The organism is Thalassolituus sp. UBA2009 (assembly GCF_002335285.1).
GTDB classification, from domain to species: domain Bacteria; phylum Pseudomonadota; class Gammaproteobacteria; order Pseudomonadales; family Oceanobacteraceae; genus Venatoribacter; species Venatoribacter alkanivorans.
This window is the reverse complement of record NZ_DDCJ01000077.1, coordinates 1-57,671: the sequence shown is the minus strand read 5'-3', so window position 1 is coordinate 57,671 and position 57,671 is coordinate 1. Positions and strand designations below refer to the sequence as shown.

The following is a 57,671-nucleotide window of genomic DNA, read 5'->3' as shown; positions in this document are numbered from 1 at the left end:
CGCGGCTCTGAATACTCTGACTTAACTCCAACTGTTCACCGCTGAGGCGCGATACACTCTCGCTGGTGTGGCGCATGGCCTCGACCGATTGCTGAATAGCATTCAGGGCTGTCCCGGCATGCTGCGCATGATTCACCATATCTTCACTCAGACGGTTTACGGCATTCAGCCCGCTGGCCGTGTTGTTAGCGCCCTGTTGCAGGTCGTCTACCAGTTGCTGAATCTCGCGGGTAGAGGCCGAGGTGCGGCTGGCCAGCGTGCGTACTTCATCGGCGACCACGGCAAAACCACGCCCCTGTTCACCGGCACGGGCCGCCTCAATCGCGGCGTTCAGCGCCAGCAGATTGGTCTGCTCAGCAATGCTGTTGATCACATCCAGCACGCTGCCGATATTTTCCGAATGACGACGCAGGGACTCGGCGTTATCAGCGGCCTGCCGTATCTGTTCGCTGGAGCGGCCAATAGTGCTGACCAGCTGCTGTACCGTATTGCTGCCTTCATCAACTCTGGACGCGGCTTCCAGCGTGGCCTGTTCCGCGCTTTGCGCGACATTGCGTACTTCTGCTGCCGCTGCCGCCACCCGTGCGATCTGCTGACCATTGATGGCGGCTTCCCGTGTCTGCTGTTGTGCAACCTCGCCGGTTTCCTGCGCCAGCTGCAGCAGGGTTCCGGCAGCACGGCTGAGGTGCTGACCGTTGCTGTGCATACCGCCCAGGGTTGATGCCATAGTGCTCAGCATTTTATCGAAGGCTGCGGCCAGTTCGCCCAGCTCGTCCTGGCTGTTAATGCCGGTGCGGCGGCTCAGGTCTTTACTCTGTTCGATACCAATCACATGGTTACGGATGGTCCGTAACGGATTAAGAATGCGGCGGTAACCAAACCAGCCCAGTGCCAGCATGGCGCTGATGGTTACCACTGCCATCAGCGCAATGGTGCGGATGGTGGCGCGGGTGTCGCTCAGCGCCTGTTGCTGTCCTGCTGCGGCCAGCCCGCTTTGCAGGCTGATCAGTTGATCGGTCAGCTGCAGCATGGGCGCCAGCTGTGGGTACATATCCATATCGATATAACCGCCCATGCTGTACGACTCGCGCTCGGCAACAAACTGCTGCAGCCGGGTAATCACCGCCAGTGCTTTGTCGTAAGCACCGGCTTGCTGGCTGATGGCTTCCTGTTCGGTATTGGTCAGGCCGCTGGCCAGATATTGCTGCCAGTTGTTTTCGATCTGCTCACGTGCCTGCTGCAGCCGCTGGCCTGCGTCATCCCATAACAGCATCTGTGCCCGGCTCTGATGAGCAACGTCCACCACATTAGCGGCATAAGCGCGGCTGATACCACTTAACAGCCAGACCGGCTGCATACGTTGTTCAAATAAACGGGTGGCGTTATTCACCACCACTGGCATCTGCATCCAGACGTAAAAAAACATAATACTGGCCAGCAAAGCCGGCAGTGCAGCCATCAGAATCAAACGGTGGCGGATTCGCATGTAGGTACCCGTATTTAAAAGAGTTCAGAAAGTCTGAGGAAAGAATAGAGGTTACGGATGCAGCTTTTAGGCGGGAAATATGAAGGTTTTATGACAATCGGCAGTGCGGCTACAAAGGCGTAACAAGTTTCCTGTTTTTTTATCGCGGCTGTTACCGGAGGTTACCGGGCACAACCTGTGGTTACGCAAAGTTGTTGATAAAGGCCAGCGAAAATAAGTGAAAATTAAAGCTGGTTATGGGATGTTTTTTACAGATTTTTCAGACAAACCGCAGGTAATTAATGGAAAAATAAAAGGAGGCCAAGCCTCCTTTTATTGTGGTTACTACTCTCAGTAAGCAACACCAATCCGCTGTTTTGGATGAGCATTATTTTCGGCTTCATCAATCATTGCTACGGCATAATCCTGTACTGAAATACGGCTGTTACCTTCAGCATCGCTGACCAGACTGTCACCGCCGGTGCGGTAGTTGCCGCTGCGCTCACCGGGGAAAATTTCTGCCGCCGGACTGATAAAGGTCCAGTTCACGGCGCTGTGGCTGTTGCGGAATACCGCCAGCGCTTCACCCTGAGCTGTAGCTTCATCTTTATACGCTTGTGGGAATTCCGGCAGCGATAACAGAGTGACGCCAGGCGCAACTTCCAGACTGCCGGCACCGCCGACCCAGAGCAGACGATTAACCCCGGCTGCCGGTAATTCATTGAGCAGACGCTGAGCTGACGCCGCAACAATCTCATGGTTACCGGCGGCACGGCCGCCAATGCTGGCGATGACCAGATCGGCACCGGCAACTGCCGCAGCGATGCTGGCGCTGTCGCCGGCTGTCAGGTCGAGGCTGCGTTTTTCCACACCCGTCGCCGCAATGTTGCTGCTGTCACGGGCAATGGCGATGACGTCGTGGCCGCGGCTTTGTGCCTCTGCTACCAGAGTTGAACCAATCCAGCCGGTCGCACCAATAATGGCAAGTTTCATAATCTGTCCTCTTGTGTTTGAAAGTGGTTATCTGTGTTTGAATGCGACCAGTCTATTGGTTCGGTGTGCGGCGATAAATATTCGTCTATGATCGTGTTTGTATCTGATACTGATCAAATAAGGGGCGGCTGTGGATAAACTCAATGCCATGCGCAGTTTTGTTGAAGTCGCCGCCTGCGGCAGTTTTACCGCAGCGGCTGAGCAGCTTGGCCAGAGCCGGCTGCGTGTCAGCCGCGATGTACAGGAGCTGGAAGACTGGCTGCAACTGCGCCTGCTGCACCGCACCACGCGCAGGGTCAGTCTGACCGGTGCCGGCGAAGAAGCCTTGCGTTACTGCGAGCGCATTCTCAGCGAAGCCGCCGAACTGGAGAGCCGCGCGCGCCTGCATACGGCCGAGCTGGTGGGCGATATCCGTATCGCCAGCCCGATTGGTCTGGGTCAGAACCTGCTGCTTGATCTGATCGAACGCTTCAGCGCCCAGCATCCGCAGGTGCGTTTTCACCTGTTGCTGTCGGATAAAAATGCCCAACTGGTGGACGAGCGGGTCGATATTGCCCTGCGTTATACCGTGCAGCCGGATGACAGCCTGATTGCCCGGCGGCTGATGGCGGTGGATTCCATGCTCTGTGCCAGCCCGGACTATCTGGCCCGTTACGGCAAGCCGGTAACACCGGCGGATCTGGCCAGCCACAACTGTCTGATTCATCTGGTGCAGCAGCGCTGGCAGTTTCTGCATAACGGTCAGCTGCTGGAGCAAGAGGTGAACGGCAGCCTGTTCGCCAATGATATGGGCGTGCTGGTGCGTGCAGCCTGCAAGGGTATGGGCATTGCCCGGCTGCCCTGTGATCTCGGTAATCCGTTGCTGGTCAGCGGGGCATTAGAACCGTTGCTGGAAGACTATCCGCTGCCGCAACATGCGTTGTGGGCGGTGTATTTATCGCGCAGTTATCAGCAGCCGGTTATCCGTGCCTTTATTGATTTTGCTGCGGAGCACTGGCAGCAGGATGTGTTGCGGCCCTGATCGTTCTGTGGGGCTGATTGTTCTGTGGGTATGGCAACACAGCTCAGCGTTATTCTTATCGGGCTGATAACCAATCAGTATTGGCCGAACAGGCTCTGCTTCTTTATGGTCAAAGGATACAGACCGTATTAATGACAGAGGAATACAGCATGAGTGACTTCCGCAGCGAACGCGACAGCATGGGCGAGTTACAGGTACCGGCTGATGCTCTCTACGGTGCCCAGACCCAGCGGGCGATCAATAATTTTCCGGTCAGTGGTCAGACTCTGCCCGAGCCATTTATCCGTGCACTGTTACTGGTAAAAGCCGCCGCTGCGCGCGCCAACAGTAAGCTGGGCGAACTGGATCAGGATATCGCCGTCGCCATTGAACAGGCGGTGCAGTCGCTGCTGCAGAGTCCTGACATGATGCAGCACTTTCCGCTGGACGTATTTCAGACCGGTTCCGGCACCAGCTCCAATATGAATGCCAACGAAGTGCTGGCCACGCTGGCTGCACGCACTCTGCAGAAAACGGTCAGTCCGAACGATCACGTTAATGCCGGACAGAGCAGTAACGACAGCATTCCCTCGGCGATTCATATCAGTGCCGCTTTATTGTTGCAGCAGCAATTATTACCGGCGCTGGAGCATCTTCAGCAAAGTATCGAACGCAAAGCCGTGAGCCTTGCGCATATTGTTAAAACCGGTCGCACCCATTTAATGGATGCCATGCCGTTGCGTATGGATCAGAGTCTGAACAGCTGGGCTACACAGGTTGCTCAGAATATTCACGCCTTAAAAATGCAGCAACCGGCGATTCAGTCACTGGCACAGGGCGGTACCGCCATCGGTACCGGGGTGAATGCCCATGCACAGTTTGCCGGTGCATTCTGTGCCGAATTGTCGGTATTAACCGGTACGATTTTTACCCCGGCAGACAATCCCTTTACTCATATTGCTACTCAGGATATTGCTGTGGCCTTGTCGGGCCAGTTAAAAACCTGTGCGGTTTCATTAATGAAAATCGCCAATGATTTACGCTGGATGAATTCCGGGCCGTTAGCCGGATTGGGAGAAATTGAATTACCGGCACTGCAACCCGGCTCGTCTATTATGCCAGGCAAAGTAAATCCGGTAATTCCGGAAGCGGTGGCTATGGTCTGTGCGCAGGTGATCGGTAACGACAGCGCGATTACCATTGCCGGTCAGTCCGGTAATTTTGAGTTAAATGTCATGCTGCCGCTGGTGGCGCGTAATCTGTGTGAAAGTCTGAGCCTGCTGGCTAACGTCAGCCGTTTACTGGCTGATAATGCCATCAGCGGTTTTAAGGTAAATGAAGATAATCTGAATAAAGCGCTGGCACGCAATCCGATTCTGGTAACCGCATTAAATCCGGTAATCGGTTATTTAAAAGCCGCCGAAATCGCCAAGCAGGCGTATAAAGAAAACCGCCCGGTGATTGATGTGGCACTGGAACATACCGATTTAAGCCGGGAAGAGCTGGAGCGTTTGCTTGAGCCTAAGCTGTTAACAGGCAAATAAACGTTTAAATCTGCGCGGCATATTCATTGCCGCGCCAGTTATTTTCAGCGTTTTTTATGCTTGCTGAAAACCATAAAAACTTCCCAGTCCGAGCATCTGCGTCAGCTCATCCAGAGCATTCTGTGATTCATCAAACAGGGCCGGGTCGGCCAGATCCGCAGGCACTAATTCGTCGCGGTAATGGCGTTTTACCCAATCCTGTAAGCTATTGATTTTTTCGTCGCTGAGCATAAAGGCCGGATTTACCGCCGCCCGTTCGCGGGCTATTAATATCACCCGCAAACGTAAGCAGGCCGGGCCACCACCGTTGCTCATGCTCTGGCGCACATCAACAAACTGCACCTGACGGATAGGCTGGCTGTGATCGGTCAGCAGTTCATTCAGATAGGTTTTTACGGCCTGATTATCGGCGCATTCTGAAGGGGCAATTAAACACATGTTGTTCATATCGGCGCTGCCGTCAGTGTTAATGGCGGCCAGCAGCTGGCTGTTAAATAAATAACTGCTGATGGCGTCACTGAGGCTGACTTTGCTGGCCGGTACGCACAGGCTTTGCAGTGGCAGCCACTGATTTAATTCACTGAAGGCGCGGTCGCGCGCTTTGTCTTCGTAAGCCTGCTCATGAAAAAACAGCAGTGGCCCATTCCCCACAGCCACTACATCGTTATGAAACGCACCAGCATTAATCGCATGACGGCTCTGCTGTAAAAAAACGGCATGGCGCAATCCGTGCTGGCGGGCGATGGCTTCGCAGGCTTCACGGCTTTGTCGTGCCGGAAACGTCAGCGCGGCGAGATCGGTATTGGTATCGCGGCCATAAACAAATAAGCCCACCCCGGGGCTCTGATAATCGGCACTCAGGCGGGTGTGGTTGGCCGCACCTTCGTCGGCAAAGCGGTGAATCGCCGGTAACGCCGGATGCACGGCAAAGCGTTCTTTATCAGGGAACATGGCATTTAAAGTAACGAAGGTTTGTTCATGTTCGATGGCGCGGTGGGCGGTGGTGAGCAGGTTGGCCGGGGTAAAGTGCACCCGGCCGTCGTTGCTGTCGGCGGATGGTGTGACGGTAGCGGCATTGGCAGCCCACATGGAGGAGGCGGAGTACACCATCGACAACAGCGCCGGAGCTTCTTTCGCAGCGCGGTTCAGCAGCTGGTGATCGCTGCCGCTGAAGCCAAGGCGGCGCAGCACGCTCAGGTCGGGGCGCATCTGCGGTGGCATAAAGCCCTGTGGATAACCCATGTTCAGCAGCGTGCGCATTTTCTCCAGCCCCTGCAACGCCGCCTGTTTCGGACTGGAGCGGCTCAGGGCATTGCGGCTGGAGGCCAGATTACCGCTGGCAAGACCGCCGTAATGGTGAGTCGGGCCGATCAGCCCGTCAAAGTTAACTTCCTGCACGGTCTGTTGAGCCTGTTGTTCCTGGGCAGTCTGGGCAGTTTGGGTGTTCATGGACGGAAACCTGTACCTGAAGGGGAAACGTAATCGTGGGTTAACGGACCTGTGCTGATGGCCTGTGGCCAGGCGCAGTAATCGGCGGCATAGAAGGCGCTGGGGCGGTGGTTGCCACTGGCACCGATACCGCCGAACGGTAGCGCGCTGGAGGCTCCGGCGGTCGGTGCGTTGATGCTGATAACCCCGGCGCGGATCTGCGCGCGGAACTGCTGCTGCTGTTGTGGATCATCGCTGATTAAACCAGCGGCCAGACCAAAGCGGCTGTTGTTGGCCAGTCTGATAGCGTCGTCAAAGCGGGTCGTGCGGTACAGCTGCAGCAGCGGGCCGAACCATTCTTCATCCGGCGCGGGCTGCGCGCCGGTCATATCGATCAGCCCAGGCGACAGTAAAAAACCGGCGCTGCCAATGGCGCTCATACTCAGTAATGCTTTTCCGCCGAGGCTGATTAACTGTTGTTGCGCGGCCAGCAATTGCTGCTGCGCGCGGGCGCTGATTAGCGGCCCGTAAAACGCCTGCTCATCGCCCTTTGGTTGCAGAATCAGCCGCGTACAGAGTGCCAGCAGTGCCTGTACGATGGCGTCAGTTTGTACTTCTGTCCCCGTCAGAATCAGGCGCCGGGCGCAGGTGCAGCGTTGTCCGGCGCTGATAAAAGCGCTGCGCACAATCAGCTCGGCGGCGTGTTGCGCATGCACGTTGCCATCGACAATTAACGGATTGTTGCCACCCATCTCCAGCGCCAAAAGCACTTCCGGACGGCCGCCAAACTGCTGGTGCAGCAGGCGCCCGGTATTGGAGGAACCGGTAAACAGCAGGCCATCAATCGGCTGCTGCGCCAGAGCTTCGCCAACTTCACGCCCGCCCTGCAGCAGATTCAGTACGCCGGCCAGGAGACCGGCGGCCTGCCACAGTTCTGCGGTTTTTTCGGCGCATAACGGCGTCTCTTCGCTGGGTTTAAAGACCAGGGTGTTGCCCGCCAGCAGCGCCGGAACAATATGGCCATTGGGCAGGTGGCCAGGAAAATTATAAGGGCCGAATACGGCCATGACGCCGTGGGCATGATGCTGCAGACCGGGCTGGTTGTTGCCGGTGCGCTGCTGACAGGCGCGGATGCTGATATCAACCTTGTTGATCATGGCGCTGACTTCGGTCAGGGCTTCCCAGTGCGGTTTGCCGGTTTCGAGGCTGATGGTGCCAGCCAAAGCCTCCTGCTGTTGTTGTAGCTGTGCGGCAAAGGCCTGCAGTGTCTGCAGGCGCGACTCAAACCCCAGAGCAGCCCAGGCCGGTTGGGCGGCGCGGGCGGCGGCAACGGCGGCCGCAACCTGAGCGGTGCTGGCGCTGGCCTTACGCCAGACCGGTGTAGCGTCGACCGGGTTTAAGGATTCAAACTCCGGGCCTTCGCCCGCAATCCACTGGCCATTGATTAACAGGCTCATCATGCCCCCAGCTGTTCCGGGATAAAGGCCAGTGGCTGGCCGGGTTGTACGCCGAGATGACCCAGAGCGCTGGCACTCAGTGCCAGCCGCTGCTGGCCGTTTTGTGCTATCAGTTGCGCTTCGGTACAGATCACGCGGAACTGCTGCCAGCTGGGGTTGGCGATGATCAGCGACTGGCTGTCATCGGCGTCTTCATCGTCGCTGGTGTCGGCGCAGAGTGCGCTGCTCAGCTGGCGGATAGCGCGCACGCTGCGGATATTGCTCAGCTCGGCGCGCATTAATGGCCCGGCGTCGAAGATATCCACCACCCGGTCGTAGCTGAAACCTTCCAGCTCCAGCAGCTGTTTGGCGCGCCGGCCGGCGTCGGCGGGCTTGCCGATAACGGCCTGGGCCGCTTCCGGCAGCAGGCTGGTATAGATCGGGTATTTGGGCATCAGCTCGGTAATAAACTGATTGGAGCCGATGCCGCACAGGGTGTCGGCCTCATCGAATTCCATCTGAAAAAAGTGGCGGCCAATGGCATCCCAGAACGGGCTGTTGCCCTGTTCGTCGGTCCAGCCGCGCAGCTCGGCGATAACCGACTCGGCGAAGCGTCCGGCAAACAGCCCCATCAGCAGATAACGCGAGCGTGCCAGCCAGTGGCCGTTGCCACGGTAGGCGGGGTCAAGAAACAGTGCGCCGACTTCGGAGCAGTCGGTGTAGTCGTTGGTCAGGTGTAGCAGCTGGCTGCGGACTTGCTTATTCAGCGAGTGGGAATGGTGGGTCAGGCTCATCAGACGGTAGGCATAGAACGCCTGACGCGCACCGGTCATGGCGTGTACGCCGGCGGTGCCGACCACCTTGTTGTGGCGGCTGTCTTCCATCACCAGAAAAAAGAAGTCGTCGCGGTGTTTGTCCTGACGTTCGAAGCTGTCACAGGACAGCTGAATCCGGTCGAGCAGGGCGCCTTCGTCCTGCGGCAGTGAGGTCATACCTTCACCGGCTTTTTCTGCCAGTTCCAGCAGGTCGTGTACATCAGCGGCGATGGCCGGCCGGACAATCAGCATAAGGCGGGGTTCTCCTTGTTTGTTTGAATCAGCTTTTCGATAAAGACCACCGTCAGCGCCGCGCGTTCGGCAAAACTGTCGGTGCAGGCGTATTCCTGTTCGGTATGAATATTGGCACCGCGCACCCCGAGGGTATCAATATTAGCGAGACCGGCGGCGGCGAGATTATTGCCTTCGCAGCAACCGCCGGTGGCGACCCAGCGGATATCCAGCCCGAGCTCAGCACCGCATTCATGCAGCAGGCTGAACAGCGCCTGCTGGCGTTCGTTCATCGGCTTGGGCGGGCGGTTAAAGTGGCCGTGCAGGGTCAGCTCGCAGCCACTGCTGGCCTGCACTTTTTGCACGATCTGCTGCATCTGTTGTTCAAGCACGGCCATTTGCGCAGTTTCGTTCATGCGGACATTAAACCGGCAGATGCACTGATCCGGTACCACATTCACCGCGCCGCCACCGCTGATCTGGCCAATGTTGACGGTGATGCCCTGTTGCTGATCGCTGAGCTGTGCCAGTTGTTGTGCGGCATCGGCAATGGCCAGTACGGCATTGCGGCCGGAAAAGAAATCGCGTCCGGCATGGGTGCTGTGGCCACGGGCGCTGAGGGTAAAGTTGCCGCTGCCTTTGCGCGCTCCGGCCAGGGTACCGTCTTCCAGCGCCGGTTCGTAGGTCATACCGACATGGGCCTGCGCGGCCAGTTCGGCCAATACCGGCGCAGAAGAGGGTGAGCCGATTTCTTCGTCGGGGGAGATGGCGAGGGTAAAACCAAAGTGATCTTTTAATGGCGACTGCTGCAGCCAGCGCAGGGCTTCGGCCAGCATGACCAGTCCGCCTTTCATATCGGCGGTACCGGGGCCGTGCAGGCGGTTAGCGTGGATTTCGCATTGGTTAAACGCGCTGTTGGCCGGAAAGACGGTATCGCTGTGGCCGGTAAACAGAATCTGCAACGCGGCGTCGGGGCGGGCGCGGAAGATCTGCATTGGTGCACAGGGGGATTCGAGCAGGCTGCCGTTGTCGGCGACCTGGCTGAGGGGCGCCAGCTCACGGTATTCCACCGTATCGGATAGCGGGGCAAACAGCTGATGCAGGCCAGCCTGAACCTGGCGGATGCCGCTCAGATGGCGGCTGCCGGAGTTGATTTCACATAACGCCCGCAGAGTATCAATCATACTGCCGGTGCGGGCTTCCAGTACGGCCAGCAGCGCCTGCCGCTCAGCATTGCCTGTGAGGGGCATATACGCCTCCTTCATTCGTCCTGTGACAGGTATAGCATTAACGCATCGGCAATGACCATTACCGCAATCCGTTTACTTTCTCAGAAGCGGATTACACTGAAAATACAGCCTGACCGGTTTGTCTGTTTTTATGCGCTTTGAAAATAAAAGGAGTGTCTTATGGATGATTCTGACCTGAAAAAGCTGATCGCTGAGGATGCGGACGTCATCCTGCACCCGGCATCATCCATCAGCGCATTGCTCAGCAATGGCCCGCAGATGATCTGCGCCGCCGATGGCTGCATGATTGAAGACGCGCAGGGGCGGCGATATCTGGATGCGGTAGGCGGACTCTGGTGTGTGAACGCCGGCTATGGCCGTGCCGAGCTGGCGCAGGCGATGAAAGAGGCCGCAGAAAAACTCAGCTATTACCACACCTTCAGCAATGCCTCGAACCCCTGGCAGGTGCAACTGGCGGAAAAACTGCTGAGTATCGCGCCGGCCGGCCTGGGTAAAGTATTTTTTGGCAGTGGTGGCAGCGATGCCAACGACACGCTGATTAAAATCGCCTGGCATTATCATGCGCTGCGCGGCCAGCATAAAAAAATTAAAGTCATCGCCCGTCAGCAGGCGTATCACGGTACCTCGGTCAGCACCGCCAGCCTGACCGGGCTGGGTGGTTTCCATAAAGAATTTCCGCTGCCGCTGGATTTTGTGCTGCGGGTCGAGTGTCCGCATTTTTACACCCGCGCTTTGCCCGGTGAAGACGAAGTGCAATTCTGTGAGCGTTTAATCGACGAAGTACGGCAGTTAATCAACACCACCGGGGCTGAGAATATCGCTGCCTTTTTTGCCGAGCCCATTCATGCCGCCGGTGGCATTATCGAGCCGCCTGCCGGTTATTACCAAAAGCTTAAAGCGCTGCTGGCTGAGCACGATATTTTACTGGTCGCCGACGAAGTGGTGTGCGGTTATGGCCGGCTGGGCAGCTGGTTTGGTTCACCCCAGCTGGGTCTTGAGCCGGATATGATGGCCACGGCCAAAGGTCTGACCAGTGGCTATTTTCCGATGTCGGCGGCCTTTATTACCAATGATATCTGGCAGGTGCTGAAACAGGGTTCCGATCAACTCGGCGCCTTTTCCCACGGCTATACCTATTCCGGTCATCCGGTCGGTGCGGCGGTAGCATTGGCGAATATTGAGTTGCTGGAGCGCGAAGGGCTGGTGGAGAAAGCGCGGGAAAACGGTGCTTACCTGCATCAGCGTTTACATGCGGTGTTAGACAGCAACCCCTATGTCGGTGAAATCCGCGGTCGCGGTTTACTCGCCGGGGTGCAGCTGGTGGCCGATAAAGCGCAGAAAATATTGCCGGATGCCGGTGAAAAATGGCCGCTTAAGGTCAGTAATGCCGTACGCGAACGGGGCGTGATTGTGCGGCCTTTGCCCAGCGTGGCAACCCTGGCAATCTCGCCGCCCTTAACCATTTCGCGCGAACAGATTGATACTCTGGTGATGGCCTTGCAGGAGGCTGTTAATGAACAGCTGCCGGCTTAGCAGCGAACGGATTAGGTCGGGTGAGGCTCCTTTTCCGGGTGATTAATTTCGCCTATAGCCTGTATCGGTAATTGTTATTGGTGCCGATTGGGAGGGATGAAGAAAATAGTCTGACATTTTTTTGTGGGACAGTTGTATGTTGATCCGACTTGTATATGCCAGCCACGCATCCTTCTCTGTTGGTAACGACCGGATTGATCCCCGTCTGGGGCGGATTCTGACGCAATCGCGCAGTAATAACGCGCGGCGCGAGATCGGAGGCGTTCTGTACCTTGGCGATGGCTTTTTTCTGCAGTGCCTGGAAGGGGAGGCTGATGCTGTTGATGCTTTGTATCAGCGTATCTGTGAAGACAGTCGCCATCATAATCAGGTTATTCTCAGCCGTAGCACTATTGAAACGCGCTTATTCCGCAACTGGTCGATGAAATATATTCCGGCTGAAAAAAGTGTACGCACTTTCCTGCGCTCCCGTGGCTACGACTACTTCAATCCGTTTGAATTAAGTCAGGATGATCTTGATCTGTTGGTGCAGTTTTTCCATCAGCTGCAGGTTCGCAGCGGCAGTGACAGCGAGGATAAACAGACTCAACCGGGTTCAGCGCAACCTGTCTGGCGCCGCTGGTTACAACAGTTGTTTGGTTCTGCGGAACGTCCGGCATCCCGCTGAGTAATCAGTGAAGATGCAGGTGGTAGAGTAATAACGCCTGCAGTTTTTCAGCATCAATCGGTTTGGCAATATGGGCCTGCATACCGGCGTCCAGACAGTCAGTCACATCGTTTTCCATGGCATTGGCGGTCATCGCGATGATAGGAATATGGGAATACTGTGGCTGCTGACGGATGGTGCGGCTGGTTTGCAGTCCATCCATAACCGGCATCTGAATATCCATCAGAATCAGATCAGGGTTCAGTTCCTGCTGCAGAAGGTCCAGTGCTTCCTGGCCATGGTTGGCAATGGTTACCCGGGCACCAAAGCTTTCAAGCAGCTCCTGCGCCAGTAACTGATTCATCAGAGCATCTTCTGCCAGCAGGATATGCTTACCTTGCAGAGGCAAATTCCGGGAAGATTCAGCCGGAACATCTGCCGGGCCGGCTGGTTCGGAGTTATTGCTTTCTGTACATGGAAAAATTCCGCTACTGAGCAGCGCCCCTTCGGGTTGTGCCGGCGGTAATTGCAACCACAGATGAAATTCGCTGCCAACACCTTCCTGACTGCTGATGGTGATATCCCCACCCATCTGTACAGCGAGTTCTTTGCTGATGCTCAGTCCTAAGCCGGTACCGCCAAAACGGCGGCTGGTTGATGCGTCAGCCTGGCGGAAAGCCTCAAATAAAAACTTTATCTGATTGGCGCTGATGCCTATGCCGGTATCACTGACCCTGGCATGCAGGTACTGCTTCCTGTCATCGTAATTCAGGCGTAAACAGATATTGCCTGCGGATGTAAATTTGAATGCGTTACTGAGTAAGTTTATTAATATCTGTTCAACCCGCAGGGCGTCTCCCATAAAAAAGGCCGGAATGTCTGTTTCCAGAATGATACTGAATTCCAGGTTTTTATCTCTGGTTGGCAATAAAAACAGTGCACCGATTTTTTTCAGGATATTTTCCAGTGAAAATCTGGCGTTATCCAGCTCCATTCTTCCGGATTCTATCTTGGCATAATCCAGGGATTGATTAATCAGAGCCAATAATGTTTGAGAAGACAACTGTACCTTTGTCAGATAGTCTTTCTGTTTATCGTTTAACAGGGTTTTCAGACATAACTGAGTAAAGCCAATGATGGCATTTAACGGTGTGCGGAATTCATGGCTCATGTTGGCCAGAAATTGTGACTTTGCTTTGTTAGCGGCGTTGGCCTTTTGCATGGCGATGGTCAGATCTTCGGTTTTTATCCGTACCTGATCTCTGATGTATTCCAGCGATCCCGTAACGACCAGAATAAACATTTGCATAATAGCAGCCAGCAAGAAACCGCCGGTTAAAATAACCCAGCTGGTCCAGTCTTTATCATCGATAACGTAGTCTTTGTTGGCATATATCTGTATGTGGTAAGTACGTCCGGAAAAATAATTGAGGTAACTCTTCTCCTGATAACCTGGCAATGGTTCAGTATTGGCGGTAAAAAGTTCCTGTGGTCTTTTTTTGTCAGTGACGTCGGTTATCTGAATCGATAAGCCAAGTCGCAGGGCTTCCTGCCAGATGTTTTCCAGCAGCCCGTGAATCTTCAGTACTCCGCTGGCAAAACCAATAAATTCAGAATAATTCTCTTTTTTGCTATCGCGCAACGCTGCTGTTGTATCGAATATCGGCATGTAAATAATGGTGGCTTTTTTCTCTCCTGATTCCTGCGCCAGAACAATAGGGGCTGTAGCAACAGGATGGCGCAGCTTGCGGGCGTTCATCAAAGCTTCCCGCCGCTCCGGATTCGCAGCGAGATTAAGGCCAAATGCCCGGCGGTTTTGCTCCAGTGGATAGAGGTAATACACAGGATAATACTCATCACGGTCTGCAGCTTTTGCTAATGATCCATCGGCTTTGAACTCAGTCAGTTCAAAATCAGGGTATCCTTGCTGACGCATGTCGTTAACCAGCTCCTGGCGCTCTGTCTGTGCCACAACGGGTGTCCAGCCGACACCATAGAACACCGGGTCATCATCCAGAATGACTTTAGAAAAAGCGTTGAATTCAGTGAAAGAGACATGTTCAGATGCATTGAACAGGGCTGCATAAGCAACGAGCTTATGCTCCGCGGTGGTCAGGAGAGCATCAAGCTCGCGGGCGATGTTGTCTGATTTTCCGGAAATAATTTGCTGATTTTCATAGTGCCGGTGCCCAATCGAAATATAAAAAATTCCCCATACCAGAAGAAAAATCACTGTGGTTGGCACCGTACTTTGCAACAGGCGACTGCGTGTCAGCTGCTTACGGTAATAAAAAATATTGAGCAGCAGCGGGGTAAACAGCAATACACCGATGGCGTCGCCAATCCACCAGGTTAACCAGGTGAAAAAATACTGGTCGGCAGTAATGATGCCATTAAAGAGCAGCGTTGTTACACCAATAGTGCTGGCAATCAGGCAGCCACCGAGTGCGATGATCAGGGTAAATAACAGAATGGTGCGGGGCGATTCCAGCAGTCGGGCTTTACCAATAAAACGATTCTGTAACAGATAACCGCCAGCCGCCTGTGACATTGCACCACTGGCAATGCATAACGGTGCAATAAGGGCTGTGGCTGTCAGGTTGTGGTAATCACCACTGATGATTGCCAGATTAATCAGAAATGAACCGCAGCCAATTCCCAGCAATGCAGGCCAAAGGCGCAGGGCTGTTACTGCTGCCAGAGCAATGCCGGCCGCCGGCCAGACGGCAGAGGCAAAGCCTGGCGGAATTGCCAGTGCCAGACCAAAGCGGGCGGCAATGGCATAGCTCAGAGCTGCGATCAAAAAATGAATAATGGAATGGCGCATGGGTCCCTCTCCCGCCTGAGTGTCCGAAGTATAGACGTGGAATGGCGTCAGGGCGGATCAGAGGCCGGGCAGGTCAGGGCCGGAACAGATTACAGAGAGTAGCGCTGGTGGCAGTAAGCTACGCCAGAGACGATGGGGTAATCCTGGCAGTAGCGCAGGTTGCAATGAAACTCTTCGAGGCGCGCCTCTGCGGGCAACAGCACTTCGGGCTCGCCAACATAGCCTGCGCTGCAGAGTTCGGTCGCGCGGCGGCGCCAGTGTTGTTTAAACGTCGTGATGGTGTCGTCGTAATTCAGAATAAACTGATAACCCCCGATCTGGCGCACTTCAATCACATAGACGCCAGGAGCAATTTCTTTATCCAGATAACCATTCTGCTGTTCCACACCATCGTTCAGTACCGGCTTATAAGCGACAGGACTGCAGGCAGCCAACAGTGCGGTCAGGCTTAAGGCGATGACTGAGCGCAGGGCTGTGACTGGATGTAAAACGGAGTGGTTCGGCTCGTTCATGCTGGCTGGTCTGTGATTGGCTGATCTGTGGTTGGTGGTCAGGGTGCTTTAGTCTGGTGCTATCCGGCCTGTTGGCCGCAAGGGGAGGAATTCTGCACAGCCTTGCCGCTCACGTCCAGCGGCCCGCGACAAAAGTTCTGCCATAAACGTGCAAAGCTGTGTTGCAGTCGACAGAATAACAGTGGCAGTGGCCCTGCTGGCCGGGAGGGATCACCGCCAGCACCTGATGTGCGCTGGCGATATGTTGAGGGGAGGTCGTCAGTGGCTGGTTATTAGTCGCTGGCAGCGGCTATTCGCTGGTTATAGGAGCGAAGACTGCGCGCGTGAGCTTTGCCAGATCTTCCGGAGCCAGTTCAATTTCCAGACCACGACGACCGGCGCTGACGTTGAGCGCTGTTAAGGCTTCTGCGCTGCTGTCGATCACTGTTGGCAGGGCTTTCTTCTGACCGATAGGGCTGATGCCACCGACAATATAGCCGGTGGTGCGTTCGGCCAGTTTAGGGTCGGCCATTTCGGCTTTTTTGGCGCCCAGTGCTTTGGCAATGGCTTTCAGGCTGAGCATATGGGTTACCGGCAGCACCGCGACGGCCAGTGTACTTTTATGGCCGGTTAAGCTGACCAGCAGGGTTTTGAATACCAGTGAAGGATCAAGCCCCAGCGCTTCGGCGGCTTCTTCGCCGTAGGATTCCGCCGCCGGGTCGTGCTGATATTCATGCACGTTAAAAGTAATACCGGCTTTTTTGGCGCAATTAATCGCGGGTGTCATCAGCAGGCCTCCGGGCTGATCAGCTGAAAACGAGGCTGGAGTACGCCGTTGTGCTCTATGTTTTCAACAAACATCGCATACGGCCGCACCCAGCTGGAAAAATCGCCATACAGCGTTTTGTACAGCACCAGCCACTCTTCATTTTCACTGTGGCGCACCAGTCCCAGCACCTGATAATCGTTACCTTTGTAATGACGGTAAATTCCCGGAGTAATCTGCGGGGCTGCAGCTTGTGCGCTCATTGGTATCCCTTGTAAATAATTATTTCAGTTCAAAGCGTACGCCGGCACTGGCGTTAATGCTTTGCTTCTGGATCAGCATTGGAGCAGGCGCTGAATCCGATTTAGCCATACTCATAGCGCGCATTTCAAACATTGGCTGGCCACCGCCACCCTGTTCTTCGATGTGCAGGACTTTACCCAGTTTATTATCCAGAGCTTTGGCCATGCTGCTGGCTTTATTGCGGGCGTTGGTCAGTGCCAGCGTCATCGCCTGCTGTTCCAGAGCGGCGCGGTCGTTAAAGCGCAGTTCGGTGTTATGGAGTTTTACCAGCGAATTCTGCAGCAGCTCATGTACCAGTACACCGTATTGCTCCATATCACGCAGCGTCAGGCTGACATTACGGCTGACCTGTTCACCTTTATATTCACGCTTATTCCGGCCAGCGCTGTAGTCGTACTCAAATACCGGCTGGTTGCTGATGTGTGCGGCGTCGATATCCTCTTTTTTAATACCGAGCTTTTTGCTGATGGCGAGTACATTGTTCATCGCCGTATCTACTTTGGCCTTGGCCGCTTTGGCAGTCGGTTGGGTGTCACTGACGGTCAGATTAAGCTGCAGATAATCGGGGTAAGCTGCCACTTCGCCCTGACCGGTAACATCGATATAGCGGTCGTCACCGGCAAGTGCAGGCTGAGCGCTGAATAAAGCACAGACAGAAAACAGTAAAGCGGCAGAAGCGGTGTTCAGTTTCATGGTTATTTCCTGAAGGACGGTTTATTAGGCGTATTCGATACAGCATATTGCCAGCGGTTCGGTAGATGGCGGGTCTTTGCCTGATCTTTACGCCGCAGTGTTACAGGATAAGGTACAGGGGAAACATTATGACTTGTTTTCCTGGCCGGCATTAAAGGCTGCTAATTGTTCGGCTGTCGCTTCCTGCTGGTACTTTTCTTTCCACTCGCTGTAAGGCATGCCATAAATTTTTTCCCGGGCGGCGTCATAATCCATTCCGACACCCTGCTCAGCCGCAGCACTGACGGTCCATTTGGCGAGACAGTTACGGCAAAAACCGGCGAGGTTCATTAAGTCGATATTCTGTACATCCTTACGCTCGTCCAGATGCTTAAGCAGGCGGCGCAGCACGGCAGCTTCAATGGCGGTTTGCTGGTCGGGTGTCATAAATGTCTCCATAACGATGGCAAAGCACTCAGTGTAAACGATGTCGCAGGCTTGTTGCGTTGTTTATTACGTAATATAGTGAACCACCTTTTTTAACCGTCAGGAGAATATTTGATGATTGTCGTAACTTCTGACCGGGCCTGTATTGCAGCTTAATCCGCACAATCTGATGCTTCGCATCAACGCTGTTTTCTGCTTTCCCCGCCCGGTTTACTGAACTTTTAAACCGGGGCAAAAATGCCCCCCTGTATTTTTTACATGCTTCTCTGCAAGGCTTTATGCTGCCTGTTATCCGGCGCAGACCTGCAGAGCATGATGACGCCTGGCGTCAGGGGTTCATATGACATCTCAACCTTCTCTTGCCGGTCTTGGCTGGCAGGCATTTTTTCAACAACAACTCAGCCTCGAAGAATGGCAGCATGGCCATCCGGTGCGGGTGCTGGAGCAACATAAAACATTGCTGGAAGTCAGTGGCGGGCAGGGCATTGTTCGTCTGCCTTTTACACCCGCGGCGTTCAGTCAGCATGGCGCTGTGTGTGTCGGTGACTGGTTGCTGCTGGATAACAGTGAGCAACCACAGATTATCCGCCGGCTTGAACGGCTCAGTTGTTTTCAGCGCCGTGCAGCAGGCATTAAAGCCGGAATGCAGTTAATTGCCGCTAATGTGGATACGGCGTTTATCGTCTGCTCATTAAATGATGATTTTAATCTGAACCGTATTGAACGTTACCTCAGCATTGTCCACGAAAGTGGTGCGGAAGCCGTGGTGGTGCTCAGCAAGGCAGACCTGTGTGAGCAGGCAGAAGACTATCGTCAGCAGGTACAAAAGCTTGACCCTCTGCTGGCGGTGGTCAGTGTCAGTGCGTTTGCGCAGGACAGTATTCAGCAATTAATGCCCTGGTGTGGTTATGGTAAAACCGTTGCCTTACTGGGTTCATCCGGTGCCGGTAAATCGACCCTCAGTAATCAGTTATTGGGGCAGGAGATACAGGCTACTGCGGCTATCCGCGAGGACGACAGTAAGGGCCGCCATACCACGACCCGGCGTTCATTACTGAGTATTGCGGGTGGCGCGATGATTCTGGATACACCGGGCATGCGTGAGCTGCAGCTGGCTGATTGCGCCGATGGTCTGGCACAGACCTTCGCCGATATCGAAGAACTGGCCGGACAATGCCGTTTTGCCGATTGTGGACACAGTAATGAACCCGGTTGTGCGGTGCGCCAGGCGCTGCACAATGGCATGCTGGATGAACGGCGTTTACGCCATTATGAAAAACTGCAGCGTGAGCAGCAGCTGAACAGTGCGACTCTGGCACAACGCCGTGCCGGTGAGCGGGAAACGAGTAAGCTGCATAAGCGCATTCTTAATGAGCGTAAACGGCAGAAACGTCCGGATCAGTAATGGTTCGTTCATAATAAAAAGCCCGGAGTTTTCCGGGCTTTTTATTATGTAGCAAAACTCTGAAATTACAGTTCGGTCGCATTGTTATACATTGCGATTATGGTCCGGCTGGCGACTGAGTGGTCAAGATGGCGACTTTTTATTGCCAGATACTCGGGATCAGCAAAAAAAGCTTCCATAGTTTTCTGGTCGGGAAATTCAATGGTAAAAACCCGGTTGATATTATCGGCTGTTTTCGTTTTCAGCACTTCAGCGATACGGAAATCGTAACCAAAAGAACCGCCGTAGGCCGTCAGGATCGGCAGCATGGCATCGCGGTATTGCTGATAGCCCACGTCGTCAGTAACGTGAAGTCCCATTACGCGTTCATAACCCATAAAAATTCCCTTTCGTGCTTATCAGGATCAGAAATGTTGAAAACCGGCGTGCTCCGGCAGCGTTAATATATGATCATTTTCCTGCAGCAGTACATCCTCTCCGTTATGGGTAATGACTTTACCTATACGGGCAATACCGGAAAATTCATCACGTAACGCTTCCGCTTCTTTACGCCGCGCCGCCGGTATGGTGAATAACAACTGGTAATCATCGCCACCGGTAATGCATTGCAGCCAGCGGCTGTCAGTGCGTTCGGCAATGGTTGGAATGGCAGCGGCATCTAATTCCAGGGTGACGCCGGAGGCGCGGGCAATATGCCCGGCGTCCTGTAATAAACCGTCGGAAATATCCATGCAGCTGCTGGCCAGGTCACGCAGTTTCATACCCAGCGGCGTCTGCACCTGCGGAAAATAATAATGCCGTGCCAGGCCACTGAATTGCGCCGGATTTTCCAGCACTTGTGGCAACGCCAGTGCACCACGGCCAATGGTATCGGACACCCAGACATCATCGCCCGCCTGTGCTCCTGCGCGTGTAAGTGCGGAGCCTGCCGGTACCCAGCCCTGAACCTGAATGCTGATAACAAGACAGGGGCCGGAGGTGGTGTCGCCACCGAGTAAATCGAGATCCAGTACGTGGGCAGCCTCGCGCAAACCGCTGGCAAAATCAGCCAGCCATTTATGCTCTGCATTGGGTAAGGTGAGCGCCAGATGAAAGCCCTGCGGCTCAGCACCCATGGCGGCCAGATCGGAGGCGGCACAACGCAGCGCGCGCTGGGCAATTAAATGGGCAGGAGCAGTCGCCGGAAAATGCACATCGGCCACCTGGGTGTCGATGCTTTGCAGCAGGTCACAACCGGCGGGCGGCATAACGATGGAGGCATCGTCACCCACGCCCAGACGGGTGTGTTTATTGCGCGGAAAACCGGAGGCAAAAAATTCGCGGATAAGAGCGAATTCACCGGAGCCAGTTGCTTTGCTCATGGCAGCCTCCGTTTAACGATCAGTCGCGGGCAGCGCGTGGTCCGCGGATTTCAACGCTGCGTTCACGCTGGGCCAGTTTATCCAGAACACCGTTGATAAACTTATGACCGTCGGTAGCACCGAAGGTTTTGGCCAGCTCAATCGCTTCGTTAATCACGACTTTATAAGGCACGTCGATGCGGCGCAGCATTTCGAAAGCACCAAGGCGCACAATCGCCAGTTCGACCGGTGTCATTTCGTCCATGCGGCGGTCGAGCAGCGGTGCTACTTTTTCGTCAAGCAGGGTTTTCTCGCGGGGCACTCCGTGCAGAATGTCGTGGAAATATTCCAGATCCACCTTGCTCATGTCGTTATCGGTGCGGAATTCAGCCTCAATCTGAGACAGATCCGCGCCTGCCAGTTGCCACTGGTACAGAGCCTGAACAGCGTAATGGCGAGCCTTGCGACGGGCTGCCGGGCTGGCTTTCTGATTGCCGGAAGTGCGGGACATGAAAATCAGGCCTCCATGGCTTTCAGCAGGGCAACCATTTCGAAGGCAGACATGGCTGCTTCTTCGCCCTTGTTACCGGCTTTGGTACCGGAACGTTCGATCGCCTGTTCGATGGTATCGACGGTCAGTACACCGAAGGAAACCGGAATACCGAATTCCAGAGAGACAGAGCTCAGACCTTTCACACATTCACCGGCCACGTATTCGAAATGCGGTGTACCGCCACGGATAACCGCACCCAGTGCGATGATGGCGTCGAATTTATCGGTCGCTGCGGTTTTCTGCACAACCAGTGGAATCTCGAAAGCACCCGGCGCACGGATGATGGTGATGTTTTCTTCGTCCACGCCGTGACGCAGCAGCGAATCCACCGCACCTTCCAGCAGGCTTTCAACAACAAAGGCATTCCAGCGGCCAACTACGATGGCGTATTTGCCGTCGTTCGGGGTCAGGTTCCCCTCAATGGTATTAATGTGTTTCATGGTCTTTATCCATTCATTCGTTAAAAGGGATGTACTCGACAATTTCCAGATCGAAGCCGGAAATGCCGCTGTATTTCATTTCGGAGCTGAGCAGGCGCATTTTCTGCACGCCCAGTTCACGCAGAATCTGTGAGCCGGTACCAATGGTTAAAAAGGCGCCGGAGCTGTCTTTATTCGGGCTGCGCAGCGGACGCGCACGGCCGAAGAAATCATCCAGACTGTCGCTCACGCATTCGCTCTGACCGGCGGACAACAGCACCAGTGCACCTTTGCCTTCTTCGGCAATACGGCTCAGTGCCTGGGTCGATGACCAGCTGTCGGATTCCGGTTTGCGCAGACCCAGTACGTCGCGCAGCATATTGTTGGTCTGCACGCGGATCAGGGTGGGTTCGTCAGCGCGGATATCGCCCATGGTCAGTGCCAGGTGCGTTTCGTTCTGAATCGTGTCGCGGAAGGTGTGCAGGGTGAATTCACCGAATTCGGTGTGCACGCTGTCGCGGCTGATCACTTCCACGGTTTTTTCGTTGGCGATGCGGTAGTGAATCAGATCGGCGATGGTGCCGATTTTCAGGTTATGTTTGGCGGCAAACACTTCCAGATCCGGACGGCGGGCCATGGTGCCGTCGGCATTCATCACTTCGACGATGGCAGCGGCCGGAATCAGGCCCGCCAGACGCGCCAGATCGCAACCGGCTTCGGTATGACCGGCACGGCTTAATACACCGCCGGGACGGGCGCGCAGCGGGAATATATGGCCAGGCTGCACGATATCTTCCGGCTTGGTGTAGGAGTCAACGGCGACACGGATAGTGTGCGCACGGTCAGCCGCGGAAATACCGGTGGTCACACCTTCGGCCGCTTCAATAGAGACGGTAAAAGGCGTGGAAAATTTTGCACCGTTACCGGTTACCATGGCCGGCAGGCCGAGGTAATCACAACGCTCACCGGTTAAGGTCAGGCAGATTAAACCGCGCGCTTCGCTGGCCATAAAGTTGATGATTTCCGGCGTTACTTTTTCGGCGGCAACAATAATGTCGCCTTCGTTTTCGCGGTCTTCATCATCCATCAGGATGACCATTTTGCCCTGGCGGATATCGGCGATAATGTCTTCGATTTTATTCAGTGCCATGTGTTCAGCCTGTTATTTCCAGAATCCGTTTTGCGCCAGAAACGCCTGGCTGATGCCAGTGTCCGGTGCCTGTTCGGCGCTGTTGTCCGGGCGCAGTAACTGCTCCAGATAACGCGCAATAATATCGACTTCCAGGTGTACCTCACTGCCCGGTTGCAGACCGATTAACGTGGTCTGCTGGGCGGTGTGCGGCACGATATTCAGTTCAAAGCCGTCGGCGCTTAATGCATTGGCGGTGAGGCTGACGCCATCAACCGTAACCGAGCCTTTGGCAGCGATGTATTTACGCAATGCCGCCGGTGCTTCAATGGTAAAGCGGATCGAGCGTGCATCGGCGCTGCGTTTTTTCACGATGCCGACGCCGTCAACATGGCCGGTAACCAGATGGCCACCCATGCGCGTGGTCGGCAGCATGGCTTTTTCCAGATTTACTTTGGTGCCCGCGCTCCAGCGCTCAATGTGGGTGTGCGCCAGTGATTCGCGTGACACATCGGCAATAAAGCCATTACCGGGCAGACCAACCACGGTCAGACAGACGCCGTTGGTGGCAATGCTGTCGCCGAGTTTTACATCGGCCAGATCGAGTGTGCCGCTGTTGATCTGCAGCGTCAGGTCGCCCTGTTGGTTTTTAACCGCGGCTACGGTGCCGATGGCTTCAATAATTCCGGTAAACATGGACTTTCCGTCACTCTCTTAATGCGCTGCCGGCTCGCGGCAGGGCTCTGTTATGCGTCTGGTGTCAGCACCAGTTTTAAATCGCCACCGACCATGCGTACATCCTGCCAGCGCCAGCGCAGCTGCTGCTCCATACGCTCAAGCCCTAAGGATAGCAGCGGTCGCGCCTCACTCCCGAGGATAGTCGGTGCACAGTAGAGCACCAGCTCGTTGATCAGTCCGGCGGCGGCAAAGGCCCCCGCCAGCTGGGCGCCGCTTTCCAGCAGTACTTCGTTGCAGCCACGCTCGCCCAGTTCCGCCAGCAGCGCCGGCAGATCGACTTTATTCGCCATGGTCAGCGGTGCCTGCCAGATGCTGAGTGTGCCCAGCGACTCAGCGCGGCTTACTTTGCAGCGCGCCGCATCGGCAACCGCCAGCAGGATATCGCCGGGCAGGGAGAATATCTGTTCGTTGCCGCTCAGCCGTTGCTGTCCGTCAATGATCACCCGTAATGGCTGGCGCCACAGACGTTGTTCCTGTTCGATGCCGGTCTCAGCCGGGCGTACGGTCATCGATGGGTTATCGGTTAATACTGAACCTGCGCCGGTAATTACCGCGCAGCTTTGCGCGCGCAGGCGCTGGACATCGGCACGGGCTGCAGCGCCTGTGATCCACTGGCTTTCACCACTGGCCATGGCGGTACGGCCATCCAGGCTTTGCGCTAATTTGGCGCGAACCCAGGGCATACCGCTGCGCATACGCTGCATAAAACCTTTGTTCAGGTCGATGGCCTGAGCTTCAAGGCAGGGAGTAATCACCTCGATACCGGCATCGCGCAGCAGGTTGTAGCCACGTCCGGCAACCAGCGGGTTAGGGTCAGAACAGGCGCCGACTACCCGTGCCACACCGGCCTTAATCAGGCCTTCGGCGCAGGGTGGGGTGCGGCCATGGTGGCTGCAGGGTTCGAGGGTGACGTAGGCGGTGGCACCGCGGGCGTTATCGCCGGCCATGCGCAGGGCATGCACTTCGGCATGGGGCTCGCCGGCTTTCTGATGCCAGCCTTCACCGACGATTTCGCCGTTATTCACAATCACGCAGCCGACGCGCGGATTCGGGCTGGTGGAGTAACGCCCGAGTTCGGCCAGCTGCAGAGCACGGGCCATATAAAATTCGTGGTTCATGCTTCTTCTTCCTTACTGTCAGCGAGAGGGCTTAACGGTGAGGAGATGCGCTCGATTTCGGCACGGAATTCATCCAGATCCTGGAAGCTGCGGTATACCGAGGCAAAGCGTACATAGGCCACCTGATCGAGCTGACGCAGTTCGGCCATCACGCATTCACCCAGAATACGGCTGGGGACTTCGCGTTCGCCGGTGGCGCGCAGTTTTTGTTTGATACGGACGATGGCGGCTTCAACGTCTTCGACACTGACCGGGCGCTTTTCCAGCGCGCGGTGAATACCGGAACGGAGTTTGTCTTCGTTGAAGGGTTCGCGTGTACCGTCCTGTTTGATGATGCGTGGCATCACCAGTTCGGCACTTTCGAAGGTGGTAAAGCGTTCACCACAGCTGATGCATTCCCGTCGGCGTCGGATTTGCTCACCATCGGCAACCAGGCGTGAATCAATAACTTTGGTTTCCGGGTGAGTACAGAACGGGCAATACATAACTGGTAAAGAGCGACTCAGGTGAGCTTAAAGAGGGCGGATTCTAAAGGATTTGCGCTGGCGGCGCCAGAGGCCGGGCGCTTTCCGGATATACAGACAGCCGCCGGGTTAACGGCGGCTGTCTGTATGCAACGCTTAAGGCAGGGCTTAAGCGCGCTGCGGGTTTTTGATCTGATCGGCGAGCATGCCGTCTTTACCCAGCAGTTTCTCGCGCCAGTCGTCCAACAGCTGCACGGTATCGTGGTCGTTCGGGTGGAAGCCTGGCTTAAAGAAGTCCAGATACTGCGGCAGCAGTTTCGGGAACAGGCCTTTCGGGCTCCACAGATACCAGAAACCCTTCAGGTTGTTCCAGACATCAAACAGCTTGCGGTCGGCCCAGAGCATGCGGATATGGCCGATGCCCACCACGGTAAAGAAGAAGAAGGTAACAATCAGCATGGTCAGTACGCGGGTGAAGTAGCCACCACCGACCAGGTTGTACACATCGTAGGCCACAATTTTGTGTTCGTTTTCTTCCAGCGCGTGCCACATCCACAGCTTCAGTGCTTCCGGGTCCTGAATGTTGGCCTGATGCGATGGGTCACGCAGCAGCTGTTCAGCCAGAATCGCGGTGTAGTGCTCCAGCGCCACGGTAATGGCCAGCTGGATTTTCTTTGGCAGGGTTTTACGCGCAAAGCGCAGCAGAATACCGAGGTCGCGGTCGAGATTGTTGGCCGGGAAACCGTGTTTTTCGGCCAGATCGTTAAAGGCTTTGTGTTCTTTGCTGTGCATTGCTTCCTGACCGATAAAGCCGGATACCTGGGCTTTCAGCAGCGGGTCGGTGATGTCTTTGCGGTAGTTGCGCACAGAGTCAACGAAGAAGGTTTCACCTTCCGGAAACAGGGTCGACAGCGTAGACCAGAAGGTGGTCAGAAACGGGCTGTCTTTGTACCAGTAGCGTTTGGTGTCATCTGCGAATTCGAAGTCCATACGACGTGGCGGGATGTTAGCCTTGGCTCCGGCAGTCTGACGGACAGTGCCAGCATCGGCAGTGCTTGCATGAGTCATAACTGATTCCTTTGATACTTTTATTGTTGTTCGGATGTTCGGGCCTGTCGGCAGGCCCTGATCAATGTCAGCGTATTAAACGCCTGCGGGTCGGAGGGTTGAAGGTAGCAATCGGTCAATATTTAACAGGGGGGGCTGGTGCGGGTCAGACAGGATATTTGACTGTTCTGGCAGAAAATCACCCTGAGTTGTCCGGGCTGTGGATGAAAGGCGCAGAACGGCTCTTTTCAGCGTTATTTACACCATCTTCTGGTACAGCTGTCTGGATTGTTCCCGGGTTCAAATCAGCCAATGACGGTTTTGACCGAGATACGGCACAAACGCCCCGCATCCTGTTTTATCAGTTAGCGGCGGAGGTCAGGTCGGGATGGCTCTGAAACAGGCGTTCCAGATGGACGTCCAGAGCGTCGGTATGGGTCTGGTAGTCTTCGATATGGCCCCAGCTCATAAAAATACTGGAGTTAAAGCCCTGACTGATGTCGTTGAAATAGACACAGGTTTTGCCAAACACCGCTACCACCCAGAAACCACAGCCTTCATCGCCCCAGGGATGCTGTTGCCAGAGTTCCGGTAATGGCAGCCGGATCAGTTGCCAGATCTGGTGCAGGGCGGGGTCCATCTGTTGCTCGGCATGACGAAGCATGGCGGCCAGGTGCCGTTCGGTTACCGGAGTCCAGTGCTTGCTCATGATATGGCATCTCTCTGTGGATAACGGATACAGCAAGGTGCTGCCTGCTTATGTAGCACCCTATGACAAAGCTGTGACAGACAGATGACAGTGTTATGTGCTTAATCGGTATCCAGCGGAGGTAACTGCAGCAGGGCATCATTGATTTGCCGGGCCAGTGCCGGTTGCTCCTGCAACAGGGTATAGGCGATATACAGACCGAAAGGCTGTACCAATTCGGGCTGCTCCGTAAACAGCGTGACCGGCAGCCCCTGACGGCGGATTTCTTCCAGCATCACCCGGCGCGCCACAAAGGCGGCACTGACGCGCCCGTCAGTAAGCAGGCTGATCAGATCAGCGGCCTGATGCACGGTATGCAGCGGACCGCATCCCTGCTGTTCCAGCCAATACTGGGTGTTGGTATTAATGATGGTCGCTGTCGGGCTTTGGCACAGTCCGGGCTTTTTGCCGGCAAAGTAAAACCAGCTCCAGCGGTTGAGCATCAATGGTCCGAAAAAGTGTGCGTGTTCGCTGCGCTTATTGTTTGGTGAGGCGAGAAAAAAACCGTCGACATCACCAGCCTCCAGCTCCGCCAGCGCACGACCGTAATTGGGAACGGGCACAATGCGAAACTCCACTCCGGCGCGGGTCAGCAGCTGTTGCAGGCGGGCAAGCGCTATGCCGTCAGCCTGGCCCTCAGCATTGATGTAGGTATAGGGAGGGAAGTGCGGCATCGCCAGGGTTAACGGACGGGCCTGCGCCGGATGACCACAGAGCAACAGCAGCAACAGGCAGGGGATCAGAGCCGGTAGTGGCATGGCATAGATGTCTCGTAATCTGAATTCGTACTTTAAGCTTAGGTCAGGCTGTTGCCCGTGCCGTTTCTGTTGTCGGTAAAGAGCGGTTTTGTTTTATAAAAGTCACATATGGCACCCCTTACTCAGGGCAGAAGAGGCATAACAGCAGAATAAAAAAAACCGCCGGGTGCAGGCACCGGGCGGTTTGTTTACAGCGGAAGTATCAGTCGGGGCTTATTTGTAAACCGGGAACTGTTCGCACAGGGCAACAACCTTGGCTTTTACTTCGGCTTCAACGGCGTCGGAGTTGCCGTTTTCCAGACCGTTCAGTACATCACAGATCCAGCCAGCCAGTTCCGTTGCCTGAGCTTCTTTGAAACCGCGGCTGGTGATGGCCGGAGAACCGATACGCAGACCAGAGGTTACGAACGGAGAGCGTGGGTCGTTCGGTACTGAGTTTTTGTTCACAGTGATGTTGGCGCGACCCAGAGCGGCGTCAGCGTCTTTACCTGTGTACTCTTTACCGATCAGGTCAACCAGGAACAGGTGGTCATCGGTGCCACCGGATACCACGTTGATACCGCGTTCGATAAAGGTTTTGGCCATGGCCTGAGCGTTCTTAACTACCTGCGCCTGATAAGCTTTGTACTCGTCAGACATCGCTTCTTTGAAGCACACCGCTTTGGCCGCGATAACGTGCATCAGCGGGCCGCCCTGGGATTCAGGGAATACCGCGAAGTTCAGCTTCTTGTTCAGCTCTTCGTCTTCGTTGGCCAGAATCAGGCCACCACGCGGACCGCGCAGGGTTTTGTGAGTGGTGGTGGTTACCACGTCGGCAATGCCAACCGGAGACGGGTAAACGCCAGCGGCGATCAGGCCGGCAACGTGGGCCATATCAACGAACAGGTAAGCGCCCACTTCGTCGGCGATGGTGCGGAAACGCGCCCAGTCAACCACGCGGCTGTAAGCAGAGAAGCCAGCGACGATCATTTTTGGCTTGTGTTCACGTGCCAGACGCTCAACTTCGGCGTAATCGATTTCGCCGGTTTCCGGGTTCAGACCGTACTGAACAGCGTTATAAACGCGGCCAGAGAAAGATACAGACGCACCGTGAGTCAGGTGACCACCGTGTGCCAGGCTCATACCCAGAATGGTATCGCCAGGCTGACACAGAGCGAAGTAAACCGCCGCGTTCGCCTGAGAACCTGAGTGTGGCTGCACGTTGGCGTAGCCTGCACCGAACAGTTCTTTGGCGCGGTCGATGGCCAGTTGTTCGATCACGTCAACGTGCTCACAACCACCGTAGTAACGCTTGCCCGGATAACCTTCGGCGTATTTGTTGGTCAGCTGGGAGCCCTGAGCTTCCATTACCCGTGGGCTGGTGTAGTTTTCGGAGGCGATCAGCTCAATGTGATGCTCCTGACGGGCATCTTCGGCTTTCATCGCTGACCACAGTTCCGGGTCAAAATCCGCTATGTTCATATCACGGCTAAACATCAGAGCTTCCTCACACAGGGTGGTAGAAAAGGGGGTTAAAATCAGAAGGGCGGCATTCTAGCGCAAACTGCGCCGTCTGGCACTTGAGAAGGTGTCATTATCGGCGTGAACTGCGCTCATCTGAGTAAGGAAAAATGTGACCATATGGTCAGAAAAACGCCCTAACAACGCGGTTACAACAACTTATTACATCGTTTAACGGAAAAGCTTCGCGGCTGTTCCATACTCAAGGCTTCACTGATCATGGTACATCTCTGATGCGTGCTGGTTTCCCCCTGATTCTGCTTTGTTGGCTGCTGAGCGCCTGCTCCGGTCCCGGTAATGAATACGCCGGCGAACTGGTCAGCGACAGCAATCCACAGAACAATACCCCGGATAAAACTCCGACAGATGGTAATGGGGCTGCGGCCTGTGCGGCGGAGCTGGAACGTTTCAATGCTGAATTATGGGCGCCCGTACTGGCGCCATCCTGTATGCAGTGCCACCAGACTGGTGGCATTGCGGCTGAGTCCGGACTGGTGCTGAAGCCCGCCTCCGTGAGCTCTTATCTGGCTGATAATCTCAGCGCAGTAAATACTTACATCGCCTCTGAGTCTGGTCTGGCCAATATAGAAGCCAAGCCGCTGGCGCAGGTCGTGCACGGTGGCGGGCGGGTGTTTGCTGCGGGTTCTGCGGCTCATCAGGCGCTGCAGGGCTGGCTTGCCGGCCCGGTTGCCAGCTGCAGTGACGGTGATGGCAGCGATGGCAGTGTCAGTCTGTCGGCGTTCTGGGACGAGGCCGTCTTGCTGGATAACAACGCTACGCTGCGTAAGGCGGCACTGCTGTTTGCCGGACGCCTGCCAACAGCCGCAGAGCAGGCTTCGATTGCTGATGGTACCGAAGTCAGCCTGCGCAATGCGATCCGCTACTTAATGAGCGGTGAGCACTTCAGTAATTTCCTGATGGAAAGCGCGAATGACCGCTTACTCACCAATAAATTCGCCAACAACCGCACGCCGGGGCTGGATCTGCTGTATGAAGGCGGACGCTTCACCTATATCGAATCCCGTCTGGCACCGCTGCAGCAGGCGATCAACGATGCCACCACTGATGAACAGCGTCAGGCCGCCAATGAAGCCTTTGGTTTTGCCTGGGCCAATACCAACAGGGCCGTGGCCACCGCACCGCTACAGCTGATTAATTATGTCGTCACCCACGACCGCCCCTACAGCGAAGTGCTGACCGCCACCTATCTGATGGTGAACCCGTTTTCCAACGACGTGTATCACACCGGTATCAGTTTCCCGGATGCCAATGATCCGGACGACTGGCGCCCGGCACAGATTATCGATGGCTATGCCGGTGGGCCATTGCCCCAGGCCGGTCTGCTCAGCTCACAGATGTTTCTGGCGCGTTATCCCTCAACCGATACCAACCGCAACCGCGCGCGGGCGCGCTGGGCGTATTACTTTTTCCTGAATGTGGATATCGAAGGGCTGGCGCTGCGCTCTATGGACCCGGCTGATCTGGCCGATACCAACAACCCGACGCTGAATAATCCATCCTGCGCTGTCTGCCACGAAATGATGGACCCGGTGGCCGGCGCTTTTCAGAACTATGGCGACAACGGCCATTACCGTGATGCCTGGGATGGTGATGACTCACTGCCGGACACCTACAAAGCCGGCAGTCTCTATCAGCAGGGTGATCTCTGGTACCGCGATATGCGCGCACCGGGCTTTGCCGGGCAGATATTGCCGGCTGCCAATAATGACAACAGCCTGCAGTGGCTGGCGCAGCAGATGGTGGCCGATGAGCGCTTTGCTTCAGGTACGGTCGCCTTCTGGTGGCCGGCGGTCTTTGGGCGTGAGTTGTTGCCACAACCAACCGAACCGAGCGACGTCGATTACGCCGACAAGCTGGCCCGTTACAGCGAACAGCAGCGTATGCTTGGTGAGCTGGCCGCTGCTTTCCGCAGTGGTGGCTATCAGCTGAAAGATCTGCTGGCCGATATGGCAATGAGCCCGGTGTTCCGCGCCTCGCACGCACCGGCAACGGCGTATTACGGCGATATGGGCGCCGGTCAGCTGCTCAGCGCCGAGCAGCTGAGCCGTAAGATTCAGGCGGTGAGTGGTGGCCTCTGGCATCACACCTGGGATGAAAACTATGACCTGCTGGCGCGGGATTATTATGGCCTGTATGGCGGTATCGACAGCGATACCGTGGTGCAGCGCGGGCAAAGCCTGAACACCCTGATGTATGCCGTGGCCGGTCGTATGTCGCAGGAAATGGTGTGCCAGCGGGTGGTGGCCGAATTTGAATTACCTAAAGCACAGCGCACACTGTTTACGCTGGTGGAGATGACCGATACCCCGGCCAACGCTCCGGCACAGGTACAGGCGCAGGTTAACCGGCTGATTGAGGTGATCTGGGGCGATCCGCTGACCGATCTGGCGGTGGAGCAGAACAGTACCTACAACCTGTTTAACGAAGTCTGGAGTGAGCGGGTGGCCAATGCGCCCAGCGACTGGCTTTACCACAACGACACCAGCGATGATCAGCAGGACGAGTTCTGTCTGCTCGACTGGGACAACGATGCGGCCCTGAAACAGGACCCGAACCACACCCTGCGCAGCTGGATGGCTGTGCTGACGTATCTGCTCAGTGATTTCAGGATGCTTTATGAATAATGGGATGAATCGCCGCCGTTTCCTGCAGTTGCTGGTTGCTTCCGGTCTGGCTGCCGGTCTTCCGGTGTCACTGCGCGCGCGTGCGGCAGAGGGTAATTTCACGCCTTACAGCGGCCCGTTTTTTGTCAGTATCGAGGCTGGCGGCGGCTGGGATGTGACCAGTTTCTGCGATCCGAAAGCCAATCCGGCGATCAATCACTGGGCCAGTACTCAGGGCGTGCAAACCATCAGCGGCAGCTCTGTTACCTACGCGCCCTTTGCCCACAATCAGCGCTTCTTCAGCAACCTGCATCCCCACATGCTGGTGGTCAACGGTATTGATGCCCAGACCAACGCGCATCAGGCCGGCCAGCGTTACAACTGGAGTGGCCGGCTGGCGGAAGGTTATCCGTCGTTTGCGGCGCTGGCAGCGGCGGTGTATGGCGCCGGACTGCCGCTGGCATATCTCAGTAATGGCGGTTACAACCAGACGGCAGGAGTCATCAATTACACCCTGATGCAGGACCCCGGTGCGCTTAATAAGCTGGTGTATCAGGATCAGTTTCTCGACGGCGGCAGCGGTTGGGATGCGGCAAAGTATTTTCATCGTCAGAGCACACGCGACATTATCAACCGCCACCGTGCGGAACGTCTGGCGCGGTTGCAGGCCGCACAGCCGCATATGGCGTCGCGAATGCAGGCAGCGCTGAATCAGTTTGCGGCGGCCAAAGATGGCCAGCAATTGCTGGAATTGTTGGCGCAGTACGTGCCCCAGACCCTGGTCGATTACACCGATGCTGATGGTTACTGGAACCCCTTGTTACGCCAGGCGCAGATTGCACTGGCGGCGTATCAGTCGGGGTTATGTGTCAGCACCGATCTGGTGGCCTGGGGTTTTGATACTCACGCTAATCACGATGCTGATCATGCGGCGGCACTGATGCGTCTGCAGAATGGTGTGGAATACCTCTGGGCGGAAGCCGGGCGGCTGGGTATCGACGATAAGCTGGTGGTGATGATCAGCTCTGACTTTGCCCGTACACCGGGCTATAACGACGGCAATGGTAAAGACCACTGGCCAATCGGCAGCACGATTTTTATGAGTAAGAATGCCAGCTGGGCAAACCGCAGTGTCGGCTTAACCACTGCCACGCATGAAGCTCAGACCGTTAATGCCCAAACACTGGCTCCGGACAGCAACGGCATTTTGCTGCAGCCCAAGCATATACAGCAGGCAATGCGCGAGCTGGCGGGAATTGCCGGGCACGAGCTGAGCCAGCGTTTTCCGCTGAATGCGGAGTCGGTCAATCTGTTTGGTCTGCTCTGACGATGGCAGGTTTAACCGACAGCTGGCCAGGGGGCGGCTGCCTCGCAGCAGTTACGACCGTGGGCTTTGGCGCGGTATAAGGCTTCGTCGGCGCGGCTCAGTAAGGTCTGAACCGAATCACCGCTACCTTCAAACTGACTGATACCGGCCGAGACTGTGATGCGCAGCTGCTGCTCTTCCGGCATGGTGTAAATGCTTTGCAGGGTCAGCTGTTCGCGCAGGCGGTTTCCCAGATTCATGGCGTCGGGCAGGCGGGTTTCCGGCAGCAGAACTACAAACTCCTCACCGCCCAGCCGGGCAAAAAAGTCGATTTTACGCAGGCCGCTTTCATAGAAACGGGCAAAAAACTGCAGCACCTGATCGCCGGCATGATGGCCAAACTGGTCGTTTACCTGTTTGAAGTAGTCAATATCGAGCAGCATCAGGCACAGCGGATGCTGATAGCGCTGGGCGCGCGCCAGTTCTTCTCCGGCGCGGGCAAAAAAGTGGCGACGGTTGGCGACGCTGGTCAGCACATCGGTATTGGCGACGTCGTTGAGTTCTTCCAGTGCGGTGCGCAGGCGCGCTTCGGTATCTTTCAGCTCGGTGATATTGGTGCCGATAAGGACCAGATGATCATCGATGGTGACCTGGGTAATTTTCAGCCACTCACCATTGAACAGGTCGGATTCAAAAGTGCGAACCGGGTCCAGACGCTGGCGGCTTTCCACATCGCTGACCCACTGTTCGAAGTCTTCACTGTCTATACGCACGCCAAGGCCGTTGTTGTAGGCATTACGCATCAGCTCCCGGTGCGTCAGCCCCGTGGCCTGCTGACGGCTGAGACCGAACACATTAGCCATATTGGCGTTGCAGTAGAGCAGTTGATTGTTGCTGTCGAAGACACCAAAAGCGTTGGGTGTTTCATCCAGCAGGCGGTAAAGAAGGTCGTTGATCTGGCTGTTCATAGAGCAGACCTCTGCGTGTTTGCAGGCGCTGGAGAGCAGTATAGACAACGGCTGACAGCCAGTAATGTCTGGCGTTTATTTGTTCCGTGACAGATGTAGCAGGCCAGGCCCTAGTAACGGTAAAGAATACCGGCGCTGAGTAGCTGATAATTCACCAATGCCGGTGCTTCAGGCGCTTTGCTGCCATCCGGTCCCCAGGATTCACGGCTGCGGTAATTCTGTCCGCTGATGCTGAACTGCAGTGCCTGAGACCAGAGCAGGTCTACACCCAGTTCAAGGGTTATGGCGCCGTAAGCGGATAAACGCGCATCATTACTTTGCGCATTGCCACTGGCGGTACTGGCCAGAGAGTAGAAGTCAGCGGCCTGCTGGCGGTAAAGGCGGCTGCCCAGCGAGGCGCGCCAATAGCGTCCGAGGTTCTGATACCAGCGCAGCTCCAGCGTGTGGGAATCCACGCCCCAGCTGTCGTGATAAAAGCGGTAATTCCAGTGAGCCGCACCATCCCAGGGCTTCATAAAAAACCGGTACATCAGGCTCAGGGTCTGGGCATCGCGGTTATCCGGGCGCAGATCGATATTGCGGTATGGGTCGGATAAATAGCCGCTGCTCTGACTGTAGCCCAGGGTCAGTTGCAGCAGTTCGTATTTATTCAGAATCTGGCTGATACCCAGATAACCTTCCTGACGCTTTCGGCTCTGGTCATCCGCCAGTTGGCGGTTGACCGAGAGGCTGCTGTCACTGGGGTTCAGGCGGTCGTCAGACTGGCTGATACCGGCATTTAGGGTCGTCATTCCTGACCAGAGCTCAAGGCTGCCGGCCAGATTCCAGGCCAGCGCCTGATAGTCATTTTCGCCGGAGTAATACAGCCCGCCACCGAGCGTGCTGTTGCTGAAATAACGGGTCAGCTGCAGTTGTGCATCCTGTCTGCTTTCGTCGATGGAGGCGCCGCTCATGATCACTTCGCTCTGACCGCTGCTGTTTTCAAAGGTCTGCAGAGGTGAGGCACCGCTCAGCGTTTCGTAGCTGCCCTGCATATTCAGCAGCCACTGGCCGGCGACGGGGGTTTGCCATTGCAGTTGCTGCACAGAAATCTGATAGCGTTCTGTGGAACCGCTGGCCACCCGGTTAGCAGGCATATCGTTTTCCTGATACTGGCTCACGCGGTATTGCAGCTGTGCTTCCTGTGGCGGTGCAAGTGCATGAACAGGTGCCACTGCGGCCAGAGCCAGAAGTGCGCTTTTAGCTCTGGGTTTCATAAGGTTGCAGTAGTTGCAGGAATTGTTGTTGGGGAAGCGGTTTACTGAACAGGAAACCCTGAACCTCTTCACAGCGGGCAGAAATTAAAAAATCCAGTTGCTCACGGGTTTCTACCCCTTCGGCAATAATGCCCATACCCAGGTTGTGCGCCATGGCAATAATAGTGCGGGTAATCTGAGCATCATCGGAGTTGTCGGGTAAATTCTGAATAAAACTGCGGTCAATTTTCAGGGTATCGACCGGGAACTGCTTCAGGTAATTCAGTGAAGAATAGCCGGTGCCGAAATCATCGATAGCTGTGCGTACACCGAGTTTGCGTAAACCATCGAGTGCTTCCAGCGTGTGTTCAATATCATCGATCAGGATACTTTCGGTCAGCTCCAGTTCCAGCTGGTCGGGGCGTATACCGGCCTTGAAAATAGCGTCTTTTACAATCTGCAGGAAATCATCCTGCTTAAACTGACGGGCGGATACATTGACGGCGATGCGTTGCAGTTCCAGTCCGTTTTTCTGCCAGTCTGAGAAATGCTGACAAGCCTGTTCCAGCACCCACTGGCCGATAGGAACAATCAGGCCGGTATCTTCAATAATGGGAATAAATAATCCGGGGGATATAAGTCCCTTGGTCGGATGGTTCCAGCGTAATAAAGCTTCGGAAGCGACGGCCGTTCCTGTGCCCGACTGGTATTGCGGCTGGTAATAAAGCTCCAGTTCGTTGCGGTTTAAGGCATGGCGCAGATCGTTTTCCAGCTCCAGCAACTCCACCGCTTTCTGATTCATTTTTTCGTTAAAGAACTGCACGTTGTCACGTCCCAGATCTTTGGCGTGATACATCGCCATATCAGAGTTTTTCAGCAGTTCAATAACACTGACGCCATCATGCGGATAAATAGAAATACCAATGCTGGCGCTGATAAAGACTTCGCGCTGACCAAGAATATAAGGACGGTTTAATGCATGCAGAATGCGCTCGGCCACTTTAACGGCGGTATCTGCTGCTTTTTCGTTATCCGTCTGCTCGCCAAGGGCAACCGTAAATTCATCCCCACCGATGCGGCAGACCAGATCCTGCTTCTTGGTGCAATTCCGCAGGCGTTGAGCGACCTGTTTTAATACCTGATCACCGGCCGGGTGTCCCATAGAGTCATTAATCGGTTTAAAGCGGTCGAGGTCGATAAATAACAGTGCAACACACTGATCATGGCGTGCGGCGGTTTTCAGTAATACGTCCAGACGTTCGTGCATCTGGCTGCGGTTGGGCAGGCCGGTTAACGGATCGAAATAAGCCAGTTTATGAATACGTTCTTCAATCACCTTACGTTCGGTGATGTCAGACATAATAATAATAAGACTCTGAACTTCATGGTCGTGGTCGCGGATCGCACTGACGCCGGCCCAGCCGGTGCGTATTTCTCCGCTGGCACGCTGATAAAAAATCTCGCCCTGCCAGTAGCCTTCAGTAACCAGAGCTTCGCCGATTTCTTCAAAGAAGGTGATGCCATGGCGTTCCGGTGAAATAAGAAAATCCGGTGTACGGCCGATGACTTCTTCATTTTTGTAACCGGTAATGGAACTGAAAGCGCGGTTGATATTGGCAATGTTCAGCGTACGGTCGGTAATTAAGATGGCTTCGTTACTGTTGGCAAATACTTCCCCCGCTAACTGTAATTCGCGCTCGATTTTGCGTGCTTCGCCGACATCGCGCGAGATGCCGAGCATGCCCTGCAGTTCACCTTTGTCATTCCATAACGGGCTGGCCTGCAGTTCGAGTAAAATCTCTTTACCATTTTTACTGGTAGCGACCGCGTCTTTACGGATCATCACATTACGCGATTGGGCATTGGCCGGATCAAGCAGTGCCTGTTGAATCTCGTGGTGCATGGCCCGGAACAGGGTACGGATATCCCGGCGTTTAAAAATAGCACCGACACCTTCACGCAATAATTCATCCGGTTTATAACCAAGAATACGTTCTACCGACGAGCTGACGAAATTAAAATTCAGATCAATATCGGTGGCCCAGATAACGTCGCTCATATTTTCTGCCAGCAGGCGGTAGCGGCGTTCGGATTCGACAATGCGTTCCTGTTTCTCAATATCGCCGGTTACGTCGCGGGCGGTACCGATATAGCGTACAACTTTACCGTTTTTATCCAGTGCGAACGGGGTATCACGGAATTTGAGAATACGCAGGCTGCCGTCGTAGTGGCGGAAGCGGGCAGTAGCTTCGCGCGTGGTGCCCATTTCCAGCGTGCGGTTTTTATTCAGAGCAATCGCCAGCTGGCTTTCTTCTTCCGGTTCGGCATAGCGAATCCAGTCGTCAGCTTCAAGTTGCAGATCGGGCGGATAACCCAGCACTTCACCGATTGTACGGTTGTGGTAAATGACTTTATGAGTGAGTTCCGGAGTCAGCTCAACGACGTAAACCAGATCCGGCATGGCGGCCATCACCTTTGACCAGAAGGCTTCACGCTCACGGGTTTTTTCGTTGGCTTTTTTGCGTTCGGTGACATCCAGAACGGTCATCAGGGCCTGACCCGGAGTGCCGGAGCGCAGGCTGAGGTTGACCCAGAAATCACGCTGCTCGCCGCTGAAGATGCGCAGCGGTAATTCAAACTCGGTGGTGTTCAGTTTCAGATCAACCGCACGTTGCAGAGCAGAGCGCAGTTCGCGACTGCCCTGTACCAGTAAGTGGCTGTAATCCTGCAGCAGTTGCTGGCGGTCGCGGGCTTTGGTCATGCGCACGGCAGCATCATTGATATTCACCAGACGGACGCTTTCCAGCTGACCATCAAAGTGAGAGATATCCAGCAGACAATGGGCAACGCCGGCTTCTTCAAACAGGGCTTTATAGCGTGAACGACTTTCTTCCAGCGCGCTGGTGGCATGTACGGCATCGGTAATATCGCGCAGCAGCCAGACGATGCCGGTAATGCGCCGGCCTTCGTACAGCGGGTTATATCCCTGCTCAAGAATGCGCTGTTCTTCACCAATGCGGACGGTCAGCTGACGGCCGTTATCCTGCAGCAGCTCCAGTTCATCGGCGGTCAGGCCACGGTTCCAGAGCGCCTGTTTGTCAGGCCAGACATCGGCCAGGCTTTCGCCAATAAAGTCGCGCTGGCCGTTCTCAATCAGCAGTGCAGCTCCTTTGGGGTTAACGTAGTTGATCAGGCCAAAAGCATCGGTGGAGATCAGGGCATCATCGATTGACATCAGCACCCGGTCGGCGCGTTGTTCGGTCTGACGGCGGATAATTTCCAGCTCGGCGGCACGGCGCTCCTGACGGCGCAGGAATATCCACAGTATGCCGGCCAGCACCGAGAAAGTTGCCAGTACCACCAGAGGAGGATGAATGCGGCTCCATAACTGGGCCCGGGCGTCTTTAGCAACCGGCAGGGCAATAACATCCCAGTGAGTGAAGGGGATGTTGGTACGGTACAGAATCTGTTGTTCTTCGGTTTTAGTCAGCCTGGGCTGATGGGATGAATCGGCGTAGTAGTGTTCACGGATACCAATGGAGTTATCGCGGGTATCCAGCAGCAACATCTCGAAGCCGGGAAATTCGCCATTGTAAATAATGCTCGACAGCTTGCTGTAGGAACGGCGACTGACAAACATATAGTGATGGCCGCTGGGGGCCTGAAAACGGGTGTAAAAGTAATAGCCGCCTTTGCCACCATAGCGCAGGGAAAACATGCCTTTTTCGCCACCCAGGCTCTGAATGTTGGCATAGATGTCGCGGGTTTCATCGGCGTGCAGCGGCGCGCCCTGATGCATCAGATAATGGCCATCATCATCAAACAGCACAAAGCCGGTCAGGTTGAAGAAGGATTGCTTCATCTCTTGCCAGAGCCGGACGGCAGCCGCTTCGTTGCCACTGGCCGACTGTTCCAGCAAAGAGGCATAGCCATGGCTGAACATGGTGTTTGCGGCCAGCCCGGCCTGTGCCAGCAGGCCGGATTGCTGGACGTAGTTTTCCAGCGTCAGCGCCACTTCTTTACTGAATGCCTGCTGATCATGGTGCCACTGACGATAGCCGTTACCGGCCAACACCAGTGCCAGAAAGACAAAACTGAGCAGAAACAGCGGGAAGTTAATCAGCGTTGAACGGCGCAGGTCGTCCTGGCCGGCCCGCTGTAACAGGCGAAACAGCATGGTTAATGAATCTTATCTTTATTAATCATCATGGCCGAAGTATAGACAGCTTAAGGTGGGATAGGCGACTTAATATGGCGCTGATGACATTTCTGTGACTTTGCCCGCAGCAAATCGTGTGTACAGGCAGAAAAAGCCCGGAGAACGGCCTGTTATGTTGCCATTGGCGACGCTTTTCAGTAGCTTTGCCGCCATCTGATACGAGGTATTTTTCCATGGCACAGTATGTATTCACCATGAACCGTCTGGGCAAGATTGTTCCGCCCAAACGCCAGATTCTGCGTGATATTTCCCTTTCGTTCTTCCCTGGCGCCAAAATCGGCGTGCTGGGTCTGAATGGTTCCGGTAAATCCACCCTGCTGAAAATTATGGCCGGTCTGGATACCGACATTATCGGTGAGGCACGTCCGCAACCTGATCTGAAAATCGGCTATCTGCCCCAGGAACCGGAGCTTGATCCGGCTAAAGACGTTAAAGGTAACGTCGAAGATGGCCTGCGTGAGCTGATTGATGCCCGCGCAGCACTGGATGCCGTGTATGCCGCTTACGCCGAGCCGGATGCCGACTTCGATGCGCTGGCGAAAAAACAGGGGCAGCTGGAAGCCTTTATTGAAGCGGCCGGCGGTCATGATATGGAGCGCCATATGGAAGTTGCCGCCGATGCGCTGCGTCTGCCACCCTGGGACGCCGACGTGACCAAACTGTCCGGTGGTGAGCGCCGCCGCGTGGCATTGTGCCGTCTGCTGATGTCCAAGCCGGATATGCTGTTACTCGACGAACCCACCAACCACCTGGATGCCGAATCCGTGGGCTGGCTGGAGCAGTTCCTGGAAGAGTATCCGGGCACTGTGGTGGCCATTACCCACGACCGTTACTTCCTCGATAACTGTGCGGAATGGATTCTGGAACTGGACCGTGGCCACGGCATTCCGTATCAGGGCAACTACACCACCTGGCTGGAAGCGAAAGAAAAACGCTTAGAGCAGGAAAAGAAACAGGAAGAAGCACACTCCAAAGCCATCAAACATGAGCTGGAGTGGGTTCGTCAGGGGGCTAAGGGCCGTCAGGCGAAGAGCAAGGCGCGTCTGGCCGCGTTTGAGGAAATGAACTCACGCGAATTCCAGACCCGTAACGAAACCAACGAAATCTACATTCCACCCGGCCCGCGTCTGGGCGATAAGGTGATTGAATTCCATAACGTCACCAAGGCCTATGGCGACCGGGTGCTGATCGATGACCTGAGCTTTACCGTACCGCCGGGTGCCATCGTCGGTATCATCGGTGGTAACGGTGCCGGTAAATCGACCCTGTTCCGCATGATTGCCGGTACTGAACAGCCGGATTCCGGCTCAGTGGTGATCGGTGAAACCGTGAAGCTGGCCTTTGTTGAACAGCTGCGTGATGAACTGGACGACAAGAAAACCGTATGGGAATCCATTTCCGACGGTCTGGATATGATCAACATTAACGGTAAAGACTACCCAAGCCGCTCTTACATCGGCCGCTTTAACTTCAAAGGCGGCGATCAGCAGAAGCGTGTTGGTGAACTGTCCGGTGGTGAGCGTGGTCGTCTGCAGCTGGCCTATACCCTGAAACAGGGCGCCAATGTGTTACTGCTGGACGAACCGTCCAACGACCTCGACGTAGAAACCCTGCGTGCGCTGGAAGAAGCGGTACTGGCTTTCCCGGGTGCAGTGATGGTGGTTTCCCACGATCGCTGGTTCCTCGACCGTATTGCCACCCATATTCTGGCTTACGAAGGCGACTCCAAAGTGACTTTCTTTGAAGGTAACTACACCGAGTACGAAGCCGACCGTAAGAAGCGTCTGGGTAATGATGCCGCGCCTAAGCGTATGAAGTACAAGCGTCTGGCGTAAACCGTTGCCGGAAGCCAGCTGCTGTCAGTATCTGGCTTCCGGCGTTCTCTTTCTTTTCTGTCATAAACGTCAGCCCTCTGTTGGTTGCGATATCACTAATCCGGACTAAACCTTTATACATCTGTGGGCATAATGCCCCGGAATATGACAGAGGTAAGTCATGGATTCTCGGCAGTTCAAACGTGTGCATTTCCTTCAGCGGGTTCAGGTTGAAACCGATGGGGAGCGGCTTGAAACCCATTGTCTGGATATCAGTTTGCGTGGTGTGTTACTGGTGCGTCCGGAAAATGTTAACTGGCGCCTGGAGCAGCAACTGGTGGTAACCCTGGTTTTGTCACCGCAGGAAACCATCGAAATGCGCTGCTCGCTGGTGCATATCGACGATGACGTTGTCGGCTGTGCCTGTGATTCGATGGATCTCGACAGTATGACCGCATTGCGCCGTCTGCTGGAGCTTAATCTGGCCGATCCGCAGGCTGTACACCGCGAGCTGGCCGAACTGGTGCGCCCGAGTCCTGCGGACTAGATCCTTCTCCCGGCGAGCCGGGTGACAAGGTATAGTAACGGCCTGTGATCCTGATCAGGCCGTTTTTTTATGTATTTCCCCATCCTCGAAGGTCAGCCCTTTACCCATTCAACCGGCAAAATTGTCTGTGTCGGACGTAACTATGCTGAACACGCCCGTGAACTGAATAACCCCATTCCCAGCCAGCCGATTCTGTTTATCAAACCCGCTGACGCTGCGGTGTCTATGGTGCCATCGTTCCGTATCCCGCAAGGGCAGGGGTCTGTGCACCACGAACTGGAAATCGCAGTGTTGATTGGTCAGCGCTTATGTCACGCCGCTGAAGATGACGTTCCGGCCGCTATTGCCGGTGTGGGCCTTGGGCTGGATCTGACCCTGCGTGATGTGCAGGACGGACTGAAAGTGAAAGGCCAGCCCTGGGAAATCGCCAAGGGCTTTGATGGTGCCTGTCCGCTGAGTGATTTTGTTGCGGCCTCGCGGGTGGAAGACTGGCAGCAGCTGAGTCTGACCCTGGTGCGTAACGGTCAGGTGCAGCAGCAGGGGAACAGCGCCGATATGTTGTTCCCATTGCTGCCGCTGATTGCGCATATGAGCCGGATTTTCACGCTGAATCCGGGCGATATCATTATGACCGGCACCCCGGCTGGTGTTGGACCTCTGCTGCCCGGCGATCAGCTGGAAGCCCGCCTGCAGGACTGGCTCAGTGTGCACTGCAGTGTTGAGGAGATGGGCTGATGGCATCCTGTGATATGCCGGGTCTGACACCGCTGGATCAGGCACTGGAAAGCTTACTGGGCGGTATCGAAACACGGGTCGATAAAGAACCCATCAGGTTGGAGGAGGCACTGGGGCGGGTGCTGGCTGACGATGTCTGCAGCACACTGAATGTCCCTCCGGCAGACAACTCGGCGATGGATGGTTATGCCGTGCGGGCTGCCGATTTAAGTGCCGGTTGCGAATTAACCCTGCTGGGTAAAAGCATGGCGGGCCATCCCTTCAGCGGCAGCGTTGCTCAGGGGGAATGTGTCCGTATTATGACCGGCGCACTGCTGCCTGCCGGAACCGATACCGTGGTCATGCAGGAAAATGCCACCGTACTGGAAAGCGGCCGGATACAGTTTCAGGCTGGCGCGCCGCAAGGCGATAACGTGCGCTATTGCGGCGATGATATCCGTGCAGGGCAGGTGATTCTGCATGCCGGGCGGCGTCTGCGTCCGGCGGACGTTGGCCTGCTGGCCAGTATTGGCATTGCCGGGGTCAGTGTGCGGCCGCGACTGAAGGTTGCATTGCTGGCGACCGGTGATGAGCTGGTGATGCCGGGTGAGCCTTTGGCTGATGGGCAGATTTACCAAAGCAACAGCTTTACCGTGGCGGCTGTTGCCCGACGCCTTGGCTGTGACGTGCTGGATCTGGGCAAAGTTGATGACAACCCCGAAGCACTGCGTCAGGCCTTTATTCAGGCCGACCGTCAGGCCGATGTGGTCATTACCTCTGGCGGTGTATCGGTGGGTGAAGCCGACTACACCAAAGATATTCTCGCCGAGCTTGGCGAAATCAGTTTCTGGAAGCTGGCGATTAAACCGGGTAAGCCCTTTGCCAGCGGCCGTCTGCCCAACAGCGTATTTATCGGCTTGCCCGGTAATCCGGTATCGGCACTGGTGACCATGCATCAGCTGGCGGTGCCGATGCTGCGCAAACTGGCCGGTGAAACGCAGACTGCAGCGCTGCGTCTGCCGGCAGTTGCCGCCAGTGTTATCCGCAAAAGTCCTGGACGTACGGACTTCCAGCGTGGTATCTGGCAACTGAATGAACAGGGCCAGATAGTGGTGCAGCCAACCGGTGGGCAAAGCTCCGGTGTGCTCAGTTCGATGAGTCAGGCTAATTGCTACATCGTATTGGAGCAGATGCGTGGCCGGGTCGAAGAAGGTGAGAACGTTATGATCGAACCTTTTGATGCTTTACTGGGATAGTGTTGTTCAGCAGCCGGTGGAACTCTCATGAGTCGTCTCCGTCCTACGCCGCTTACTGCACTTAACCTGATGAAGAGTAATTTATGATCCCGACAATCCGCCGGGTCGCAGCGACCCCTTTCACAGTGGGCCTGATGGCCTTTGCTGCTTTGAGCGCCACGTTATCGGCACCCGCCAGTGCAGATGCTCTGCAACAGCAGGCTCAGGCTGTATTTGGCTCAGGGGAGGCGCCACCACGGCAATCCTCAGCCGCCGAATCTGCTCTGGGCCGTGTGCTGTTCTTTGATACCCGTATTGGTCGTGATGGCACCAACTGTGGTACCTGCCATGAACAGAGCAAGGGCGGTGCCGACGGACGCAAAACCGCGCTGGGAGCATTCGGCCGGCAAGTTAAGCGGAATACACCGACCATTGTAGATATCGTGCCGCAGATCAGCATGCACTGGACCGGCGACCGGAAATCTCTGGCGGATCAGGCGATACGCGCACTGACGGCGCCACCGGCCTATGCTCATGCTTCGACCGATGAAGCGCTGGCGGTTATTAAGGCCCTGCCAGATCTGAACGAAGGTTTTAATGCGCTGTACGATGATGGCGTCACCGCCGCCAACTGGGGTAAAGCGTTAAGCGCATATCAGGAGCATCTGGTAACCACCTCGGCTTTCGACCGCTATCTGCAGGGTGACGCTCAGGCTCTGAACGCAGCGCAGAAAGAGGGGTTAAAAACCTTTATCAATACCGGCTGTGCAGGCTGCCATAATGGCCGCTTGCTGGGCGGAACCTCTTACCAGAAGTTTGGCATTGTGGCCGACTACACGCTGTATACCGGCTCGCAGGAAGACATTGGCCGTATGGCATTTACCGGTCAGGAAAGCGACCGCCGGGTATTCAAAGTGCCACCGTTACGTCATGTGGTACAGACCGCACCTTATTTTCACGATGGTTCTGTGGCAGAGCTGAAGGACGCCATCGACATCATGGCAAAAGTGCAGTTAGGGCGAACGCTGAGTGACGATGATAATCAGGCAATTCAGACCTTCCTGCAGGCGGTTACTGCGCCCATGCCGGCTGAGTTGCAACGGCCATAACCGGACGGCCCCGCTGACAGACAATAAAAAACCCTGCATTGGCAGGGTTTTTTATTGCTCTTATAACCGTCGGGGCGGTTAATCAGAACGGTTGTGATTACTTAATGCCAACGATATTAAATGGCTATTGAGAAAAATTCCTTTGTAATCAATATGTCTCATGGTTTTTTTATCAGGAATTTATCGAAAAAGTAAATAAAAACGTAAATTTTATTTGAAGCTGCCAATAAAACTTTACAAAATCTGCCATGTTCTAGAGCGTTTGATCACGCTTAACCTGGTAATGATCGGTGACTCTCGTGCAGCGAAAAACTGTAAGAACCCTCATTAAATGAGAATTTTGCAGCCTAAGTGATAATTTCTCAGACTACTTGATAGATAGGTTTTACATTTCTCATTGGAGTCCAGTCTCTATAGACGATCTGATGAATAGAGTTCAAGGCATCCATTTTGAATGACCCCTCTCATCCACGAAGATGCACCTTTGAGTGAAAATCATGTGGGACGTAGCGGTAGTGTAAATTAAGGCTAGCGCGTATAAATCTCCCATTCGTGTAAAAACTCCCAAGTACCTACCAACAATCAATTTGGCTGAACAAAAATAGGGCTAAAGGACTACTCATCTGGAGTATCACTGACATTCGGTCTCCGGTATTCCTGGAGGCCGAATATCAATTGTATATCTGCGCACGTTGACAATGCCGCTAGATAGGCCGTTTGATTAAGTCTTAGAATGGAGTGCAATGGAATACCCAACAGGGATAACCATCTAGCGTCTCTACTGAGATCAATGCAAGCATAAGGAAGTGCATAATGATGATTAGAATTATGGTCGCTGTGACTTTTTGTGCCGTCGTGGCGCCGCTTCGGGCTGAAATGCATTGTGGTATGCACCTGATGTATGGCAACCCAGCAGGTGTAGATCAAGTGTTGTGCCGTACTGGATACGTATCAGGGTATAGTTATCAATATAAAGCTCCGCTTTGGGTAGCTTTCTCCATCACCAGCTCTAGCGTCTTTAGCAATAATAAGGCAAAACGCCAAAATGACTTCCGAGTTGATCCTGAGTTACCGATTGACTACCAATCATCGCCGAAAGATTACGATGAACCGGTGTTTGACCAAGGGCATATGGCCGATTCGGCAGACATTGATTTTACAAAATCAGCAAATTCCGAAACATTTTTGATGAGTAATATGGTTCCCCAAATTCCCGAAATGAATCGTGCAGTGTTTGGCAAAAATGGGGCTTGGGGAAAACTCGAGGATTACACTCGATCTTGGTTGAAACGACGTAATCATCTTTATGTGATGGCTGGAGCCATATATATATATAAATAGCCCTAAGTTTATCGGCAATGGAGTTGCAGTTCCTGAGCAATTTTACAAAATCATAATGGATGTAAAAACAAATAATGCAATAAGTTTTCTTATTCCTGCTCATGACAAAAATACAGGAGATAATCTGAGTGACTATATCGTCAGCATTGACGATATAGAGGCTAGTACGGGAATGGATTTTTTTTCTACGCTAGAAGATTCCTTGGAAGATGCAATTGAAAGTCATAAAGAGCAGTCCTTATGGAAAATAAGGGATAATCAATAGAGCTACTCATCGCAGTTAGGTTGGCTTTGGCACGCTTGTGTTTCATTTTACCTATTTGAAATCAGTGCAGTATTTGGGCTTTCAGGTTAATTTCGGGATATTCCATTCTAAACCACTGGCAACTCCCTCCAATTGGTCGTATAGCCCGGTGACAGGTGATTTCGCTTCATCGCCCATGCCTTGCCACTCCCCTGACTAGCGAAGAACACTTTTCCCTTTTGCTGCTGGTTAATACGGTCGATCACCTGCATCAGTCGTGCGCTGTTCGGGCTGATTACTTGCTGAGTAAACAGATCCGGTTGTGTGACTCCACGGTCGTAAAAGTCGCTGAGGGTGATGCCCGCTTTAGCGTAGCGGTAGCCGTCTTTCCAGATGGCTTGCAGTAATCGGCCCGCCGTCTGCAGTAATATTCGTGTGTCGTCGGTGGGATAGTCCAGTCGCAGGCTGGCGCTGTTGCTGTAGCGCGGGTCGTTGGGGTTAAACAAACCGGTGCGGATATATGCGCTGATCAGTTGGCATTGCTGCTGTTCATGGCGCAGCTTTTCGGCAGCGCGGGCGACATAGCTGCTGATGGCTTCCTGCATTTCCGTGTAGCGGGTAACCCGCTGACCAAAGCTGCGGCTGCACAAAATCTGCTGTTTGGTGGGCGTTATATCTTCCAGCGCCAGGCAACTTTCGCCATTAAGCTCACGCACTGTCCGTTCCAGCACCACCGAGAAGTTACGCCGGATATCTTTCGGATTCTGCTCTGCCAGTTGTAAAGCGGTGATAATACCGATGGCATTCAGCCGTGCACTGAGCTTGCGCCCAACGCCCCAGACCTCATTAACCGGCATCAGGCTCAGCAGTTTCTTTTGCCGGACGGGGTCGGTTAAATCCACTACGCCACCAGTTGCCGGATATTGCTTAGCTGCATGGTTCGCCAGCTTGGCGAGCGTCTTGCTCGGTGCCATCCCGACACAGACGCTCATGCCGATGTGTTGCTGTACGGTGGTCCGTACCTGCAGCCCGAATTCAGTCAGCTCCATCGCATTCGCCACGCCGGTTAAATCGAGAAAGGCTTCATCAATGGAGTACACCTCCACCGCTGGTGCCAGCGATTCGAGGGTTTGCATCACCCGGTTGGAGATGTCGCCATAGAGTGCGTAGTTGGAGGAGAACACCTGCACGCCATGCTGCTGTATCTGCTCCTGAATTTTGTGCACCGGCACGCCCATTTTAATGCCAAGGGCTTTGGCTTCTTTCGAGCGCGCCACCACACAACCATCATTGTATCTGAATGAGCCTAACTGTTAGTAGATCATAACCTATTGAATTATATAGAAAATAACCCACTAACATTTTTCAGGTTTTTTGGCCATTCCTTGTGGATCACACCAGCAATTTATCGGGGCGAACAATGGCCGTCCGACCCAGGTGGTTTGGCGCTAGTGGCGTCCGCAAGAGGCGCGCGCCCAAAAGCTGCCCGCATTGCCAAAAAATCACTTTTGGGTGTGTCCGCCATTTATTAACTTACAAAGTCGTCGACACAACCTGCGATTTGTCACGCCAGACGAAGGCCGGTATTGCGCGGATGTAGATCAGCTCACCAACCAGCTCGACTAGCGTCTGGGTGATCACCGCAGCGGCAGCAAGCCCTCGAATTTCTTCAGGCAGCGCCAGAGCTAACGGGAGAACTACCAAAGAGTTACGCGTTGACGAGCTGAAGGTAACCGCTCTGGCAGTCGTGGAAGGCAGCTTGAAAGCTTTCGAAGCCAGAGCCCCCATCAACGGTGCCAGCAGCATGAAGCCGATGTACACAGGGATCACCGGTGCAAGCTTGTCGATGTCGCGAACGACCGAGGAGATTTGAGAACCGACCACCGCTATCAGAACCGCTGCCATTGCTGGAACGGGCAGCCAGGCCCAGGCGGCGTTCCAACCACCGACGATTTTCGACTTTTTGGCCAGCGCCGCTGTAACCACGGCCAACAACAACGGCGCGACAATCAGCACGAGAAAGGCTTCAACAAAGGGGCCTATCGAGATCACGACGTCGGACTGTCCACCCAACATGAAGGCCAAATACACGGGTAGCAGAACAAGCTGAAGCAGCAGCAGGATTGGTGTCGCCGCAAGGATCCCACGAGAGTCGCCCTTGCCAATATGAGTAAAGACCACCACGTAGTCGATGCAGGGCGTCAGCAGTACCAGGAGAGCACCGACAAGGATCGCTGGGTGATCCGTGAGTCCTCTGGTGAGCCCCCACACCAACAGCGGAATCAATACGAAGTTGGCGATCAGCAGGGCTGACATGAAGCGTTTGTTGCTCAGCCCTTCGCGCAGATCAAGAAAGGGAATTTGTAGGAACATCGCGTACATCAGCACGGCGATAGTCGGAGTCACCAGAGCATTTAACCCCAGAGCGGCCACAGGTGCCATGAGCCCACCGATTGCTGCGGCAATGACCGCGACGAAGTAGATCGGTATCTGGTTCTGTTCAAGTGCATCTCTATCCATAGCGTTCCCCTTGGGTGTAAAAAAGGCCATCAGCCTAAGCAACGGCAGCTCGTCCGTCGAGTGATGTGTGTATTAACTCGCGGCATGCCAGTTATGCGACAGCAATGCTTCGATTTGACTTGAGCGTTGGTCGGGAGGCGAATACGTACATGCCAGCCAAGCGAGTACACCCCTGATCTGTTTGCCAGTGTGCAGCCCGGCGCCTCGCAGAAAGTCATGCAGGTGATGGATCAAATCAATGCGAAATAGGGTCGGGACACGTTGCGACCGGGACGTGTCCCTCGTGCTTCGGAGTTAAAGCCACAACCTTTCCGCCGGCGACTGTTTTCAACTTAGCCATTTCGAACAGCAAACGCTGGTTTACAGAGGCAATTCGGGCAAGCTCCTCTAATAGCTGATCGTTTTCCGCACGGAGTGCCCTGTTCTTCTCCTTCTCATGCATCAGCGCCTGGTGCTTCGAATCTCGCTGGGCGCGTACCGACTTGCCCATGAGATTGCGAATTTTCTCTGCCACCGCTGGGTATGTATTGTGGATGAGACCGGGCGTAACACCTGCTGCTCGGGCAACCGCAGCGATGGAAAGCTTTTCGTTACCTGCGACAAGACTATCGATGACCTTATCAAGCGAATTTAGGGTCTTCGATCTTGAACGAGCAGGGGCCTGATCATCAGTGGATTTACTCATCATTTACAGCCCGGTTCGTATCGTCGTTTATGGGAGAGAGACCCAAGCTAGTGATGACGTCCAGTGCGACTTGCAAGTCGCGCTCTGCTCGCTGCCTCACGGCAGGGCCAACGTCATCGATTTTGATAAGCTCTTGCTGTTGGATATAAATGTCCTGCCAGGTGCCAGCGAAGAATTCATCGATCACCGAATTTTTGCACCCTGGGCACCGTGTGGCCTCGTATAGGCCTGCGCCTCCGCAGCCCCGCTCCGTTGCAATGCACCAGCCGTGTCCAGTCGCACGAATGTTGGCATGCGGGGCCGTCTGCGCGAGCAAAGCGGCCCTGTTCTTGATTGGAATTGCCCGCAATTCCACAATCTTTTCGCCTGCTCCACCTGCCAGTGGTTGATCATCGAGCCATGATTCGATCAGGTCAATTTTGAACTCCGTCATCTGCTGCAAAATCTCATCAAATAGAGTCAGATCTTGCTGTGGATTGGACGCATAAAGTTGGGTCATGCTCATACTGCTGTGTTTGAACTGCCATTTAAGCCAGATCAGTGAAGTGCGCCCCATTCGAGACTCTACGAAACACCTTGCATATGTCCGTCTGCACTGGTGTGTTCTCAGTTGCCAGTCGCTTCCAGCGGCTTTAGCGATTCTTACAAATGCCTCGTTAGAACCCTGACCACTGAGCGCCTCAACATGTTTCTCTTTGAGCTTGCCTCCATTTGCGTGCCGCCCCAAAAATAGTTTCTTTGAGTCCTTTTGCGCTTTCTCTAACCTTAAAAGATGCTCTGCGGGGTTGCTTGGATGAGTCGTTCTTGCGAGCCTTCTAATCTCTTGTTCCAATTCATTTCTGATAGTAACCGAATATTTGGCCAAAAGATCCAGCGCGCCCAAAGTCAACTCAGGCACAAGATATTCTACGCGCCCCTTGCCAGTTTTATGTTCAATGGTAGATACCCAGCAAAATACGACCCCATTCTTGAATTCTCTGCGCCATGCACCAACCTCAATACCAATGGCTTCGTCATTACGCATGCCGCTAGTAATTGAGACTATGTACAACACAGCATCCCGGACACGAATAGAGATTCGATCATCGCTAGGATGGTAGCCAATGCCGCTGACAGCCAATTCATCTCTGGCCTGTCGAACAATCTCTTCACAATAATTAAAAATTTTGGATTGTTCGCCGGGAGGTATGATATCTGTCCGCCCTACATTCTTACCGGCAGCGTCAGCGCCTTTGATTTTGCCAATCCCACAGACTCGCCATAGCGACGCATCACCCCACGGATAACGTTGAAGAGGAAATATCGTATCGGCAGAAAACACCCATAAGAAATCAATCACTCGTAAGCGTCCATACAGAGGAAGCGGCCTTAACTTCAATTCCTCTTTGCAATGGTGAACATAGTTACTAATATGAAGAGGACGGACATCCGCAAACCTTGAAACACCGAGACTGTTTAGCCACCGAACGAACGGCATAACGCTTGCGACAGCGAAAGTAGTAATGCCGCGTGCGATTGGAGGCTTGGAGCGGGGAAGACCTCTTTTAAACCAAGCATAAGCAACCGCTTTACAGTCATCTATCAAAGCCGGAGGCATGCTCATGTCCCAGGCGATGAATTTATAAGACTCGGAAACATTGGCCTGATCAAAAAACGGACGTAAATCCCATTGTGCATCACCAAACCGGCTAAGGACTAATGTCTCGCCTTTCTCATTGATGATTGCACTGATCACAATAGCATCGCGCTCTTCTGGGCTCAGGCCGTTAGCCGTAACCGGCTGTGCGATAAGGACATCATATGCTTTCAATGCTGCATTAGAACTTCTGATATTCAAATCGACCCGCTCCGTTTCTTTTTCATAAACTCAATCTTTTTTGCCCAGAACAGGTGCGGAGCAGATTCAGCTTTGGCCTTGGCTTCATTTACCAACGCGACATCAAATTTTCGCGAGGTGAACTCATTTATCAGCCGGATATAGTCAAGCTGACGTTTACGCCATTCGTCCCACTCATCAGTAAGGAAATATTCAATTTCCGCATACAGGAATTGCTGATAGCTAAATAAACGATATAAATCCTCAACCGTCCCCACAATCGCATAGCTAGGGCAACCTAGACAGTGAATGAACTCAGAGCAATGATTTACGCCATCTTTCGGTGCCCGGCTACCGTAGAGGCTATCCTTGCAACCGCCCGGTGGGGTTGGTGTGACGTTGATGCCGCGAAGCTTGTCCGGAAAGGCCTCGCCAACAAATGTCGCGCCTTCGACCTTGATCTCATCGTTGATTTTCAGATAGTGGTTATCTGCGACACCGGGACTATGGCCCATGACGGAGGAAACCTCCAGGATGTCACCACCGCTCAACTTCCACAAACGGCTCTCCATAGTTTTTCGCAGCCGACTAAGCGTTACGTGCAGACGATCACCCTGATCGTCCTGGAGGGCATGACGCTCACAGATGCTTTTAGTTGAAATGTATAAAGCACCAGATTTAAGGTAAACAATTTTGTTCTCGCCACCTCGTTGCCCTGAGCGGTACAACCATACATGTGAACGAATTTCTTCGGATGCAAGGGCGACAAGAGGCTTGCTGATTTCGAGAGCCTTATTCAAAACTGCAACACCATCGAGCGGAATAGTGCTGAACTCATCTATCAGATTAGTTTGCCGTATCGTCTTGCTCTGCGCACCTTTTCCTCTACGCTTGATTGTATTTATCAATCTTAGATTTGGCACAAACGGATGAGGCTTGAGGGCGTCTCTAGTCATTTCTAAAAGTGGCGTAGTGTTGATGCCGGATCTTGCCGCCGTGATCAGTAACATCACCGACATTGCCTCAGCTCCGTTACCGATAAATGTGCCCTTATGGATAGCTATAAGGTCAGACTTCAACGCCCCCAGCAGCCTCTGCATTTCTCCCATGGAAAGCGGGTCTGCGTCCTTCGTGCTTTGCGCATTGTTAGGAAATGGATTAGGCGGCAAAAGATCATCAGTATTGGTTTCAATGAACCCATAATCAGCTAGCACAATGACCAATGACTTAAAGCTGGTATAGTAATTCTTGGCAGTTGAACCGTTAGGATACTTTAGTTTAAGCCAGGAGATAAAACGCTCCATGTGGCGTTTGGTCAGGCTGTTTGGTGTTGCGGGTGGAGACTTTATTGCCCCGCCCCCCAGAAAACCAAGGAAAAACCTCAATCCATTTACAGAGTAGCCAATCAATGTGGCCACGGAAAAATTGCCTCCTTGCAGCAACGTCCTGATCACATGAATACTTTGAATTGCCCACGCATCGAAGCCAAGGCCTAAATATTGAGTGTGGTCGAGCTGTCTATGGTTTCTTGGGTTCCTAGGTAAATCAATCTTGATGCTGTCCTCGACAGCCTCAAATCCTTTCGTGACGGTTTGCAAGGACGCCTTATAGTTCTTTTGCCGAGCCAACGTAATTACCTCAGGTGCGCTTATTGGAGCCAGCCATGAACATCATGTCAATTTCGTCCTCATGCGCTAGAACGGATTGAGCCTCAAGCTGATTGATAAGATGCAAGTAAATCATCGTTGTTTGAATATCTGAATGCCCCAACCTGTCTCTGACATACAACAGCGGCTCACCTTCAAATTCTTTGCTTTTCCGAAGAGCAAGCAGGGTATAAGTCCCATAAGTGTGGCGTAGCATATGGGCCCGAACATAAAAGCCACACTTTCGTTCATAGGACTTCATAACGTCCACTACGGAATCTTTTGAATAATGCCTGCCTTCATTAGTCAGCAGCAGCGCGGTAACACTTCCATCGCCATTGGACTTACGAACCTCTCGCTGGTGAAGGGAATATGACCACATGCTCTCCATCAGCGACCATGGCACGTCAATAGTTCTAGGCCGGTCGTACTTGATATGCATGTCTGAAGGATCAAGAGCAACGCTAATCATTTGCCCTGGGCGTAGTCCCTTCTTTAACCTAGGGTTGAACACATATTTGAGAGGAAAAGACCTCGCTTCACAGGAGCGAAGGCCAGTACGCACCATGAGGTGGAACAATATCTGGTGGCTTGGATCGGTATCGAGGGCAAGGCATACCTTGACTTGATCTTTGGTCAGGAATTTGGTCAAGCGCTTTCGGTCGCGAACCATCACCGAAACTTTCGTGCTCTCGGCTCCGGGCCGAGCGATATGACTGAGAAGACCGGAATGTTGGGCAGCTCTTACCCTTTTCTCACCGAAGGGCAGCACGGTTATCAGGTTGCGCTGCTTAGCCCATCGGTAGAACCTCACGATCAAGGCTAGGCGATTGTTCACCGTGCCGGGGTCAAGTGTTAATTCTCCGCTCGACCAATCCCTGTACCTCGACAGAACGCTCAGACCGTGGGCCGGGACTTCCTCGTTCCAGGCCAATCCATTTGCTTCCAGGAAGGCGAAGTAATCGTACAAACGCCGTCCATAGGCTTCCCAAGTCAAATCGCTTAGGGACTCACCTGACTCGATGAGCGTGTGCCAAAGGAAGGATTGAGCTGGCTCGACTGGCCACCCTTCTGACCCAATCAGCAACGGAAAACCTTCAAATGAACGACCTGCTAATGCTAGGTCTTTTGTTGCGAATACCAACCTCATGCCGCTGCCCTAAACCACTTCCAAAGGATTACCTTATGAAGCCTGGAAACTGCTGTTCCAGAGGGGTTCAGAAGGTGGCGCGGACTCTACAGGATTTACTAACGATTTCCACCCCGCAGATCATTGTTCGACAGCACAATCACCGGAGCATGACGAAGATCCGGCCGGAACAGTTTTTCACAGCTGGCGTAGAAGTTGTTGCAGTCTACCAAAGCGAATATGGTCACTGGCGCAGGTTCCGCACCACGTTGGTGACGACACCAAAGATCTCCAGCACCATGCCTTCCGTGATCACTAACGGCGGATAAGCCGGATTGCAGGCGAGCAGCTGCACCGGCGGTGGGTTCAGGTGTAGCAGCTTCACCGTCATCTCTCGTTCCAGACTGGCGATTACAATGTCGCCATGCCGGGCGGTCAGGGAACGATCGACCACCAGAATGTCGTTCGGGAAGATACCGGCACCGGTCATGGATTCACCTTCCACCCGCACAAAGAACGTGGCCGCCGGGTGGCTGATGCACAGCTCATTCAGATCCAGAGTCTGTTCAATGTAGTCCTGCGCTGGTGACGGAAAGCCAGCTGGCACGCGCTCGGTGTACAACGGCACACGCCAGCCTGCGGTTACCGGGCCTTCGATGGCGTTGCCAAGTAAGGTGATGCTCATAGTGATTATGCTGATACGGATACTGTTTATATATACAGTATTTTAGAAAGGTAAGGCTGGCAAGAAAATTCATTGGAGGTGGGTAACGGATATCGTGACTTTGTTGTAGCCCTTGGGTATTTAGAGTTGTTAATCGTCACAATAGACAGAAGATATTTAAGTCTGATCATCAGAGATTATGTTAGAGCCTCTGCAAAATTGCTTCTCGTAGCAGCTCGTCGTGTTCAATGAGTCGTCCAATATTTCGGGCGTCATCAAGTCCGGAGTGGTGTTGGCCTTGAAAATGTAAACCAGACAGCTGTACAGCCCTGGCAAGGCCTACCCTATGACCACGTTTGCGGGCAAATAGTTGTTTGATGTTGTGGTGCGGGAGTAATGCTATTGGATTGGAGGTAGATTTACAGACTGCCTCCGTCTCAAACTGTCGGGCATCGAATTTCCCCCAGCTTCCCCAGGCCGTTGGCGAGTACTCTCTAAGGAAGTCCGTTAAAAGGCGGAATGAAGTTTCAAGTTCAGGTGCGTAATTGACTGTCTGCTGCTCAATCCCGGTGAGTGTGGTGCAAAACGGGGTTAATGTCGGATGAATTGTGGGCCGAACATAGAGTTGTAATTCATCGATTAGAGAAAAACCTTCCACCCTTAGTTGCCCAAAGATTGCTCCTATTTCGATAATTTCAGATTCCCCTTTTGGCAGCGGCGGGTCGTCATTGCAAGTGCATTCGAGGTCAATCAAAAGAAATCTAGACGGTTTTTTCATCTCGCTTATTCCGCCTTTCCTATTGCATCTTGGATTTTTAAGTTAACAAACCGATCCGCTTTGTCTTCTCCATCTTCCGATAACGAAGCAAAATGTACAAAAAGTTCTACAGTATGTTCGTTATTGCTTCTTATTTTCGGATAGTAGTCTGAGAGCCTCGGCCTTTGCTTGCTCTGGATCTAACTCACCGGAGATGATCTTTCGTAGAAGTTCTTTTTGTTCATCGCTAACCACATTACCGGATAGAAGGCATGAACCGATCACCTGGTCTATTTTGAATTGATCTGAGCGTGCCTTGTTCATCATACATCTCCATGGATGCCAGAGCTGAATAGACTATCGTATTCTGGTAAGTGTATAGAGCGGTAAATAGTCAGGTCAGCCTGATTCTTTCTGCTTAAGACCTGTTCGTGTGTTTTGTTACCGTAAGAGCGAACTCCCGATCATTTCCATTCATACCTGAGCGCTGAATGATGCTGGGCCATTCTTGCAGGGCCAATTTGATACCTTCGGCTATCCGCTGGGCTTCTGTAGCGCTGAGACCGAAGCAGCGCATGCCTGCTTTTTCGGCGTCTTTAAAGGAAGGTAAGTAGTGGCTATAGAGGCAAGATAGCTGATGCTTGGTATCCAGATTCTCACTGGGTACTACATCGTAAATTGGAGATAGCTTCCAGCCTGCCTGGTCGCGAATGAGTGAGAAGTTCCGCAAGTGATCATCAGTGTTACGTACAGCCATATTGATTAACATTTGGCTGAACAGGGTCCCCAGGTCTGTTTGGGGCTGATAGCTGTAATGCCGGATTATGTCAGCCAAAGCTTCATAGCTAGCAAACAAGGCATCGTCCTGATCGTGCTCATTCTTTAACAGCGAGTTAAAAGTCAGCATGTGGTAGCGTCCGCCACTTGGCGTGACATCAAATCGTTCTACTTTAAGAGCAGTTCGTCCTGAAGGAAGGGTCATGCACTCAGTGGCAGGTACAGGTAGACCTGCAAGCCGGCAGAGTTCCAAGCAAGCCCACTCCAAACGGGCATAATTAAAGGGGTCTGCGGAACGGTTAAATTTTACGAGCCAAAATCTGGAGCCCTCGGCTCGTTTTTCACTAACAATCAGTTTGGGTCTAGCGCCCCCTGCCTGGCTTCCACCTCGAGCAAGCATCGTCAGCGCATCTTCTCTGTTGCGTAGTTCATCCAGGTCACCATCCCAGACCTGATCCGGAATGGAGGGTAGAAGATCAATATCCACCCCTGTATCCCAGATGTATTCTTCTAATGGCTCGCGAGAGCGAACGATTTTGATAGCGCCAAGGGTGCTATGGATTCCGGAGTTTTCAATCACTTCGCAGACATTGAGGAAGCGTTTTTGTATATGAGCGGCAATAATTTTTTTACCCCAGTCATCGGGTAGGCAATCATCGATGAAGCCGGGTAAGGCTCGGCCATTGCTACCAAAAGTCAGGTCGTGCTCATCTGTTGAGTGTCTGGGATCCAGTCGCTCAGTTTCAGGTCGGTAGTTGAATTGTACCTTTTCAATACGTTCTCCTGCGCCGATAACCAGCGTCATGGTTCCAGCATCGTAGACTTGCCCGGCAGGGCTCATGCGTTTGACTAAAAAGCTCTCGTAGCGGCTCATGCTTCACCTCAGGCTGCAGAGGGGCTGGTGACATTTACTACAAATTACTATCGGATTTAGTAATTACTAAACTCCGTAGTAATTCATTGATTCTCTTGCTAATTGCGGCTGATTGCAGAAAGGTCAGGTTAGGTGATGCCTGATCAACATGTATATTGCAGAAGCTTTTCAATCGCCAGAATGACGTTACAGGTACGGCGCATGTTATGGAAGCATCACTTGATGTTGTGATAATTGTTCTGAATATATGAGTTTTCGATTCTGGCATTTAAGAAGGAGGGCCCGGTAATGGTGGCTGTCGGGCACTTTAATTGTAGTAGTTCAGACCCGATCTAACAGTCGCCCGTTTTAAGCTGGTGCCTGTCAGGTTACATCTGGGTT

49 protein-coding genes and 2 pseudogenes (1 of these 51 running past the window's edge) are annotated in these 57,671 nt (G+C 54.0%); 14 read left to right on the top strand and 37 right to left on the bottom strand.

Annotated features, from left to right (window positions below; genetic code table 11):
• Together B3P58_RS09700 and B3P58_RS09695 are read right to left on the bottom strand one after the other, a co-directional pair.
• On the bottom strand, positions 1-1,486 hold the 5' portion of the coding sequence (locus B3P58_RS09700) for a methyl-accepting chemotaxis protein (RefSeq protein ID WP_286717214.1). Its footprint begins 128 nt before the window's first position; only the first 1,486 of its 1,614 coding nucleotides appear in the window; its start codon is at positions 1,484-1,486; its stop codon lies off the left edge, out of view.
• Positions 1,487-1,816: 330 nt separating this feature from the next.
• On the bottom strand, positions 1,817-2,458 hold the full coding sequence (locus B3P58_RS09695; RefSeq protein ID WP_286717213.1) for an NAD(P)-dependent oxidoreductase: 642 nt from the start codon (positions 2,456-2,458) through the stop codon (positions 1,817-1,819).
• 130 nt (positions 2,459-2,588) lie between these two features.
• Here B3P58_RS09695 and B3P58_RS09690 point away from each other — a divergent pair, with 130 nt between their 5' ends.
• Both B3P58_RS09690 and B3P58_RS09685 read left to right on the top strand, forming a co-directional pair.
• Positions 2,589-3,479, top strand: a complete 891-nt coding sequence (locus B3P58_RS09690) for a LysR family transcriptional regulator (protein WP_145469929.1) — start codon at positions 2,589-2,591, stop codon at positions 3,477-3,479.
• Positions 3,480-3,628: 149 nt separating this feature from the next.
• Positions 3,629-5,002 carry a class II fumarate hydratase gene (locus B3P58_RS09685; protein WP_286717211.1) on the top strand — a complete coding sequence of 458 codons (1,374 nt, stop codon included), beginning with the start codon at positions 3,629-3,631 and terminating at the stop codon, positions 5,000-5,002.
• 54 nt (positions 5,003-5,056) lie between these two features.
• Here the strand turns inward: B3P58_RS09685 and astB are convergent, their stop codons facing one another.
• Genes astB through B3P58_RS09665 form a run of 4 tightly spaced genes read right to left on the bottom strand, consistent with a single transcriptional unit; the run spans position 5,057 to position 10,162 of the window.
• Positions 5,057-6,451, bottom strand: a complete 1,395-nt coding sequence (gene astB / locus B3P58_RS09680; RefSeq protein WP_286717210.1) for an N-succinylarginine dihydrolase — start codon at positions 6,449-6,451, stop codon at positions 5,057-5,059.
• Entirely contained in the window at positions 6,448-7,890 is a 1,443-nt protein-coding gene (gene astD, locus B3P58_RS09675) for a succinylglutamate-semialdehyde dehydrogenase (protein ID WP_286717209.1), read from the bottom strand. Before astD ends, astB begins: the two co-directional genes overlap by 4 nt.
• Positions 7,887-8,933, bottom strand: a complete 1,047-nt coding sequence (locus B3P58_RS09670; protein ID WP_260998404.1) for an arginine N-succinyltransferase — start codon at positions 8,931-8,933, stop codon at positions 7,887-7,889. The genes astD and B3P58_RS09670 overlap by 4 nt, the downstream gene beginning before the upstream one ends.
• Positions 8,927-10,162, bottom strand: coding sequence for a hydrolase (locus tag B3P58_RS09665; protein ID WP_286717207.1), 1,236 nt, complete (start codon positions 10,160-10,162; stop codon positions 8,927-8,929). Before B3P58_RS09665 ends, B3P58_RS09670 begins: the two co-directional genes overlap by 7 nt.
• Positions 10,163-10,321: 159 nt before the next feature.
• On the opposite strand from B3P58_RS09665, the gene B3P58_RS09660 reads away from it, so the two are divergent.
• Both B3P58_RS09660 and B3P58_RS09655 read left to right on the top strand, forming a co-directional pair.
• Positions 10,322-11,695 carry an aspartate aminotransferase family protein gene (locus B3P58_RS09660; protein ID WP_286717205.1) on the top strand — a complete coding sequence of 458 codons (1,374 nt, stop codon included), beginning with the start codon at positions 10,322-10,324 and terminating at the stop codon, positions 11,693-11,695.
• 136 nt (positions 11,696-11,831) lie between these two features.
• Entirely contained in the window at positions 11,832-12,362 is a 531-nt protein-coding gene (locus tag B3P58_RS09655) for a BLUF domain-containing protein (protein ID WP_286717203.1), read from the top strand.
• 4 nt (positions 12,363-12,366) lie between these two features.
• Here B3P58_RS09655 and B3P58_RS09650 read toward each other — a convergent pair whose 3' ends face one another.
• The 6 genes from B3P58_RS09650 to B3P58_RS09625 all read right to left on the bottom strand — a co-directional run bounded on the left by B3P58_RS09650 (position 12,367) and on the right by B3P58_RS09625 (position 17,847).
• Positions 12,367-15,168, bottom strand: coding sequence for a CHASE domain-containing protein (locus tag B3P58_RS09650; protein WP_286717201.1), 2,802 nt, complete (start codon positions 15,166-15,168; stop codon positions 12,367-12,369).
• 89 nt (positions 15,169-15,257) lie between these two features.
• On the bottom strand, positions 15,258-15,680 hold the full coding sequence (locus B3P58_RS09645) for a hypothetical protein (RefSeq protein WP_145469921.1): 423 nt from the start codon (positions 15,678-15,680) through the stop codon (positions 15,258-15,260).
• Between the two features lie 289 nt (positions 15,681-15,969).
• The gene (gene ybaK, locus B3P58_RS09640) at positions 15,970-16,446 is read right to left on the bottom strand and encodes a Cys-tRNA(Pro) deacylase (RefSeq protein ID WP_225692083.1); all 477 of its coding nucleotides are present in this window, start codon (positions 16,444-16,446) and stop codon (positions 15,970-15,972) included.
• Complete coding sequence (locus B3P58_RS09635; RefSeq protein WP_145469919.1) at positions 16,446-16,688, bottom strand: DUF1653 domain-containing protein; 243 nt, start codon at positions 16,686-16,688, stop codon at positions 16,446-16,448. Before B3P58_RS09635 ends, ybaK begins: the two co-directional genes overlap by 1 nt.
• Positions 16,689-16,707: 19 nt before the next feature.
• Positions 16,708-17,421 (bottom strand): SIMPL domain-containing protein, encoded by a 714-nt coding sequence (locus tag B3P58_RS09630; protein ID WP_286717198.1) that lies wholly within the window; start codon positions 17,419-17,421, stop codon positions 16,708-16,710.
• Positions 17,422-17,547: 126 nt separating this feature from the next.
• Complete coding sequence (locus B3P58_RS09625) at positions 17,548-17,847, bottom strand: DUF1244 domain-containing protein (protein ID WP_286717196.1); 300 nt, start codon at positions 17,845-17,847, stop codon at positions 17,548-17,550.
• Between the two features lie 340 nt (positions 17,848-18,187).
• Between B3P58_RS09625 and rsgA the strand changes: the two genes are divergently transcribed.
• Positions 18,188-19,252 (top strand): ribosome small subunit-dependent GTPase A, encoded by a 1,065-nt coding sequence (rsgA, locus tag B3P58_RS09620; protein ID WP_286717194.1) that lies wholly within the window; start codon positions 18,188-18,190, stop codon positions 19,250-19,252.
• 65 nt (positions 19,253-19,317) lie between these two features.
• Here rsgA and B3P58_RS09615 read toward each other — a convergent pair whose 3' ends face one another.
• The 12 genes from B3P58_RS09615 to glyA form a co-directional block, all read right to left on the bottom strand.
• Positions 19,318-19,629 carry a DUF1330 domain-containing protein gene (locus B3P58_RS09615; RefSeq protein WP_225692087.1) on the bottom strand — a complete coding sequence of 104 codons (312 nt, stop codon included), beginning with the start codon at positions 19,627-19,629 and terminating at the stop codon, positions 19,318-19,320.
• Between the two features lie 27 nt (positions 19,630-19,656).
• Positions 19,657-20,613 (bottom strand): thiamine-phosphate kinase, encoded by a 957-nt coding sequence (gene thiL, locus B3P58_RS09610; protein ID WP_286717192.1) that lies wholly within the window; start codon positions 20,611-20,613, stop codon positions 19,657-19,659.
• 19 nt (positions 20,614-20,632) lie between these two features.
• Positions 20,633-21,103, bottom strand: a complete 471-nt coding sequence (gene nusB, locus B3P58_RS09605) for a transcription antitermination factor NusB (protein ID WP_145469913.1) — start codon at positions 21,101-21,103, stop codon at positions 20,633-20,635.
• Between the two features lie 5 nt (positions 21,104-21,108).
• On the bottom strand, positions 21,109-21,585 hold the full coding sequence (ribE, locus tag B3P58_RS09600; protein ID WP_145469912.1) for a 6,7-dimethyl-8-ribityllumazine synthase: 477 nt from the start codon (positions 21,583-21,585) through the stop codon (positions 21,109-21,111).
• Between the two features lie 13 nt (positions 21,586-21,598).
• Complete coding sequence (gene ribBA, locus B3P58_RS09595) at positions 21,599-22,714, bottom strand: bifunctional 3,4-dihydroxy-2-butanone-4-phosphate synthase/GTP cyclohydrolase II (protein ID WP_145469911.1); 1,116 nt, start codon at positions 22,712-22,714, stop codon at positions 21,599-21,601.
• Between the two features lie 12 nt (positions 22,715-22,726).
• Positions 22,727-23,389 carry a riboflavin synthase gene (locus tag B3P58_RS09590; protein ID WP_286717190.1) on the bottom strand — a complete coding sequence of 221 codons (663 nt, stop codon included), beginning with the start codon at positions 23,387-23,389 and terminating at the stop codon, positions 22,727-22,729.
• A 50-nt stretch (positions 23,390-23,439) separates the two neighbouring features.
• Entirely contained in the window at positions 23,440-24,549 is a 1,110-nt protein-coding gene (gene ribD / locus B3P58_RS09585) for a bifunctional diaminohydroxyphosphoribosylaminopyrimidine deaminase/5-amino-6-(5-phosphoribosylamino)uracil reductase RibD (RefSeq protein ID WP_286717188.1), read from the bottom strand.
• Positions 24,546-25,034: a transcriptional regulator NrdR gene (gene nrdR / locus B3P58_RS09580; protein ID WP_145469908.1), complete on the bottom strand. Its 489-nt coding sequence runs from the start codon at positions 25,032-25,034 to the stop codon at positions 24,546-24,548. The genes ribD and nrdR overlap by 4 nt, the downstream gene beginning before the upstream one ends.
• Positions 25,035-25,181: 147 nt before the next feature.
• Positions 25,182-26,081 (bottom strand): metal-dependent hydrolase, encoded by a 900-nt coding sequence (locus B3P58_RS09575; RefSeq protein WP_145469907.1) that lies wholly within the window; start codon positions 26,079-26,081, stop codon positions 25,182-25,184.
• 340 nt (positions 26,082-26,421) lie between these two features.
• Entirely contained in the window at positions 26,422-26,769 is a 348-nt protein-coding gene (locus B3P58_RS09570; protein WP_145469905.1) for a hypothetical protein, read from the bottom strand.
• A gap of 101 nt (positions 26,770-26,870) precedes the next feature.
• Entirely contained in the window at positions 26,871-27,566 is a 696-nt protein-coding gene (locus B3P58_RS09565; protein WP_145469904.1) for a substrate-binding periplasmic protein, read from the bottom strand.
• Positions 27,567-27,779: 213 nt separating this feature from the next.
• Positions 27,780-29,042, bottom strand: a complete 1,263-nt coding sequence (gene glyA, locus B3P58_RS09560; RefSeq protein ID WP_145469903.1) for a serine hydroxymethyltransferase — start codon at positions 29,040-29,042, stop codon at positions 27,780-27,782.
• 257 nt (positions 29,043-29,299) lie between these two features.
• Between glyA and B3P58_RS09555 the strand changes: the two genes are divergently transcribed.
• Positions 29,300-31,711 (top strand): DUF1588 domain-containing protein, encoded by a 2,412-nt coding sequence (locus B3P58_RS09555; RefSeq protein WP_286717186.1) that lies wholly within the window; start codon positions 29,300-29,302, stop codon positions 31,709-31,711.
• Complete coding sequence (locus B3P58_RS09550; protein ID WP_286717185.1) at positions 31,704-33,017, top strand: DUF1501 domain-containing protein; 1,314 nt, start codon at positions 31,704-31,706, stop codon at positions 33,015-33,017. The genes B3P58_RS09555 and B3P58_RS09550 overlap by 8 nt, the downstream gene beginning before the upstream one ends.
• An 11-nt stretch (positions 33,018-33,028) precedes the next feature.
• On the opposite strand, the gene B3P58_RS09545 is transcribed toward B3P58_RS09550, so the two are convergent.
• The 3 genes from B3P58_RS09545 to B3P58_RS09535 all read right to left on the bottom strand — a co-directional run bounded on the left by B3P58_RS09545 (position 33,029) and on the right by B3P58_RS09535 (position 39,376).
• Positions 33,029-33,964 (bottom strand): sensor domain-containing diguanylate cyclase, encoded by a 936-nt coding sequence (locus B3P58_RS09545; protein ID WP_286717184.1) that lies wholly within the window; start codon positions 33,962-33,964, stop codon positions 33,029-33,031.
• Positions 33,965-34,074: 110 nt separating this feature from the next.
• Positions 34,075-35,220: a DUF3570 domain-containing protein gene (locus B3P58_RS09540; RefSeq protein ID WP_286717183.1), complete on the bottom strand. Its 1,146-nt coding sequence runs from the start codon at positions 35,218-35,220 to the stop codon at positions 34,075-34,077.
• A complete protein-coding gene (locus tag B3P58_RS09535; RefSeq protein WP_286717182.1) occupies positions 35,204-39,376 on the bottom strand; it encodes a sensor domain-containing protein in 4,173 nt (1,390 codons plus the stop codon). Before B3P58_RS09535 ends, B3P58_RS09540 begins: the two co-directional genes overlap by 17 nt.
• A 215-nt stretch (positions 39,377-39,591) precedes the next feature.
• Between B3P58_RS09535 and ettA the strand changes: the two genes are divergently transcribed.
• The 7 genes from ettA (at position 39,592) to B3P58_RS09500 (ending at position 46,443) form a co-directional block, all read left to right on the top strand.
• Positions 39,592-41,253 (top strand): energy-dependent translational throttle protein EttA, encoded by a 1,662-nt coding sequence (ettA, locus tag B3P58_RS09530; protein ID WP_145469897.1) that lies wholly within the window; start codon positions 39,592-39,594, stop codon positions 41,251-41,253.
• A gap of 160 nt (positions 41,254-41,413) precedes the next feature.
• Positions 41,414-41,779 carry a PilZ domain-containing protein gene (locus B3P58_RS09525; RefSeq protein WP_145469896.1) on the top strand — a complete coding sequence of 122 codons (366 nt, stop codon included), beginning with the start codon at positions 41,414-41,416 and terminating at the stop codon, positions 41,777-41,779.
• 69 nt (positions 41,780-41,848) lie between these two features.
• A complete protein-coding gene (locus tag B3P58_RS09520) occupies positions 41,849-42,514 on the top strand; it encodes a fumarylacetoacetate hydrolase family protein (RefSeq protein ID WP_286717180.1) in 666 nt (221 codons plus the stop codon).
• On the top strand, positions 42,514-43,749 hold the full coding sequence (gene moeA, locus B3P58_RS09515; protein ID WP_286717179.1) for a molybdopterin molybdotransferase MoeA: 1,236 nt from the start codon (positions 42,514-42,516) through the stop codon (positions 43,747-43,749). The genes B3P58_RS09520 and moeA overlap by 1 nt, the downstream gene beginning before the upstream one ends.
• An 83-nt stretch (positions 43,750-43,832) precedes the next feature.
• The gene (locus B3P58_RS09510) at positions 43,833-44,837 is read left to right on the top strand and encodes a cytochrome-c peroxidase (RefSeq protein WP_286717178.1); all 1,005 of its coding nucleotides are present in this window, start codon (positions 43,833-43,835) and stop codon (positions 44,835-44,837) included.
• Positions 44,838-45,650: 813 nt separating this feature from the next.
• Complete coding sequence (locus B3P58_RS09505; protein ID WP_286717177.1) at positions 45,651-46,178, top strand: DNA/RNA non-specific endonuclease; 528 nt, start codon at positions 45,651-45,653, stop codon at positions 46,176-46,178.
• Positions 46,153-46,443, top strand: a complete 291-nt coding sequence (locus B3P58_RS09500) for a DNA/RNA non-specific endonuclease (protein WP_349676593.1) — start codon at positions 46,153-46,155, stop codon at positions 46,441-46,443. The genes B3P58_RS09505 and B3P58_RS09500 overlap by 26 nt, the downstream gene beginning before the upstream one ends.
• A 107-nt stretch (positions 46,444-46,550) precedes the next feature.
• Here the strand turns inward: B3P58_RS09500 and umuC are convergent.
• The 10 genes and pseudogenes from umuC to B3P58_RS09455 form a co-directional block, all read right to left on the bottom strand.
• Positions 46,551-47,705: pseudogene (gene umuC / locus B3P58_RS09495) on the bottom strand (translesion error-prone DNA polymerase V subunit UmuC); the annotation flags it as partial.
• Between the two features lie 250 nt (positions 47,706-47,955).
• A complete protein-coding gene (locus tag B3P58_RS09490) occupies positions 47,956-48,942 on the bottom strand; it encodes an arsenic resistance protein (protein ID WP_072839257.1) in 987 nt (328 codons plus the stop codon).
• 235 nt (positions 48,943-49,177) lie between these two features.
• Positions 49,178-49,630, bottom strand: coding sequence for a TetR family transcriptional regulator (locus B3P58_RS09485; protein WP_175550808.1), 453 nt, complete (start codon positions 49,628-49,630; stop codon positions 49,178-49,180).
• The gene (locus B3P58_RS09480; protein ID WP_175550807.1) at positions 49,620-51,464 is read right to left on the bottom strand and encodes a tyrosine-type recombinase/integrase; all 1,845 of its coding nucleotides are present in this window, start codon (positions 51,462-51,464) and stop codon (positions 49,620-49,622) included. The genes B3P58_RS09485 and B3P58_RS09480 overlap by 11 nt, the downstream gene beginning before the upstream one ends.
• The gene (locus B3P58_RS09475; RefSeq protein WP_072842284.1) at positions 51,461-53,071 is read right to left on the bottom strand and encodes a hypothetical protein; all 1,611 of its coding nucleotides are present in this window, start codon (positions 53,069-53,071) and stop codon (positions 51,461-51,463) included. The genes B3P58_RS09480 and B3P58_RS09475 overlap by 4 nt, the downstream gene beginning before the upstream one ends.
• 10 nt (positions 53,072-53,081) lie before the next feature.
• The gene (locus B3P58_RS09470; RefSeq protein ID WP_072842282.1) at positions 53,082-54,239 is read right to left on the bottom strand and encodes a tyrosine-type recombinase/integrase; all 1,158 of its coding nucleotides are present in this window, start codon (positions 54,237-54,239) and stop codon (positions 53,082-53,084) included.
• 119 nt (positions 54,240-54,358) lie between these two features.
• Positions 54,359-54,466: pseudogene (locus B3P58_RS20725) on the bottom strand (hypothetical protein); the annotation flags it as partial.
• The gene (locus B3P58_RS09465; RefSeq protein ID WP_286717173.1) at positions 54,463-54,903 is read right to left on the bottom strand and encodes a LexA family protein; all 441 of its coding nucleotides are present in this window, start codon (positions 54,901-54,903) and stop codon (positions 54,463-54,465) included. The pseudogene B3P58_RS20725 and the gene B3P58_RS09465, both read right to left, overlap by 4 nt.
• A 181-nt stretch (positions 54,904-55,084) precedes the next feature.
• Positions 55,085-55,660: a 3'-5' exonuclease gene (locus tag B3P58_RS09460; protein WP_286717171.1), complete on the bottom strand. Its 576-nt coding sequence runs from the start codon at positions 55,658-55,660 to the stop codon at positions 55,085-55,087.
• A gap of 397 nt (positions 55,661-56,057) precedes the next feature.
• Positions 56,058-57,290: a type II toxin-antitoxin system HipA family toxin gene (locus B3P58_RS09455; RefSeq protein ID WP_286717170.1), complete on the bottom strand. Its 1,233-nt coding sequence runs from the start codon at positions 57,288-57,290 to the stop codon at positions 56,058-56,060.
• Between the last annotated feature and the right edge of the window lie 381 nt (positions 57,291-57,671).

What these genes read in the sequence shown, in the direction of transcription:
- nusB (WP_145469913.1), bottom strand. Translation starts at nt 21,103, where the DNA reads ATGTCCCGCACTTCCGGCAATCAGAAAGCCAGCCCGGCAGCCCGTCGC.
- B3P58_RS09485 (WP_175550808.1), bottom strand. Translation starts at nt 49,630, where the DNA reads ATGATGAGTAAATCCACTGATGATCAGGCCCCTGCTCGTTCAAGATCG.
- nrdR (WP_145469908.1), bottom strand. Translation starts at nt 25,034, where the DNA reads ATGTATTGCCCGTTCTGTACTCACCCGGAAACCAAAGTTATTGATTCA.
- B3P58_RS09465 (WP_286717173.1), bottom strand. Translation starts at nt 54,903, where the DNA reads ATGAGCATCACCTTACTTGGCAACGCCATCGAAGGCCCGGTAACCGCA.
- B3P58_RS09670 (WP_260998404.1), bottom strand. Translation starts at nt 8,933, where the DNA reads ATGCTGATTGTCCGGCCGGCCATCGCCGCTGATGTACACGACCTGCTG.
- B3P58_RS09460 (WP_286717171.1), bottom strand. Translation starts at nt 55,660, where the DNA reads ATGAAAAAACCGTCTAGATTTCTTTTGATTGACCTCGAATGCACTTGC.
- B3P58_RS09625 (WP_286717196.1), bottom strand. Translation starts at nt 17,847, where the DNA reads ATGACACCCGACCAGCAAACCGCCATTGAAGCTGCCGTGCTGCGCCGC.
- B3P58_RS09565 (WP_145469904.1), bottom strand. Translation starts at nt 27,566, where the DNA reads ATGCCACTACCGGCTCTGATCCCCTGCCTGTTGCTGCTGTTGCTCTGT.
- B3P58_RS09590 (WP_286717190.1), bottom strand. Translation starts at nt 23,389, where the DNA reads ATGTTTACCGGAATTATTGAAGCCATCGGCACCGTAGCCGCGGTTAAA.
- B3P58_RS09545 (WP_286717184.1), bottom strand. Translation starts at nt 33,964, where the DNA reads ATGAACAGCCAGATCAACGACCTTCTTTACCGCCTGCTGGATGAAACA.
- B3P58_RS09660 (WP_286717205.1), top strand. Translation starts at nt 10,322, where the DNA reads ATGGATGATTCTGACCTGAAAAAGCTGATCGCTGAGGATGCGGACGTC.
- B3P58_RS09655 (WP_286717203.1), top strand. Translation starts at nt 11,832, where the DNA reads ATGTTGATCCGACTTGTATATGCCAGCCACGCATCCTTCTCTGTTGGT.
- ribD (WP_286717188.1), bottom strand. Translation starts at nt 24,549, where the DNA reads ATGAACCACGAATTTTATATGGCCCGTGCTCTGCAGCTGGCCGAACTC.
- astD (WP_286717209.1), bottom strand. Translation starts at nt 7,890, where the DNA reads ATGATGAGCCTGTTAATCAATGGCCAGTGGATTGCGGGCGAAGGCCCG.
- ettA (WP_145469897.1), top strand. Translation starts at nt 39,592, where the DNA reads ATGGCACAGTATGTATTCACCATGAACCGTCTGGGCAAGATTGTTCCG.
- B3P58_RS09665 (WP_286717207.1), bottom strand. Translation starts at nt 10,162, where the DNA reads ATGCCCCTCACAGGCAATGCTGAGCGGCAGGCGCTGCTGGCCGTACTG.
- moeA (WP_286717179.1), top strand. Translation starts at nt 42,514, where the DNA reads ATGGCATCCTGTGATATGCCGGGTCTGACACCGCTGGATCAGGCACTG.
- B3P58_RS09685 (WP_286717211.1), top strand. Translation starts at nt 3,629, where the DNA reads ATGAGTGACTTCCGCAGCGAACGCGACAGCATGGGCGAGTTACAGGTA.
- B3P58_RS09630 (WP_286717198.1), bottom strand. Translation starts at nt 17,421, where the DNA reads ATGAAACTGAACACCGCTTCTGCCGCTTTACTGTTTTCTGTCTGTGCT.
- thiL (WP_286717192.1), bottom strand. Translation starts at nt 20,613, where the DNA reads ATGAGCAAAGCAACTGGCTCCGGTGAATTCGCTCTTATCCGCGAATTT.
- B3P58_RS09555 (WP_286717186.1), top strand. Translation starts at nt 29,300, where the DNA reads ATGCGTGCTGGTTTCCCCCTGATTCTGCTTTGTTGGCTGCTGAGCGCC.
- B3P58_RS09550 (WP_286717185.1), top strand. Translation starts at nt 31,704, where the DNA reads ATGAATAATGGGATGAATCGCCGCCGTTTCCTGCAGTTGCTGGTTGCT.
- ribE (WP_145469912.1), bottom strand. Translation starts at nt 21,585, where the DNA reads ATGAAACACATTAATACCATTGAGGGGAACCTGACCCCGAACGACGGC.
- B3P58_RS09540 (WP_286717183.1), bottom strand. Translation starts at nt 35,220, where the DNA reads ATGAAACCCAGAGCTAAAAGCGCACTTCTGGCTCTGGCCGCAGTGGCA.
- astB (WP_286717210.1), bottom strand. Translation starts at nt 6,451, where the DNA reads ATGAACACCCAAACTGCCCAGACTGCCCAGGAACAACAGGCTCAACAG.
- B3P58_RS09510 (WP_286717178.1), top strand. Translation starts at nt 43,833, where the DNA reads ATGATCCCGACAATCCGCCGGGTCGCAGCGACCCCTTTCACAGTGGGC.
- B3P58_RS09535 (WP_286717182.1), bottom strand. Translation starts at nt 39,376, where the DNA reads ATGCTGTTTCGCCTGTTACAGCGGGCCGGCCAGGACGACCTGCGCCGT.
- B3P58_RS09695 (WP_286717213.1), bottom strand. Translation starts at nt 2,458, where the DNA reads ATGAAACTTGCCATTATTGGTGCGACCGGCTGGATTGGTTCAACTCTG.
- B3P58_RS09575 (WP_145469907.1), bottom strand. Translation starts at nt 26,081, where the DNA reads ATGACTCATGCAAGCACTGCCGATGCTGGCACTGTCCGTCAGACTGCC.
- ribBA (WP_145469911.1), bottom strand. Translation starts at nt 22,714, where the DNA reads ATGGCACTGAATAAAATCGAAGACATTATCGCCGATATCCGCCAGGGC.
- B3P58_RS09635 (WP_145469919.1), bottom strand. Translation starts at nt 16,688, where the DNA reads ATGAGCGCACAAGCTGCAGCCCCGCAGATTACTCCGGGAATTTACCGT.
- B3P58_RS09520 (WP_286717180.1), top strand. Translation starts at nt 41,849, where the DNA reads ATGTATTTCCCCATCCTCGAAGGTCAGCCCTTTACCCATTCAACCGGC.
- B3P58_RS09490 (WP_072839257.1), bottom strand. Translation starts at nt 48,942, where the DNA reads ATGGATAGAGATGCACTTGAACAGAACCAGATACCGATCTACTTCGTC.
- B3P58_RS09470 (WP_072842282.1), bottom strand. Translation starts at nt 54,239, where the DNA reads ATGAGGTTGGTATTCGCAACAAAAGACCTAGCATTAGCAGGTCGTTCA.
- glyA (WP_145469903.1), bottom strand. Translation starts at nt 29,042, where the DNA reads ATGTTTAGCCGTGATATGAACATAGCGGATTTTGACCCGGAACTGTGG.
- B3P58_RS09505 (WP_286717177.1), top strand. Translation starts at nt 45,651, where the DNA reads ATGATGATTAGAATTATGGTCGCTGTGACTTTTTGTGCCGTCGTGGCG.
- B3P58_RS09455 (WP_286717170.1), bottom strand. Translation starts at nt 57,290, where the DNA reads ATGAGCCGCTACGAGAGCTTTTTAGTCAAACGCATGAGCCCTGCCGGG.
- B3P58_RS09615 (WP_225692087.1), bottom strand. Translation starts at nt 19,629, where the DNA reads ATGGGTTATGAACGCGTAATGGGACTTCACGTTACTGACGACGTGGGC.
- ybaK (WP_225692083.1), bottom strand. Translation starts at nt 16,446, where the DNA reads ATGACACCCGCGATTAATTGCGCCAAAAAAGCCGGTATTACTTTTAAC.
- B3P58_RS09650 (WP_286717201.1), bottom strand. Translation starts at nt 15,168, where the DNA reads ATGCGCCATTCCATTATTCATTTTTTGATCGCAGCTCTGAGCTATGCC.
- B3P58_RS09645 (WP_145469921.1), bottom strand. Translation starts at nt 15,680, where the DNA reads ATGAACGAGCCGAACCACTCCGTTTTACATCCAGTCACAGCCCTGCGC.
- B3P58_RS09525 (WP_145469896.1), top strand. Translation starts at nt 41,414, where the DNA reads ATGGATTCTCGGCAGTTCAAACGTGTGCATTTCCTTCAGCGGGTTCAG.
- B3P58_RS09570 (WP_145469905.1), bottom strand. Translation starts at nt 26,769, where the DNA reads ATGAGCAAGCACTGGACTCCGGTAACCGAACGGCACCTGGCCGCCATG.
- rsgA (WP_286717194.1), top strand. Translation starts at nt 18,188, where the DNA reads ATGACATCTCAACCTTCTCTTGCCGGTCTTGGCTGGCAGGCATTTTTT.